Annotated in this window: 61 protein-coding genes and 3 tRNA genes (2 of these 64 cut by a window edge); 37 read left to right on the plus strand and 27 right to left on the minus strand. The window is 45.8% G+C overall.

The genetic code is table 11. The features are described 5' to 3' along the window. The 7 genes from accD to ICN14_RS02340 form a co-directional block, all read left to right on the plus strand. A protein-coding gene (gene accD / locus ICN14_RS02310; protein ID WP_216224519.1) for an acetyl-CoA carboxylase, carboxyltransferase subunit beta crosses the window boundary here: on the plus strand, positions 1-534 show its 3' portion. 354 nt of this gene lie to the left of the window's left edge; the window shows 534 of its 888 coding nt (coding positions 355-888); its start codon lies off the left edge, out of view; the stop codon is at positions 532-534. A gap of 5 nt (positions 535-539) precedes the next feature. Beyond that, the gene (gene folC, locus ICN14_RS02315) at positions 540-1,865 is read left to right on the plus strand and encodes a bifunctional tetrahydrofolate synthase/dihydrofolate synthase (RefSeq protein ID WP_216224520.1); all 1,326 of its coding nucleotides are present in this window, start codon (positions 540-542) and stop codon (positions 1,863-1,865) included. 39 nt (positions 1,866-1,904) lie between these two features. Continuing rightward, positions 1,905-2,657 carry an SPOR domain-containing protein gene (locus ICN14_RS02320; protein ID WP_370624796.1) on the plus strand — a complete coding sequence of 251 codons (753 nt, stop codon included), beginning with the start codon at positions 1,905-1,907 and terminating at the stop codon, positions 2,655-2,657. Then, positions 2,657-3,223 carry a CvpA family protein gene (locus tag ICN14_RS02325; protein WP_216224522.1) on the plus strand — a complete coding sequence of 189 codons (567 nt, stop codon included), beginning with the start codon at positions 2,657-2,659 and terminating at the stop codon, positions 3,221-3,223. Before ICN14_RS02320 ends, ICN14_RS02325 begins: the two co-directional genes overlap by 1 nt. Positions 3,224-3,227: 4 nt before the next feature. Next, positions 3,228-4,766, plus strand: a complete 1,539-nt coding sequence (gene purF, locus ICN14_RS02330) for an amidophosphoribosyltransferase (protein WP_216181271.1) — start codon at positions 3,228-3,230, stop codon at positions 4,764-4,766. A gap of 69 nt (positions 4,767-4,835) precedes the next feature. After that, the gene (locus tag ICN14_RS02335) at positions 4,836-6,044 is read left to right on the plus strand and encodes an O-succinylhomoserine sulfhydrylase (protein WP_216224523.1); all 1,209 of its coding nucleotides are present in this window, start codon (positions 4,836-4,838) and stop codon (positions 6,042-6,044) included. 33 nt (positions 6,045-6,077) lie between these two features. After that, the gene (locus ICN14_RS02340; protein WP_216224525.1) at positions 6,078-6,701 is read left to right on the plus strand and encodes a bifunctional 2-polyprenyl-6-hydroxyphenol methylase/3-demethylubiquinol 3-O-methyltransferase UbiG; all 624 of its coding nucleotides are present in this window, start codon (positions 6,078-6,080) and stop codon (positions 6,699-6,701) included. On the opposite strand, the gene ICN14_RS02345 is transcribed toward ICN14_RS02340, so the two are convergent. Together ICN14_RS02345 and modB are read right to left on the minus strand one after the other, a co-directional pair. After that, positions 6,694-7,815 carry an ABC transporter ATP-binding protein gene (locus ICN14_RS02345; RefSeq protein ID WP_216224527.1) on the minus strand — a complete coding sequence of 374 codons (1,122 nt, stop codon included), beginning with the start codon at positions 7,813-7,815 and terminating at the stop codon, positions 6,694-6,696. The genes ICN14_RS02340 and ICN14_RS02345 overlap by 8 nt on opposite strands. Continuing rightward, complete coding sequence (gene modB / locus ICN14_RS02350) at positions 7,815-8,465, minus strand: molybdate ABC transporter permease subunit (RefSeq protein ID WP_216224529.1); 651 nt, start codon at positions 8,463-8,465, stop codon at positions 7,815-7,817. Before modB ends, ICN14_RS02345 begins: the two co-directional genes overlap by 1 nt. A 105-nt stretch (positions 8,466-8,570) precedes the next feature. Here modB and ICN14_RS02355 point away from each other — a divergent pair, with 105 nt between their 5' ends. From ICN14_RS02355 to mnmH, 17 genes are all read left to right on the plus strand, one after another. Further along, the gene (locus ICN14_RS02355; protein ID WP_216224531.1) at positions 8,571-8,912 is read left to right on the plus strand and encodes a metalloregulator ArsR/SmtB family transcription factor; all 342 of its coding nucleotides are present in this window, start codon (positions 8,571-8,573) and stop codon (positions 8,910-8,912) included. A gap of 80 nt (positions 8,913-8,992) precedes the next feature. Next, positions 8,993-10,348 carry a sulfite dehydrogenase gene (gene soxC, locus ICN14_RS02360; RefSeq protein ID WP_370624808.1) on the plus strand — a complete coding sequence of 452 codons (1,356 nt, stop codon included), beginning with the start codon at positions 8,993-8,995 and terminating at the stop codon, positions 10,346-10,348. After that, positions 10,332-11,411 (plus strand): c-type cytochrome, encoded by a 1,080-nt coding sequence (locus ICN14_RS02365; RefSeq protein ID WP_216224535.1) that lies wholly within the window; start codon positions 10,332-10,334, stop codon positions 11,409-11,411. Before soxC ends, ICN14_RS02365 begins: the two co-directional genes overlap by 17 nt. Positions 11,412-11,489: 78 nt before the next feature. Then, on the plus strand, positions 11,490-11,942 hold the full coding sequence (gene soxY / locus ICN14_RS02370) for a thiosulfate oxidation carrier protein SoxY (RefSeq protein WP_216181295.1): 453 nt from the start codon (positions 11,490-11,492) through the stop codon (positions 11,940-11,942). Positions 11,943-12,001: 59 nt separating this feature from the next. Then, positions 12,002-12,310, plus strand: a complete 309-nt coding sequence (soxZ, locus tag ICN14_RS02375) for a thiosulfate oxidation carrier complex protein SoxZ (RefSeq protein WP_088527539.1) — start codon at positions 12,002-12,004, stop codon at positions 12,308-12,310. A 55-nt stretch (positions 12,311-12,365) separates the two neighbouring features. Continuing rightward, on the plus strand, positions 12,366-13,181 hold the full coding sequence (soxA, locus tag ICN14_RS02380) for a sulfur oxidation c-type cytochrome SoxA (RefSeq protein WP_216224537.1): 816 nt from the start codon (positions 12,366-12,368) through the stop codon (positions 13,179-13,181). Positions 13,182-13,200: 19 nt separating this feature from the next. Beyond that, positions 13,201-13,839 (plus strand): sulfur oxidation c-type cytochrome SoxX, encoded by a 639-nt coding sequence (gene soxX, locus ICN14_RS02385; protein WP_216224985.1) that lies wholly within the window; start codon positions 13,201-13,203, stop codon positions 13,837-13,839. A gap of 44 nt (positions 13,840-13,883) precedes the next feature. Then, positions 13,884-15,614 (plus strand): thiosulfohydrolase SoxB, encoded by a 1,731-nt coding sequence (gene soxB, locus ICN14_RS02390; RefSeq protein WP_216224539.1) that lies wholly within the window; start codon positions 13,884-13,886, stop codon positions 15,612-15,614. 24 nt (positions 15,615-15,638) lie between these two features. Beyond that, the gene (locus tag ICN14_RS02395; protein ID WP_216224541.1) at positions 15,639-16,064 is read left to right on the plus strand and encodes a DsrE family protein; all 426 of its coding nucleotides are present in this window, start codon (positions 15,639-15,641) and stop codon (positions 16,062-16,064) included. 24 nt (positions 16,065-16,088) lie between these two features. Continuing rightward, on the plus strand, positions 16,089-17,021 hold the full coding sequence (locus tag ICN14_RS02400) for an MBL fold metallo-hydrolase (protein WP_255535926.1): 933 nt from the start codon (positions 16,089-16,091) through the stop codon (positions 17,019-17,021). Between the two features lie 60 nt (positions 17,022-17,081). Further along, a complete protein-coding gene (locus ICN14_RS02405) occupies positions 17,082-17,396 on the plus strand; it encodes a hypothetical protein (RefSeq protein ID WP_255535927.1) in 315 nt (104 codons plus the stop codon). Positions 17,397-17,417: 21 nt separating this feature from the next. Further along, positions 17,418-18,539, plus strand: a complete 1,122-nt coding sequence (locus tag ICN14_RS02410; RefSeq protein ID WP_216224542.1) for a YeeE/YedE family protein — start codon at positions 17,418-17,420, stop codon at positions 18,537-18,539. Between the two features lie 23 nt (positions 18,540-18,562). Beyond that, entirely contained in the window at positions 18,563-19,000 is a 438-nt protein-coding gene (locus tag ICN14_RS02415) for a YeeE/YedE family protein (RefSeq protein WP_216224543.1), read from the plus strand. A gap of 3 nt (positions 19,001-19,003) precedes the next feature. Beyond that, on the plus strand, positions 19,004-19,435 hold the full coding sequence (locus tag ICN14_RS02420; RefSeq protein WP_216224545.1) for a DUF6691 family protein: 432 nt from the start codon (positions 19,004-19,006) through the stop codon (positions 19,433-19,435). Between the two features lie 59 nt (positions 19,436-19,494). Further along, a complete protein-coding gene (locus ICN14_RS02425) occupies positions 19,495-19,839 on the plus strand; it encodes a TIGR01244 family sulfur transferase (RefSeq protein ID WP_216224547.1) in 345 nt (114 codons plus the stop codon). A gap of 17 nt (positions 19,840-19,856) precedes the next feature. Beyond that, positions 19,857-20,276: a thioesterase family protein gene (locus tag ICN14_RS02430; RefSeq protein ID WP_216224549.1), complete on the plus strand. Its 420-nt coding sequence runs from the start codon at positions 19,857-19,859 to the stop codon at positions 20,274-20,276. Between the two features lie 8 nt (positions 20,277-20,284). Further along, entirely contained in the window at positions 20,285-21,358 is a 1,074-nt protein-coding gene (gene mnmH / locus ICN14_RS02435; protein ID WP_216224550.1) for a tRNA 2-selenouridine(34) synthase MnmH, read from the plus strand. Here mnmH and ICN14_RS02440 read toward each other — a convergent pair. After that, positions 21,355-22,533, minus strand: coding sequence for an acyl-CoA dehydrogenase (locus ICN14_RS02440; protein ID WP_216224552.1), 1,179 nt, complete (start codon positions 22,531-22,533; stop codon positions 21,355-21,357). The genes mnmH and ICN14_RS02440 overlap by 4 nt on opposite strands. A gap of 95 nt (positions 22,534-22,628) precedes the next feature. Here ICN14_RS02440 and ICN14_RS02445 point away from each other — a divergent pair, with 95 nt between their 5' ends. Further along, on the plus strand, positions 22,629-23,339 hold the full coding sequence (locus ICN14_RS02445; RefSeq protein ID WP_216224554.1) for a queuosine precursor transporter: 711 nt from the start codon (positions 22,629-22,631) through the stop codon (positions 23,337-23,339). A 102-nt stretch (positions 23,340-23,441) separates the two neighbouring features. Further along, positions 23,442-25,049, plus strand: coding sequence for an ABC-F family ATPase (locus ICN14_RS02450; RefSeq protein ID WP_216224556.1), 1,608 nt, complete (start codon positions 23,442-23,444; stop codon positions 25,047-25,049). Here the strand turns inward: ICN14_RS02450 and ICN14_RS02455 are convergent. The 8 genes from ICN14_RS02455 to ICN14_RS02490 all read right to left on the minus strand — a co-directional run bounded on the left by ICN14_RS02455 (position 25,046) and on the right by ICN14_RS02490 (position 30,563). Then, on the minus strand, positions 25,046-25,300 hold the full coding sequence (locus tag ICN14_RS02455) for a DUF1289 domain-containing protein (protein WP_216224558.1): 255 nt from the start codon (positions 25,298-25,300) through the stop codon (positions 25,046-25,048). The genes ICN14_RS02450 and ICN14_RS02455 overlap by 4 nt on opposite strands. Further along, positions 25,297-26,469, minus strand: a complete 1,173-nt coding sequence (locus tag ICN14_RS02460; protein WP_216863200.1) for a GNAT family N-acetyltransferase — start codon at positions 26,467-26,469, stop codon at positions 25,297-25,299. Before ICN14_RS02460 ends, ICN14_RS02455 begins: the two co-directional genes overlap by 4 nt. 14 nt (positions 26,470-26,483) lie before the next feature. Further along, on the minus strand, positions 26,484-26,870 hold the full coding sequence (gene gloA, locus ICN14_RS02465) for a lactoylglutathione lyase (RefSeq protein WP_216224561.1): 387 nt from the start codon (positions 26,868-26,870) through the stop codon (positions 26,484-26,486). A 91-nt stretch (positions 26,871-26,961) separates the two neighbouring features. Further along, complete coding sequence (locus tag ICN14_RS02470; protein WP_216224563.1) at positions 26,962-27,756, minus strand: peptidylprolyl isomerase; 795 nt, start codon at positions 27,754-27,756, stop codon at positions 26,962-26,964. A gap of 52 nt (positions 27,757-27,808) precedes the next feature. Then, entirely contained in the window at positions 27,809-28,093 is a 285-nt protein-coding gene (locus ICN14_RS02475; protein ID WP_216224565.1) for a BolA family transcriptional regulator, read from the minus strand. Then, positions 28,090-28,638, minus strand: a complete 549-nt coding sequence (locus ICN14_RS02480; RefSeq protein ID WP_216224567.1) for a septation protein A — start codon at positions 28,636-28,638, stop codon at positions 28,090-28,092. The genes ICN14_RS02475 and ICN14_RS02480 overlap by 4 nt, the downstream gene beginning before the upstream one ends. Positions 28,639-28,664: 26 nt before the next feature. Continuing rightward, on the minus strand, positions 28,665-29,078 hold the full coding sequence (gene msrB, locus ICN14_RS02485; RefSeq protein ID WP_216224568.1) for a peptide-methionine (R)-S-oxide reductase MsrB: 414 nt from the start codon (positions 29,076-29,078) through the stop codon (positions 28,665-28,667). Positions 29,079-29,096: 18 nt separating this feature from the next. Further along, entirely contained in the window at positions 29,097-30,563 is a 1,467-nt protein-coding gene (locus ICN14_RS02490; protein ID WP_216224569.1) for a YdiU family protein, read from the minus strand. A 55-nt stretch (positions 30,564-30,618) separates the two neighbouring features. Here ICN14_RS02490 and ICN14_RS02495 point away from each other — a divergent pair, with 55 nt between their 5' ends. After that, entirely contained in the window at positions 30,619-31,101 is a 483-nt protein-coding gene (locus tag ICN14_RS02495) for a PaaI family thioesterase (RefSeq protein WP_216224570.1), read from the plus strand. Positions 31,102-31,121: 20 nt separating this feature from the next. On the opposite strand, the gene ICN14_RS02500 is transcribed toward ICN14_RS02495, so the two are convergent. Then, the gene (locus ICN14_RS02500; RefSeq protein WP_216224571.1) at positions 31,122-31,979 is read right to left on the minus strand and encodes an NRDE family protein; all 858 of its coding nucleotides are present in this window, start codon (positions 31,977-31,979) and stop codon (positions 31,122-31,124) included. Positions 31,980-32,006: 27 nt separating this feature from the next. After that, the gene (locus ICN14_RS02505; RefSeq protein ID WP_216224572.1) at positions 32,007-33,014 is read right to left on the minus strand and encodes a folate-binding protein YgfZ; all 1,008 of its coding nucleotides are present in this window, start codon (positions 33,012-33,014) and stop codon (positions 32,007-32,009) included. Positions 33,015-33,033: 19 nt separating this feature from the next. On the opposite strand from ICN14_RS02505, the gene mltG reads away from it, so the two are divergent. The 6 genes from mltG (at position 33,034) to ICN14_RS02535 (ending at position 38,023) form a co-directional block, all read left to right on the plus strand. After that, a complete protein-coding gene (gene mltG / locus ICN14_RS02510; protein ID WP_216224573.1) occupies positions 33,034-34,110 on the plus strand; it encodes an endolytic transglycosylase MltG in 1,077 nt (358 codons plus the stop codon). A 5-nt stretch (positions 34,111-34,115) separates the two neighbouring features. Continuing rightward, a complete protein-coding gene (gene tmk, locus ICN14_RS02515; protein ID WP_216224574.1) occupies positions 34,116-34,754 on the plus strand; it encodes a dTMP kinase in 639 nt (212 codons plus the stop codon). Continuing rightward, positions 34,755-35,900 carry a DNA polymerase III subunit delta' gene (locus ICN14_RS02520; protein ID WP_216224575.1) on the plus strand — a complete coding sequence of 382 codons (1,146 nt, stop codon included), beginning with the start codon at positions 34,755-34,757 and terminating at the stop codon, positions 35,898-35,900. 11 nt (positions 35,901-35,911) lie between these two features. Beyond that, positions 35,912-36,700, plus strand: a complete 789-nt coding sequence (locus tag ICN14_RS02525) for a TatD family hydrolase (RefSeq protein WP_216224576.1) — start codon at positions 35,912-35,914, stop codon at positions 36,698-36,700. A gap of 26 nt (positions 36,701-36,726) precedes the next feature. After that, positions 36,727-37,398: an ankyrin repeat domain-containing protein gene (locus tag ICN14_RS02530; RefSeq protein ID WP_255535928.1), complete on the plus strand. Its 672-nt coding sequence runs from the start codon at positions 36,727-36,729 to the stop codon at positions 37,396-37,398. An 85-nt stretch (positions 37,399-37,483) separates the two neighbouring features. Further along, on the plus strand, positions 37,484-38,023 hold the full coding sequence (locus tag ICN14_RS02535; RefSeq protein WP_216224578.1) for an ion channel: 540 nt from the start codon (positions 37,484-37,486) through the stop codon (positions 38,021-38,023). Positions 38,024-38,052: 29 nt separating this feature from the next. Here ICN14_RS02535 and ICN14_RS02540 read toward each other — a convergent pair whose 3' ends face one another. The 4 genes from ICN14_RS02540 to hyi are packed head-to-tail and all read right to left on the minus strand — an operon-like array spanning position 38,053 to position 41,352. Beyond that, complete coding sequence (locus tag ICN14_RS02540; protein WP_216863201.1) at positions 38,053-39,057, minus strand: DUF3108 domain-containing protein; 1,005 nt, start codon at positions 39,055-39,057, stop codon at positions 38,053-38,055. A 4-nt stretch (positions 39,058-39,061) separates the two neighbouring features. Next, entirely contained in the window at positions 39,062-39,649 is a 588-nt protein-coding gene (locus tag ICN14_RS02545; RefSeq protein ID WP_216224579.1) for a YqiA/YcfP family alpha/beta fold hydrolase, read from the minus strand. A 9-nt stretch (positions 39,650-39,658) separates the two neighbouring features. Then, a complete protein-coding gene (locus ICN14_RS02550; protein ID WP_216224581.1) occupies positions 39,659-40,555 on the minus strand; it encodes a 2-hydroxy-3-oxopropionate reductase in 897 nt (298 codons plus the stop codon). Positions 40,556-40,569: 14 nt separating this feature from the next. Then, positions 40,570-41,352, minus strand: a complete 783-nt coding sequence (gene hyi / locus ICN14_RS02555; protein ID WP_216224584.1) for a hydroxypyruvate isomerase — start codon at positions 41,350-41,352, stop codon at positions 40,570-40,572. Positions 41,353-41,504: 152 nt separating this feature from the next. On the opposite strand from hyi, the gene ICN14_RS02560 reads away from it, so the two are divergent. Continuing rightward, positions 41,505-42,104, plus strand: coding sequence for a hypothetical protein (locus tag ICN14_RS02560; RefSeq protein ID WP_216224585.1), 600 nt, complete (start codon positions 41,505-41,507; stop codon positions 42,102-42,104). A 37-nt stretch (positions 42,105-42,141) separates the two neighbouring features. Beyond that, positions 42,142-42,966 carry a M48 family metallopeptidase gene (locus ICN14_RS02565; protein WP_255535929.1) on the plus strand — a complete coding sequence of 275 codons (825 nt, stop codon included), beginning with the start codon at positions 42,142-42,144 and terminating at the stop codon, positions 42,964-42,966. A gap of 54 nt (positions 42,967-43,020) precedes the next feature. Here ICN14_RS02565 and ICN14_RS02570 read toward each other — a convergent pair. From ICN14_RS02570 to gltX, 4 genes are all read right to left on the minus strand, one after another. Next, a tRNA-Asp gene (locus ICN14_RS02570) sits at positions 43,021-43,097 on the minus strand. A 57-nt stretch (positions 43,098-43,154) separates the two neighbouring features. Continuing rightward, a tRNA-Glu gene (locus ICN14_RS02575) sits at positions 43,155-43,230 on the minus strand. A gap of 40 nt (positions 43,231-43,270) precedes the next feature. Next, positions 43,271-43,346: transfer RNA gene (locus ICN14_RS02580), tRNA-Ala, on the minus strand. A gap of 81 nt (positions 43,347-43,427) precedes the next feature. Continuing rightward, complete coding sequence (gene gltX / locus ICN14_RS02585) at positions 43,428-44,831, minus strand: glutamate--tRNA ligase (protein WP_216224589.1); 1,404 nt, start codon at positions 44,829-44,831, stop codon at positions 43,428-43,430. Between the two features lie 68 nt (positions 44,832-44,899). Here gltX and ICN14_RS02590 point away from each other — a divergent pair, with 68 nt between their 5' ends. After that, positions 44,900-45,865 (plus strand): Hsp33 family molecular chaperone HslO, encoded by a 966-nt coding sequence (locus ICN14_RS02590; RefSeq protein ID WP_216224590.1) that lies wholly within the window; start codon positions 44,900-44,902, stop codon positions 45,863-45,865. A gap of 7 nt (positions 45,866-45,872) precedes the next feature. Here ICN14_RS02590 and ftsB read toward each other — a convergent pair whose 3' ends face one another. The 4 genes from ftsB to ICN14_RS02610 are packed head-to-tail and all read right to left on the minus strand — an operon-like array spanning position 45,873 to position 50,075. Then, positions 45,873-46,199, minus strand: coding sequence for a cell division protein FtsB (gene ftsB / locus ICN14_RS02595; protein ID WP_216224592.1), 327 nt, complete (start codon positions 46,197-46,199; stop codon positions 45,873-45,875). Positions 46,200-46,220: 21 nt separating this feature from the next. Next, on the minus strand, positions 46,221-47,507 hold the full coding sequence (eno, locus tag ICN14_RS02600) for a phosphopyruvate hydratase (RefSeq protein ID WP_216224594.1): 1,287 nt from the start codon (positions 47,505-47,507) through the stop codon (positions 46,221-46,223). Positions 47,508-47,540: 33 nt separating this feature from the next. Beyond that, entirely contained in the window at positions 47,541-48,404 is an 864-nt protein-coding gene (kdsA, locus tag ICN14_RS02605) for a 3-deoxy-8-phosphooctulonate synthase (RefSeq protein ID WP_216224596.1), read from the minus strand. Between the two features lie 9 nt (positions 48,405-48,413). Continuing rightward, a complete protein-coding gene (locus tag ICN14_RS02610; RefSeq protein WP_216224598.1) occupies positions 48,414-50,075 on the minus strand; it encodes a CTP synthase in 1,662 nt (553 codons plus the stop codon). 390 nt (positions 50,076-50,465) lie between these two features. Here ICN14_RS02610 and ICN14_RS02615 point away from each other — a divergent pair, with 390 nt between their 5' ends. Beyond that, entirely contained in the window at positions 50,466-53,051 is a 2,586-nt protein-coding gene (locus ICN14_RS02615) for a bifunctional aconitate hydratase 2/2-methylisocitrate dehydratase (RefSeq protein WP_216224600.1), read from the plus strand. A gap of 74 nt (positions 53,052-53,125) precedes the next feature. Here the strand turns inward: ICN14_RS02615 and ICN14_RS02620 are convergent, their stop codons facing one another. Further along, complete coding sequence (locus tag ICN14_RS02620; RefSeq protein WP_255535930.1) at positions 53,126-53,902, minus strand: spermidine synthase; 777 nt, start codon at positions 53,900-53,902, stop codon at positions 53,126-53,128. A gap of 4 nt (positions 53,903-53,906) precedes the next feature. Then, positions 53,907-57,269 carry the 3' portion of a phosphoribosylformylglycinamidine synthase gene (purL, locus tag ICN14_RS02625; protein ID WP_216224602.1) on the minus strand. The gene runs 672 nt beyond the window's last position, so the window shows 3,363 of its 4,035 coding nt (coding positions 673-4,035); the start codon falls outside the window, past its right edge — the gene reads right to left on this strand; its stop codon occupies positions 53,907-53,909.

The following is a 57,269-nucleotide window of genomic DNA, read 5'->3' on the forward strand; positions in this document are numbered from 1 at the left end:
ATTGAAAGCATTCCTGTTGTAGCAGCGTGTTTCGAGTTCCAGTACATGGGCGGCTCGATGGGTTCAGTTGTTGGTGAGCGTTTTGCTCGTGGTGTTCAAGAGGCTATTGCTAAGAAGTGCGCTTTTATCTGTGTCACAGCAACTGGTGGCGCGCGTATGCAAGAAAGCTTGCTCTCCTTATTTCAGATGGCCAAGACAAATTCGATGTTGACCTTGCTGTCTAAAAAAGGTTTGCCATATATCAGCGTATTAACAGACCCAACGATGGGTGGAATTTCTGCCAGCTTCGCCTTTATGGGCGATGTTGTGATGGCTGAACCAAAAGCATTGATTGGTTTTGCAGGTCCACGCGTGATTGAGCAAACTGTTCGTGAAAAATTACCAGAAGGCTTTCAGCGTTCTGAGTTTTTGATGCAAAAAGGTGGCATTGACATGATTGTGGATCGTCGCCAAATGCGCGGTGAAATTGCTCGTCTGTTGGCTTTGCTCCAGCAACTTCCTGAGCCTGCGATTGCGGGTAGCGCAGCTGTATAAAGCGCTTGAGTTCCGCACACCAACCCCCCATTCTTTTTTCTAGCCTAGCGGCTTGGCTTAGTCACCTCGAAACAGCTCACCCTGTCGGTATTGACATGGGCCTTGACCGTATCAATCGAGTCAAGGCAGCGTTAGGGCTTCATTTCGAATGCCCTGTTATTACAGTGGCTGGCACCAATGGTAAGGGCTCGACTTGTGCCTATCTCGAAAGTATTTTGTTGGCATCTGGCTATAAAGTAGGTTGTCATATGTCTCCACACTTACTCAACTTTAACGAGCGCGCTCGAATAAATGGTGAAGAGGTCAAAGATGATCTCTTGTTAGAACATTTTGCCGCCGTTGAAAAGGCTCGGGTCAGCCTAGTAGATGCCCCAACCCTAACGTATTTTGAATTCACTACCTTGGCAATCATGCATTTATTTTCCAAGGCGAATTTAGATGCTGTTGTACTTGAAGTTGGTATGGGTGGACGCCTAGATGCCGTCAACATCATTGATGCGGATTGCGCAATAGTGACCAGTATTGATATTGACCACGCCGATTTTCTGGGCGGCACTCGTGAAGCTATTGGACGTGAAAAGGCAGGAATTTTTCGTGCTGGTGCTATTGCGGTTTGTGGTGACCCTGTTCCGCCGCAATCTCTTATTGATTATGCTGAAGAGTTGGGTTGTGATTTATGGCTTCAAGGTCGCGACTATAACTTTCAGGGTGATAAGCAGCAGTGGGGTTGGGCGGGGCGTCAAAAACGCTTTAGCGGCCTTGGATATCCCGCCTTACGGGGGGCTAATCAGATCCTTAATGCCTCTGCTGTGATTGCAGCCCTGATGGCATTGCATCAACGCCTACCGGTTAGCGCTCAAGATATTCGTAATGGATTTGCATTGGTGGAGTTACCTGGTCGCTTCCAGGTGCTGCCTGGCCAACCTACCGTTGTTCTGGATGTTGCGCACAATCCTCATGCGGCTGCTACTTTGGGGCAGGGCTTGGAGAAAATGGGCTATCACCCCTACACCTACGCCATTTTTGGGGCAATGGCGGACAAGGATATATCTGGAGTTATTAAGCCCTTATTGGATAGCGTCGATTTTTGGTTTTGTACTGACTTACCGACTCCGCGAGCCGCCACTGCTACAGCCCTATCCGAGAGGCTTGTAGAGCTGGGGGTAGCCGTTAAAAATGGTGAAGATGGGGGGATTGAATGCTTCCCAGATCCCGCTGCAGCTTATCAAAAAGCGCTTTCTAAGGCTGGTGAGGGTGATAGAATTGTCACCTTCGGATCCTTCTATACCGTTGCCGGCGTAATGGCATATCGAAACAACCAGGCGCATTGATCCATGATTCGTTTACCGAAGCTTTTTAAGCGAAACCCTGTGACTGAAGACCTTGACCGAGGTTCAGTGAGGGGTCGTCGTACCGTCAATAAATTAGCCCCCCGCAGTTTTCAGCGCGCTCAAGAGAATGAAGAACTTGCGCTTACCGAAGATCCTGAGCAACAACGTGCCCGACATCGTTTGATTGGAGCCGCTGTATTGGTGCTGATCGCAGTCGTGGGCTTACCCCGTATCTTGGATAGCAAGCCTAAGTCTGTAAATAATGATATTGCTGTCAACATCGTTACCAGCCTTCCAGCGCCAAATGCTGCAATGCCTGCGAATGATGACAAAGCTAAACCTGCAGTAGTAGCTGAAGCACCCGCAAAAGAAAAAGAAATTGTAGTTGCGCCAACACCTGAAGCAAAACCTGAAGTAAAGGCTGATGCTAAACCAGCACCTGCAGTTCCTAAAGCCAACTCTATTGGATTGGCTGCTGGTGAAGAAGTGGTTGCGGCGCCCAATACGACTACCAAAGCAAAAACCGAAGAGCTTCCGAAAAAAGCAGGTTCTGGCAAGTACGTTATTCAGATTGGTGCCTTTGCTTCCGAAGATCGTGCCAAGGGCTGGATCGCGAAAATGAAGGATCAAAAGATTCCTAACTATGTACTCAATAAAACGGGTACCGATGGTGCAAAGCTTTATGTATTGAGGGCTGGCCCATTTGCGGATAAGGATGCAGCTGAGGCTGCCGAGAAAAAAGTCAAAGCCATGGGTCTATCTCCAAGGCTGGTTGAGGTTGGAGCACCTTAATGGAATATTTATCCACCTTGAAGTTAACTACGGTGGATTACTTCACCCTAGTAGTGTTATTGGTTTCTGCTTTGGTGGGCATTTCTCGAGGTCTATTTAAAGAAGTGCTGGCACTAGCATCTTGGTTTGTTGCTGCTTGGGTTGCCTATCACTACACCAACTATCTTTCCGTTGAATGGTTATCAACTTTTCATATGGATGAGCTCCTGAGCTTAGGTGTGAGCTTTCTGATTTTATTTATTTTGACCTTGATTGTTTGTGGCTTGGTTGGCAATGTGATTCAAAAAATCATCTTGTCTGCTGGGCTCAGCATGACAGATCGTTTTCTGGGTCTTATTTTTGGTCTAGCGCGTGGCGGTGTGGTCGTGGTTGTAATGGCGACATTAGCGGCTTTGACCCCAATCCCTCAAAGTATGGCTTGGCAAAAAGCAATTACTCGCCCAGCTATCGACATGGCAACTGGTTTAATCAAAAATTGGCTTCCAGCCGATTGGGCAAAACAATTAGGTGATGCAATGCCTAAAATTACACCCACCATTACACCTTCATTAACAATAGGGATCTAGGCTTATGTGCGGCGTCGTTGGAACAGTTTCCCACTCCCCAGTTAATCAACTGATATATGACGCACTGTTGCTCTTGCAACATCGCGGTCAAGATGCTGCCGGCATGGCAACAATGAATGGCAACTCATTCACAATGCATAAGGCAAATGGTTTGGTACGAGATGTATTTAGAACTCGTAATATGCGTAGTCTGATAGGTAGCGCCGGCATTGGCCAGGTTCGTTACCCAACTGCTGGTTCTGCGAGTAGCGAAGAAGAAGCGCAACCGTTTTACGTTAGTGCACCTTACGGCATTATCTTGGCCCATAACGGTAACCTTACCAATGCTGCCAGCTTACGCGTAGAGATGGCCTATCGTGATCGCCGCCATATCAACACCAGCTCTGATACAGAAGTTCTTTTGAATGTACTTGCTGATGAACTTCAAAAAGAAACTAATAGCGCTGCATTGGATGAGGGCGCTATGTTCAACGCCGTTACCCAAGTAACTAAGCGCGTTAAAGGCTCTTATGCGGTTGTTTCATTGATAGCTGGTTATGGCTTATTGGCATTCCGTGATCCATTTGGTATTCGTCCTTTATGTATTGGACGTATTGACACACCTAAGGGACCGGAGTGGATGATTGCCTCTGAGTCAGTTGCGCTTGATGGTCTTGGTTTTACTTTTGTTCGCGATGTCAATCCAGGCGAGGCTATTTACATTGATTTAGATGGTAATTTTTACTCACGTCAATGCGTAGCCGATGCAGTTTTGACACCTTGCATTTTCGAATACGTTTACATGGCTCGCCCTGATTCGACAATTGATGGTGTTACCGTTTACAACGTGCGCATGCGCATGGGTGATTACCTTGCCGAGAAAATTCGTAAAGAAACGATTCCGGGTGAGATTGATGTGGTGATGCCGATTCCGGACTCTAGTCGTCCAGCAGCCATGCAGGTTGCTAAGCGTCTAGGTGTTGACTACCGCGAAGGCTTCTTTAAGAATCGCTATATCGGTAGAACCTTCATCATGCCTGGTCAGGCCGTTCGCAAGAAATCCGTTCGTCAGAAACTGAATGCCATGCGTATTGAGTTCAAAGACAAGACGGTATTGATTGTGGACGACTCCATTGTTCGTGGAACCACTTCATTTGAGATTGTGCAGATGGCACGCGAGTCTGGTGCCAAGAAGGTTATTTTTGCTTCTGCAGCACCTCCCGTGCGATTCCCGAATGTCTATGGCATTGATATGCCAACGCGTAGCGAGTTGGTGGCCTATGGGCGCACTGACGAAGAGATCAATAAGATGATCGGTGCTGATCAGTTGATCTACCAAAGTGTTGAAGACATGAAGCAGGCTGTGAAGGATATCAACCCTAATATTCAGCACTTTGAAGCCTCATGCTTTGATGGTCACTACATCACTGGCGATATCAATGAGTCCTACTTAGATGCTCTAGAGGCGGCTCGCAATACCTCTGAGGCTAAGGCTGACCGTCAACGTGACTCCAGTGATTTTGCACGCTCACAGCTGCATTTGCATTTAGCTACAGAAGACTAAAAACAACGATCGAGTTCCTCAGACATACGTGTCTGAGGCAATTCTGTAATTCGGTGTCAAAATAGCGGTATGAAGAGTAAAACTACCCGCAAAAAACCTGATTTCTCAAAGCTTGCGCTTGAAACCCTAGCGGTTCGCGCTGGAACTCGTCGTACCGCTGAATACCAAGAGCATTCAGAGGCGATGTTCTTAACTTCTAGCTTTTGCTTCGATAGCGCTGAATTGGCTGCAGATGGTTTTGCTCATGCAGATCAGGGCTTTATTTATTCTCGTTTCACCAATCCCACAGTCAGCATGTTTCAGGATCGCCTTGCTGCCTTAGAGGGTGGTGAAGCCTGTATTGCTACGTCCTCTGGAATGGCTGCCATTTTGACAATGGCAATGTCTCATCTTCAGGCAGGCGATCATGTGGTTTGCTCTCGCTCTGTTTTTGGTGCCACCATCCAATTGTTTAGCAACATCTTGGGACGCTTTGGCATCACCACTACTTATGTAGATTTATCTGATACCAAGGCTTGGCAGAATGCCGTTCAAGAAAATACCAAGCTGTTTTATCTGGAAACGCCTTCCAATCCCTTAACTGAAATTGCCGATATCAAAGCTATTTCTAAGATTGCAAAAAAGGCGAAGGCTCTGTTTGCAGTCGACAACTGTTTCTGCACACCAGCTTTGCAAAGACCGCTAGCATTAGGTGCTGATGTAGTCATTCATTCGGCAACGAAGTATTTAGATGGTCAGGGCAGAGTGGTTGGTGGTGCTATTGTGGGTAGCAATGATTTCATCATGGGCAAAGTATTTCCCTACGTAAGAACGGCTGGACCAACACTTTCAGCGTTTAATGCTTGGGTTTTCTTAAAGGGTTTAGAGACTCTTGAGTTACGTATGAGGCAGCAGAGTCAGAATGCTTTGGAAATCGCTCAATGGCTAGAAAAGCAGCCAGGGGTAGAGTGTGTCTATCATCCTGGCCTGAAGTCACATCCTCAGCATGCTCTAGCTAAACGTCAACAAAAAGCGGGCGGCGCCATTTTGTCTTTCACTCTAAAGGGTGGCAAGAAGGCTGCATTCAAACTCATCAATCAAACCAAGCTTTGCTCAATCACCGCAAATTTGGGCGACACTCGCACAACGATTACGCATCCTGCAACCACCACTCACTGCCGCGTTACTCCAGAGGCACGTAAGGCCGCAGGTATCACCGATGGCTTAGTGCGCATTGCCGTTGGACTGGAAAACGTGGTTGATTTAAAGAATGACCTCGTTGGTGGCCTCAAGAAGTAATTGCATAAACGCTAATTGAAGGTCGGAACCAAAATGAGTTTTGCTGATGCTACCCAGTTCTGGAATGAGCGTTTTGATAAGGAAGAATTTATCTTTGGCAAAGAGCCAAATGAATATCTCGTCCAGAAAACTGCTCAATATCTAAAGCCTAATAATTCTGTTCTCTGCATTGCCGACGGAGAAGGGCGCAATGGCGTTTGGCTTGCAAAGCAGGGATTGCATGTTACCGGCTTTGATGTTTCTGACATCGCTCTTGCTAAGGCTAAGCAATTTGCTAATGACAATCAAGTTAGTATCCAATACAGCCTTTGCGATACCGATGGTTTTGATTGGCAGATGAATGCTTATGATGCTGTCATTGGCATCTTCATCCAATTTGCCGATCCAGAAATGCGTGCCAGGATTTTTAAGCAGGTACACCAGACTCTGAAACCTGGCGGCCTATTTATTCTGCAAGGCTATACACCAAAGCAATTGGAATACAAAACAGGTGGCCCATCTCTAATTGAGCACTTGTATACAGAAGAAATGATTCGTGAACTCAGTCAGGGATTTGAAATCCTCGATCTAGAGTGCTACGAAAAAGAGTTATCTGAAGGGCCGAGGCATACGGGCATGTCAGCCTTGCTCGGATTAGTTTCTAAAAAAATTAATTAGGGCTTGTGGATTCTTGAAATCTACGCGGATCGTTAATTGGCCTTAAAGGCATGATGTGAATTTGATTTCCATCCAGCTCAAGATACATCAAGTAGCCAACTTCCATTTGCAGCCTTTTCACTTCGGCTGATGAGGCTTCCCACTCAATCGTGTTTTCACTATCCTGAATTCTCAATTGAATGACTGCTATTTGACCTAGACTGCTCATCTTTTCAACGATGGCTGGCACACTGGCGCTGCTTGGTGCGTTATGAACACTTAAACCACTCTGGGGAATAACCCAAGCCACTCGTGCTTTAGGTGGAATCTTACCTTTGTCAGCAACGTTAAAGACTTGTTCGCAGCCATCCCAGCTTAATTTGCCGGCATCAAAGACGCCATGAAACATATTGCTGATACCCACTAATTCAGCAACCCTTGAATTTCTTGGCTTCTGAAAAAGTGTTTGTGGCGCTGCCGTCTGTAGGCTAATACCTTGGTCTATTACAGTAATTCGATCCGCCAATAAGTCAGCCTCGCGTAAGTCATGCGTAACTAGGAGGATGGGAATATTTAAATCAGTTCGCAGTTCAGCCAATGTCTTATACAAACCTTGGCGTGTTGGTGCATCAATGGCTGAAAACGGCTCATCCAATAGTAAGGCTTTAGGTTGCCTTGCGAGAGCTCTTGCGAGGGCAACACGTTGCTGTTGGCCTCCAGATAATTGATGCGGCATGCGATCTGCAAGACTAGCGATGCCCATGCGATCAAGCAGATCTAGGCTGATTTCCTTGCGCTGAGTTTTATTGAGGCCAGAATTTTGCAGCGGGATTGATACATTATCCAAAGCGCTGAGATGTGGAAAGAGCGCGTACTGTTGAAATAAGAATCCGCAAGAGCGTTCTGCAGGGGACAGTTGTTGTACCTTGTTCCCTAGACCGTCAGCCTCAAACCAGGTCTCATCATAACATTCAATTTTTCCGCTGGCAGGCTTGTTTAAGCCGGCAATAGTTCTTAGGACTGTAGTTTTCCCACTTCCAGAGGGCCCAACCAAAGCATGCAGTTCCCCTGGCGCACATTCCAGGCTAATTTGTAGCGGGCTTGGCAATGCCTGGCTGATCTTTACTTTTAGCATCAGCTTAAGCCTCTGCGTTGATTTGGGTTGCGACCAAATATTCCGTATGAGAGCGCAATGCATACAAGAGATATTCCCAGGAGTACCAGCGCTAATGCACCGGCACCAGCGGTATCAAAGCCCTGAACTTTGTCATAAATGGCAATAGAGGCAGTTTTTGTCTCTCCGGGTATTGCGCCGCCAACCATAAGTACAACGCCGAATTCTCCAAGGGTGTGGGCAAAGGTAAGGGCTGCTGCACCAGTGATGCCTCGCCAAGAGAGCGGTAACTCAATCAAACGGAAGATTTGCCAATTGCTTAGGCCGCTAACTTGAGCAGCCTCCCTGATTTCAGGATTAATGGCTTCAAATGCCCTCTGGATGGGTTGAATTGCAAATGGGATATTCACGATCAATGAGGCGATCAGGATCCCAGTAAAAGAAAATACGAGGGGAATGCCAAAAATACTGGTGTTGCCAAAAGAAACTAGAAAGTAATAGCCCAAAACAGTTGGTGGAAGCACCAAAGGAAGGGCCAAGGCCGCTTCAAGCCAGGGTCGGCTTTTATTGAGCTTCACCAGTTTATGAGCTACCCATATCCCAAATGGCAGCATCAAAGCCATGGTCCAAAAAGCGAGCTTTAAGGACAGCAGAATTGCATCAATATCCATTATTTTGATTGTATTGCCTTTGCGGGCTAGGGTATCCCACTATATAAGTCTTCGAGCCTTGGGTGTCCAATATATGCACGTATACGCATATATTATTAATCTCCAGTGAATATCAAAGCAAAAGTCAAAAAAGCTACTAAAGATCTTTCTCCAGAAGCGATGGAAAAGGTATTCGCTCGCGTTGCCGAATATTTCAATGTTCTTTCTGAGCCATCACGCCTTCGCATCATGTATGCAGTATGTAGTGGCGAAAAGTCTGTTTCTGAAGTCGTTGAGTTATGTGGCTCTAGCCAAGCCAATGTTTCACGTCATCTTTCAGCGCTTCACAAGGCGGGGATCTTGCTGAGGCGTAAGGAAGGCACAACGGTTTTTTACTCGATTGCAGATAACGCTACTGTCGAGATGTGCCAAACGGTTTGCGCCAAGATTGCTGAGAGTTTGCATTAATTTTTGAAGTATCTATTCATCAAAGTAGAGATCATATGACCAAAAAACAAATAGAGATCAGCGCGCAAGATATTAGCGCTATCGAAAAGCCAGTCAATCGGGCTCGCCTAGTTAAGGCGCCTGAGCATTTTATTTCCCAAGAACTCATTGCGGATATCAATGCAAATGGGCTGGATGAAAAGCGCCGTGGTTTCTTGCGCAAAGGATTTATGTCCGCCATTGGTGGCGCAGCAGCCGGTATAGTGGCCCCGTATGCCATGGCTGCAGGCGATGGTGATCCAGCTATTCTAGAAAAGCAAGAGTGGCAAACTACTCTTGGTAAGAATGTAGCAACAATGCCTTACGGAGTTCCGTCGATATATGAATCAAATTTAATTCGTCGTGAGTCTCCGGGTTTAACTCGTGTTTCAGCAGCTTCGGTTGCTTTCACTCCATTGCAAGGTTTGTTTGGCACCATTACACCAAATGGATTGCATTTTGAGCGTCACCACCAGGGTTGGTACAACCTGAATCCTGAAACTCATCGCTTAATGATCAATGGCTTAGTGAAGAACCCACGCGTTTTCACAATGAATGATTTGATGCGTCTGCCTTCCGTTTCTCGTACACACTTCATCGAGTGCGGCGCTAACACTGGATTGGAGTGGGGTAACGTTGCCGTACCTACTGTTCAATATACACACGGCATGCTTTCTTGCTGTGAGTTCACAGGCGTTCCTTTAAAAGTATTACTTGAGGAGTGTGGTGCTGACCTTAAAAAAGGGAAGTTCATGCTGGCCGAGGGCGGTGATGGTTCAGGCATGACCCGTACTATCAACCTCGAAAGCTGCCTGAATGACACGATCGTTGCCTGGGCAATGAACGGTGAGATGTTGCGCCCTGAAAATGGATTCCCATTGCGCTTGGTTGTACCAGGAGTTCAGGGTGTCAGTTGGGTTAAATGGTTACGTCGCCTTGAAGTGGGTGATGCTCCATGGAATGCTAAGGATGAGGCTGTTCACTATATCGAGCTCATGCCTAACGGCGATCACCGCCAATACGCATCAATTCAAGAATGTAAATCGGTTATCACCACTCCATCAGGTGGTCAGCAGTTGCTAGATAAAGGTTTCTACAACGTGAGTGGCATGGCTTGGTCGGGTCGCGGAAAAATCACGCGTGTGGATGTTTCTTTTGATGGTGGCAATAACTGGCGCACTGCTCGCCTTGAAACACCAGTTCTTACTAAGTCGATTACTCGATTCAATATCGATTGGGTTTGGGATGGATCTCCCGCCATCATGCAATCGAGAGCGATGGATGACACGGGCTACATTCAACCTTCGATTAAGACGCTGCGTAATGTACGCGGTACACGATCGATTTATCACAACAATGCAATTCAATCATGGAAATTGGATTCAAACGGCGAGGTGAGCAATGTTCAAGTTGGATAAATTTAGCGTCCGTCTAGGATTTGTAGCGCTCATCGCAATTACTGCGCAGTCATCATTTGCGCAATCTAGTTCCGCCAAGTTTCCTGGCATTGGAAGAACGGCAACTCCTGCAGAGGTTGCGGCATGGGATATTGATGTACGCCCAGACTTCAAGGGTTTGCCAAAGGGATCTGGCTCGGTCGAACAGGGGCAGGTAATTTGGGAGGCTAAATGCGCAAGTTGTCACGGCACATTTGGTGAGTCCAATGAAATCTTTACTCCTATTGCAGGCGGAACTACCAAGGATGATGTAAAGACTGGCCGCGTTGCCTCCCTAAAGGATATGAAGCAACCCCAAAGAACTACATTAATGAAAGTGCCTACGGTATCTACTTTGTGGGACTACATCTATCGTGCAATGCCATGGAATGCGCCAAGATCACTCACGCCAGATGACACTTATGCTTTAGTTGCCTTCATCTTGAGTCTTGGAGAAATCGTTCCGGATGATTTTGTACTGAGCAATACCAATATTGCAGAAGTCAAAATGCCCAATCGCAATGGCATGACTACCAAACATGGCTTCTGGAATGTCACCGGTAAACCGGATGTCAATGGAAACGCCTGTATGCATAATTGCGTACCTTTTGTCCAAATTGGCTCAACATTGCCTGACTTTGCTCGAGATGCGCATGGCAATATTGCAGAGCAAAACCGTATGTACGGACCATATCGCGGCTCAGATTCAACTAAACCACCGTTAAAGGCATTGCCTGGTTCATCTGGTGAAGGTTTGGCTCATGCTAAGGATACGCATTCAGCTGCTAAAAAAGGTCCGGCAGCTTTATTTCAAAGCGAGAATTGCTCTGCCTGCCATGCTCCCAATGCAAAGCTAGTTGGCCCATCTATAGCTGATATTGCCAAGAAATATGATGGTCAGAGTGGTGCTCTGGACAAGTTAATGGCCAAGGTTAAGGCAGGTGGAGCTGGGGTATGGGGTTCAATCCCAATGCCGCCCCAAGCTCAGCTTTCCGATGAAGATCGCAAGACTTTGGTAACTTGGATGCTTTCTGGCGGTAAATGATTTAAATTTAGTAGTTAATTGCAGGTTTTGAAGCAAAATAGCTTATGTTTGTAGGTAAAGATTAATAAAGGAGTTTTTATGAATCAGCAGCGTCGCAGTCTATTGAAGTACTCAGCAGTATTTGGTCTGATGGCCTCAACCGGGCTCATTAGCGTAGCGCAAGCGCAAGAGTGGAATAAAGCGGCATTTGAAGGCAAAAGCCTTGATGACGTTTTTAAAATCCTTGGCGCTGGTAGCCCAGACAAATCGTCTGCTGTTACTTTGAATGCTCCAGATATTGCTGAAAATGGTGCCGTAGTTCCGGTTGGAATCACTACAACATTAAAAGCAGAGCAAATGGCTATTCTGGTTGAAAAGAATCCGAGCGCACTAGCAGCTCAATTCTTCATCCCAGCAGGCACTGATTCTTTTGTAACTACTCGCATCAAGATGGGTCAAACATCCAACGTTTATGCCTTAGTAAAAGCTGATGGCAAATGGAATATGGCCGTTAAAGAAGTCAAAGTAACGCTTGGTGGTTGCGGCGGTTAATACCGCATTACAAACAACACAAACTGAATATATAAACACAGAATAAAAGAGGAACCAAAATGGCTGATCCAATGCGCGTAAGAGCTGCTGAAAATGGCGGTACAGTAGATGTAAAAATTTTGATGAAACATGATATGGAATCAGGCCAGCGTAAAGACGCTTCTGGCAAAACGATCCCTGCTTGGTTTATCAGCACAATTAATGTAAAAGCCAATGGCAAAGATGTATTTAATGGTCAATTTGGTCCAGCAGTTTCCAAGGATCCATTCTTGAACTTCAAATATAAGGGTGCTAAGGGTGACAAGATTGCTGTAACCTGGATCGATAGCAAGGGCGATAAGCGCACTGACGAAGCGACTGCTTCTTAATAGCTTTTTGCTTTAATAATTTTTCACCGCCTCCGTGGTTCTGAAAGGGTAGGAAATGCAGCGTAAATTGACCTTAGGGTTAGCTACTGGTTTAGTGGCAACTTTATTAACAATGACATCTTCGGTGTCGGCACAAAATAGTGCTACGGACGATATTGCTAAATATCGAGAGATGATTGCAGACGGCAACCCTTCAGAGCTTTACGAGGCGGCTGGTGAGGATTTGTGGAAAAAACCAGCGGGCCCTAAAAATGCCACGCTCGAAAAATGTAACTTAGGCTTAGGCCCAGGCGTAGTTAAAGGTGCTGCGGCACAACTGCCGCGCTACTTTAAAGATACAAACAAAGTCCAAGATCTTGAATCTCGCCTGATGACCTGTATGCAGGTACTACAAGGTCGTGATCCGCAAGAGATGATTGATGCGCCATTCCAAAAGGGTCCTAAGAAGGACATGGAGGCGATTGTTGCTTACGTTGTAACTCAGTCTAAGGGCGACAAAATCAAGGTAAGTACCGCCCATCCAAAAGAAAAAGAAATGTATGACCTAGGTAAGCGCGCCTTCTTCTTCCAGGGCGGCCCAATGGATTTTTCTTGCGCATCATGTCATGCTGAAACTGGGAAGCGTATTCGTTTGCAAGATTTGCCTAATATTACTGAACAAAAGGGCGCTGCTTTAGGTTGGGGTTACTGGCCAGCTTATCGCGTCTCAAGTGGTCAATTTTGGACAATGCAACAACGTATCAATGATTGCTTCCGTCAACAGCGTTTCCCATTCCCAATTTATGGCTCAGACGTTACCTTGGCTTTGTCTATGTATATGGCCAAGAATGCTAACGGTGGCACAGTTGAAACACCTGGCTTAAAGCGTTAATGGATAAGAGATGACGAATATGAAAAAGACACACTTAAAGCAGCTCTTAACTATTTCTGGATTGATATTGGCGTTTGGCTTGGTGCAATCTCCTGCGCTGGCTCAGCAAAAGAATGATCCTAAATTCAATAAGATGATTCAAGATAGTTTCCGTGCTGATGGTATTGCCGGATTAAATCGTATTGATCAAGACGCAACACAGAAGTTCTGCTCTGATCCGCAATTTGCCGGCAGCAAACAAGGCGAAGCGATGCGCGAGAAAATTCAGAAGATCAATATGGATTCGATTCAACAGCCGTCTGATGGTAAGTACATCGGCGACTGGAAGAATGGCGAAAAAATCGCGCAAAGCGGTCGCGGTGCCACATGGACAGATAAAGCAGACACCCCAATTGGCGGTGGCTGTTACAACTGTCACCAAATTGATCCTAAAGAAATTTCTTATGGAAATATTGGCCCATCATTAACGGGTTATGGAAAATTACGTGGCTACTCTAAAGAGGTGGTGACTTACACCTGGAATCGCATTAATAATTCCAAGGCGTATAACGCTTGCAGCAATATGCCTCGTTTCGCTCACTTCAAATTACTGAACGAGCAGCAGATTCAAGATGTCATGGCTTTATTGCTTGACCCAGAATCACCTGTGAATAAATAACACATCTAAACAGGCCGAAAGGCCTGTTTTCTTAAGGAATTACTATGTCTTTAAATCGCCGTGAATTCTTGCAAGCACTAGCAATTGCTTCTGCTGGTGGCATGAGTCTGCAGTCCAATTTTGCTAATGCACAAACTACAGCTAAAAAATTCTATGACTTGCCTAAGTTCGGCAACGTACACTTTCTTCATTTCACAGATTGCCACGCTCAACTTCTGCCAATCTATTTCCGTGAGCCTAACGTTAACTTAGGCATTGGCGCTCAAGGAGGAAAGACGCCCCATCTAGTAGGTGAATACTTCCTTAAGGCAAATGGCATAGCTGCCGGCACCCGTGATGCCCATGCCTTCACTTACTTGGATTACGTAGCTGCAGCACAGAATTACGGCAAGATGGGCGGCTTCGCTCACATGGCAACCCTGATTAAGCAAATTAAATCCAGTCGTCCAGGCGCATTGTTATTAGATGGTGGTGATACTTGGCAGGGATCTGGAACTGCACTCTGGACCAATGGTCAGGATATGGTCGATGCAGCCTTGCTCTTAGGCGTTGATGTCATGACTCCGCATTGGGAAATGACTTTAGGTGAGAAGCGCGTAATGGAAATCGTGAATGGTGATTTCAAGGGCAAGGTTTCTTTTATTGCTCAAAATATTAAGACGGCAGACTTTGGTGACTCCGTATTCAATCCGTATGTCATGAAAGTGCAGAACGGAATTCAAGTAGCCATCATTGGTCAAGCCTTCCCATATACGCCGATTGCTAACCCACGCTATTTCACTCCTGATTGGACATTTGGTATCCAGGAAGAGAATTTACAAAAGACGATTAATGAAGTCCGCTCAAAAGGTGCGAAAGTCGTTGTATTGCTGTCGCATAACGGCATGGACGTCGATTTGAAGATGGCTTCACGCGTTAGCGGCCTTGATGCAATTATGGGTGGTCATACTCATGATGGAGTGCCAATCCCAGTCAAGGTGAAGAATTCAGGTGGCGTCACCTTGGTTACCAATGCTGGATCCAATAGCAAATTCTTGGGCGTGCTAGATTTTGACGTTAAGGGCGGCAAGCCTGTTGATTTCCGCTACAAACTCTTCCCAATCTTCTCAAATATGATTCCGGCTGATCCGGCTATGAATAAGTTGATCGCTAAAGTTCGCGCTCCATATGAAACAAAGTTGAATGAAAAGTTAGCCACTACCGATAGCCTCTTATATCGTCGCGGTAATTTCAACGGTAGTTTCGATCAATTAATTTTAGATGGATTGATGGCTCAGAAGAATGCAGAGATTGCATTCTCCCCAGGCTTCCGCTGGGGTACTAGCTTGTTGCCAGGACAGGCCATCACCCGTGAAAACTTGTTAGATCAAACCGCTATTACCTATCCATACACCACAGTTACAAACATGACTGGTGAAACAATCAAGACTATTCTTGAGGATGTGGCGGATAACTTATTTAATCCTGATCCGTACTACCAGCAGGGTGGTGACATGGTCCGTGTTGGCGGTATGCAATACACCATCGACCCTGCAGCCTCTGCAGGTAAACGCATTAGCGATATGCGCTTAAACGGCAAGGACATTGACCCAAGCAAGACTTATAAAGTCGCAGGTTGGGCGCCGGTAAGTGAAGAGGCTAGAAATGTTGGTGGTGAGCCGATCTGGGATGTAATCGAGCGTCATTTACGCGATGTGAAGGTTGTTAAGGCTGTGAAGCTAAACGAGCCAATCATTAAAGGCGTCAAAAATAACCCAGGTATGGTTTCAATCTAATTTCTTACTAATCAGAGATCCGTTATGAAAAAATTACTTCAGTGCCTTGCAGCCTCTTTAACTTTTTTGTCTCTGGGTACTTATGCTGCAGGCCCAACAGAAGTTGTTTATCACATTGATGATGCGGAGACTCAAGGTATTAAAGGTTTACGTAATATCCGCAACCATTTGGATGTATCTCCACAAACCAAGATCATTGTTGTTACCCATGCCAATGGCGTAGACATCATGATGGAAGGTGCAAAAGATAAGAAGAATGGAATTGAATATGCTCCTCTGATAGGCGCATTGAAATCACGCGGCGTTCGTTTTGAGGTCTGCGAGATTACTTTAAAGAATCGTAACCTAAAGAAGGATCAATTTATTCTCGATACTGACTTCACGCCCTCAGGTGTTGTTCGTGTAGCCGACCTTCAGTACCAAAATCATTTCGCTTACATCAAGCCTTAATTTTTAGCCGTGATGGCCGTTCGGATGCGATCGCTCCTTCTCCTTGTCGTATCGATTTTTTTATCTGTAACAACGGTTTATGCTGCAGATGATTTACTTCTTAACCCTATCCAGGTAGCGCCACATACTTATTTCGTGCAAGGCTTTGCTGAAATGGGTAGTAGTAAGAATCAGAACTTCATTTCCAATGCAGGTTTTGTTATTACGCCAAAAGGTGTAGTTGTAGTTGATGCTTTAGGTTCGCCGGTTCTCGCGAAGAAGTTGATTGATGAAATCAAAAAGATCACGCCTCAGAAAGTGGTCGCAGTTATTGTGACGCACTACCATGCTGATCATGTTTACGGTCTTCAAGAGTTTAAAAAAATTGGTGCAAAGATTTATGCGCAGGGTGAGGGTAGAAATTACCTCTCCTCTGAAACTGCCAAGCAGAGACTAATTGCTTCTCGGATTGATTTCGCCCCATGGGTAAATGCTTCGACTAAGCTTGTTGGTGCTGATGTATGGATAGATCAAAGCTATACGCTGACAGTCGGCGGAATTGAATTCAAGATCGGCAGGGTGGGTCCTGCCCATGCTCCGGAGGACTTGATCATTTACGTTCCATTAGAGAGGGTGCTCTTTGCAGGAGATTTAGTATTCCGGGGTCGAATTCCTTTTGTGGGCAATGCAGATAGTAGGGGATGGTTGCATGCTTTGGATGAAATTCAGGCATTGAACCCCAGCATCGTCATTCCTGGTCATGGCGCTTATTCAACTAATCCAGCTGAAGATATCCGCTTCACCAGGGAATATTTGAAGTATCTACGTGAATCGATGACCAAATCGGCTGTAAATATGGATCCTTTCGAGGATGCCTATAAGCAGACAGATTGGTCAGAATACGAAGGAATGCCCTTATTTAGGGCGGCAAACCGCATGAATGCCTATAACGTTTACCTCTCGATTCAGGCGGAATAGGGCAGATTTGTCATCTGGGCTTTAAAATAGTCGTTTACTTCGCTAAATGACTGATTTCAAATGAAATTAACACTGCTTAAGTTTAGCTTTACTCTCGTTGCTCTTTTCGGGCTGCATTTGTCCGCTTACGCAACGCCGGATCTTGCGAACGGTAAGAAGATTGATCAGCAGAAATGCTACGCCTGCCACGCCAAGAAATCTGGCTTTGGCAATGGCGATATGATCTACACGCGCAGTGATAGCAAGGTTAAAAATCTCCAAAATTTAAAGTCGATGGTTGCAATGTGTAATACAGAGCTCCGTCTCGATCTTTTCCCTGAGGACGAGGCAGATGTGACAGCCTTTCTCAATAAACAGTTTTATAAATTTAAATAATTTCAGTAAAGAATTTTGATTATGGATGCGGTAGATATTTCCTCCCTTAGCAAATCAGTTTTACTTGCTACCTTTGCAATTACTTTCTTGCTTGGTGCAGTCATGCAGAAAACTGGTTTTTGCAGCATGGGCGCAGTTTCAGATATTTTTATTATGTCTAGCTGGGGTCGCTTGAAGCAATGGTTCCTAGCTATTGGTGTTGCTATTGTTGGTTTTGCTCTGATGTCTTATGTTGGCTTGATTGACCCATTAAAGAGTATGTATACCGGCAGCAAGTTCTTGTGGCTATCTACCATTGTGGGTAGCACGCTATTTGGTTTCGGTATGGTGCTTTCTTCTGGTTGTGGAAGCAAAACTCTAGTTCGCATTGGCGGCGGTAATCTGAAGTCCATCGTTGTGTTTATGGTTCTCGGTCTATCGGCCTATATGACTATGAAGGGCTTCCTCGGCGTCATTCGTATTAATACGCTGGATTCTGTTTTCATAGCCTTAAACACACCACAGGATTTGCCAAGCATTTTGAGTCCAATCACTGGCTTTGCTAGAACTAATTTGCACTTAGCTTTAGGTCTGATAGTTGGCTTTGCTTTCATTGCATATGCTTTAGCAAGCAAGGCGTTTTGGACAGCGGAAAATCTGTTTGCCGGCATATTTGTCGGTCTCGCTATTTGCGCTGTATGGTGGGTATCTGGCAACTTAGGCTATGTTGCTGAGGATCCAAATACTCTAGAGGAGGTCTTCTTAGTTACCAACTCTGGTCGTATGGAGAGTCTTTCATTTGTAGCTCCCTATGCCTACTCCTTGGATTGGTTAATGATGTACAGCGATACCTCCAAGGTCATTACTGTTGGTATTGCCGCAGTGATTGGGATGATTTCAGGTTCAGCATGTATTTCTATATTCACTAAATCTTTCCGGTGGGAGAGCTTTCGTAATACCGAAGACACTGCCAATCACTTGGTTGGCGCTACGCTGATGGGCTTTGGTGGCGTTACAGCGCTTGGCTGTACTGTTGGACAAGGTTTGAGTGGCATCTCCACATTAGCCATCGGTTCAATGCTTGCCTTGCCAGGATTTATCTTTGGCGCATATTTGGCTCTGCGTTATTTAGAGTCCCGCAATGCACCTAATCCCTGCAGTTAACCCTTTTTATTGAGATTAATTACATGCAGATAGATTGGTTAGGTTTTACACCTGGACCCGCATTTCTCGGTGGAATGCTGCTAGGTATAGCTGCGGCCTTATATGTCATTCTGCATGGCCGCATTCTTGGTATCAGCGGAATTGTTTCTGGTCTGCTTACGCCAAAAGAGGGTGATGTTAATTGGCGCTTGAGCCTATTATTGGGTTTACTAAGCGCACCGTTTTGGGCAAGCTTGTTGCTTGACCTGCACACAACAACAGTAATTGATGCAGATTGGCTGGCCATCATCGTTGCCGGACTTCTAGTTGGCTTTGGTGCTAACTATGGTTCGGGCTGTACCAGTGGTCATGGTATTTGTGGTTTGTCCCGTTTATCCCCAAGATCTTTAGTGGCTACCATCTCTTTTATGTGTACTGGATTTCTTACTGTGTTTGTCATTCGTCATGTGTTGGGTCTATAAATCATGAGAAGACATTTCAATTTCTATAGTCAGTATTTGATTGGTGTTTTATTCGGTATCGGCCTGATCATTTCCGGTATGAGTAACCCGCAAAAGATTCTCAATTTTCTTGATCTTGCCGGCAACTGGGATCCATCCCTAATATTTGTAATGGCCGGAGCTATTCTGGTTGGTTTGGGTGGCTTTTATTTGGTCTCCAAGCGTACAGAAGTTTTTTTTGGCGGCGCTCTCCATATCCCAACCAGAAGAGATATTTCCAAGCCTCTGGTAATTGGCAGTCTGATTTTTGGCGCAGGGTGGGGTATTGCTGGGTTTTGTCCTGGCCCCGCAATTGTTGCTCTTGGAGCTGGTCATATCAAGGCTCTAGTCTTTATATTGGCGATGCTTGCTGGCATGGCACTATGCAACCGTTTCTTTACAGGCCATAAAAAGTAAGTCTGATTTAGAATCTAAGCTATTAGTTTTTAAATACTTTTTTACTTTTTGAGGTCTAAATGAGTCTTCCTATTGCTTGCCATACCGATCAATTCGGTACGCTCGGTCAAATCGACCCAAGTCACTTAGCTGAGATCGTTAAACAGGGTTACAAAAGCGTAATCAATAATCGCCCTGATTTTGAAGGTGGTCCAGATCAACCTACTAATGCGCAAATTCAGGCACATGCTGAGGCGCTAGGCTTGAACTACGCTTATTTGCCAGTTATTCCTGGTGCATTTACACAAGATCAAGTTGTTGAGATGGCGCGTTTGTTAAAAACAATGCCTGGCCCCATATTGGCCTTTTGCCGCTCAGGTGCCCGCTCTACCAATTTGTACCAAATGGCCTTACAAGTTCGTTAATCTTTCATTAAGAACTTATGCGCATTGAGATCCCAGAAGAGAAAAAGCTTGTTCATCAAATGAACATGCCAATTCGTTGGGGTGATATGGACGCATTTGGTCACGTCAACAATACGGTGTACTTTCGTTACATGGAGCAGGCTAGGGTGGAGTGGATCACTTCCCTTGGTTATAGCGTTGCTCCTGGGGATGAATCTATGTTGATGATTAATGGGTTTTGTAACTTTCATCAACAACTAGTCTATCCAGGTGAGTTGATACTAAAAACGTATATCGGCAATATTGGGCGGTCAAGTTTAGATGTTTATACAACTATGGCGTTGACCACTGAACCCGATGCGATGGCTGCGGTTGGCGGCGCTACTATGGTGTGGGTGGATCTGAAGACCGGTAAATCATCACCTTGGCCAGATCACGTGATCAATAAGCTGCGCTAGGACATTATTTGCAACCTAGCAATCCACACATTCTCAGCATTGATAAATTAGCATCTTCCTTAAACGAGTTTGACGCCGTTATTGATGTCCGTTCTCCAGCAGAATTTGCCTTAGACCATATTCCTGGCGCTATCAATCTTCCAGTCTTAACTAATGAAGAGCGCATTGAGATCGGCACTCTCTATAAGCAAGTATCGCCATTTGCCGCAAAGAAGTTGGGTGCTGCCTATGTCTCTCGCAATATTGCTAATCATTTAGAAAATTCATTGATTGATTTTCTGAGGGAGTGGCGTCCTTTGATTTACTGCTGGCGTGGTGGTGAGCGTAGTGGCGCCTTTACCCATATTCTCAACCGCATCGGCTGGAAAGCTCTGCAGCTTCAAAGTGGCTACCAAGGCTTTCGGCGCGTGGTGATTGATGGCCTCGATCAGGCCGCTAAAGACTTTTCCTTCCAAGTAATTGCTGGAATGACCGGCAGCGGCAAGACTCGCATCCTCCAGGAGATTGGTTTGCTTGGTCAGCAAATACTGGATCTTGAGGGCTTAGCTATTCACCGTGGCTCAGTCCTTGGTAATGAGCCGAACATTGAGCAGCCTTCACAAAAAGGATTTGAAACCAATCTATGGGATGCATTAAACAAATTGGATCCGAGCAAAATTGTTTTCGTTGAATCTGAAAGCAAAAAGGTAGGTGGCTTACATATTCCGGACCCATTAATGGAGCGGATTCGCGAAGGTCAATGTATTGAACTTCGCTCAAGTACAGCTACACGTGTTTCATGGCTATTGCGTGAGTACCATCATTTTTTATCCAATCCTGAAAGCTTTAAAGAAAAGCTCGGCTTATTAACTTCGCGTTATGGCAAGGTTCAAGTTGCCAAATGGCATGAAGCAATTGATGCAGGGGATTTTGATGGTTTGGTTGAAGAGTTATTGGTAATGCATTACGACCCATCCTACCAATCTTCAATCGTTCGAAATTTTCCGAGCTATCGCGAAGATCATTTCGTGCAACTTGAAAACGATAGTGATGAAGCTTTTGCAAAAACAGCAAAAGACCTCATCACCAAGCTTGGCCCTTAACTAAAAGCCTGGATTCCAGTTTGTGCACGACCCAAAATAAGGGCGTGAATATCGTGCGTACCTTCATAGGTGTTAACGACTTCCAGATTGAGCATATGACGCACTACGCCATATTCATCAGAGATACCATTTCCACCGTGCATGTCTCTTGCTAATCGGGCTACGTCTAAAGATTTTCCGCAGGAGTTACGCTTCATCATCGAAGTGATTTCTGGCGCAGCAATTCCTTCATCTTTCATGCGGCCCAAACGTAGGCAGCCCTGAAGAGCGAGCGTGATCTCCGTTTGCATATCCGCAAGCTTTTTCTGGATTAGCTGATTGGCGGCCAGAGGGCGATCAAATTGCTTGCGATCCATCGTGTATTGACGTGCAGCATACCAACACCACTCTGCAGCACCAAGCGTACCCCAGGCGATGCCATAACGCGCCGAATTCAGGCAAGTGAATGGGCCTTTGAGGCCAGTAATTTCTGGGAACTCATTTTCTGCTGGAACAAACACTTCATCCATCACGATTTCACCAGTAATAGAGGCGCGAAGACCCATCTTGCCGCTGATCTTGGGTGCAGATAGACCTTTCATACCTTTTTCCAGGATAAAGCCTCTAATCAAGCCCTCATCGTTTTTAGCCCACACAACAAATACGTCAGCAATTGGGGAGTTAGAGATCCACATCTTGGAGCCTGTGAGTGAGAAGCCGCCAGGAACTTTTTTCGCTCTCGTGATCATTCCACCTGCATCGGAGCCATAGTTAGGCTCTGTCAATCCAAAGCAACCAATCCATTCGCCGGTAGCTAACTTGGGAAGGTATTTCTGCTTTTGGGCCTCACTACCAAATTCATTAATAGGGACCATCACTAAGGAGGACTGCACACTCATCATCGAGCGGTAGCCAGAATCCACACGTTCAATTTCACGGGCAATTAATCCGTAGGAAACGTAATTGAGATTTGCGCCACCGTATTGCTCGGGAATGGTGATTCCCAAAAGACCTAATTCACCCATTTCACGGAAGATTGCCGGGTCAGTTGTTTCATTGCGATAGGCATCATGAATACGCGGCATTAGACGGCCTTGAGCATATTCGGCGGCAGCATCGCGCACCATGCGCTCGTCTTCTGTTAATTGGGTGTCGAGGAGTAGGGGGTCTGCCCAGTTAAAACTAGCTTTACTCATGATTCTTAGTCGTCCTATCTTAGTTTTTGATATGCACCCTGTGAATTCCCAGGAATACAGATATTCTTGTTTCTATTATCCATTTTTCTAGACTTATGGACGCACCTAGACGTCACCATCGTTATTACGACCTGATATTGGCAGCCTTTGTTGTGGTCCTGCTGTGCTCCAACTTTATCGGCGCCGGTAAGGCCGCCTCTTTAGACTTGCCATATTTTGGCAATGTGACCTTCGGGGCTGGCATTCTCTTTTTTCCGATCGCCTATTTCTTCGGCGATATTTTGACCGAAGTGTATGGCTATGCCTATGATCGCCGAGCAGTTTGGGCTGGTTTTACAGCTCTGGCCTTTGCGGCCATCATGGCTCAACTGGTCATTGCTTTGCCTGTAGCGCCTGGATCCTATATGGCTAATTATCAACAGGGCATGGAGACGGTCTTTGGTAACTCTTGGCGTGTTGCCCTTGCTTCCATGATTGCATTTTGGTGCGGCAGTTTTGTAAACAGCTACACCTTGGCCAAAATGAAAATCTTGACTCAAGGTCGCTACCTTTGGATGCGCACAATTGGCTCTACAGCCAGCGGGGAGTTGGTGGACTCATCTCTCTTCTATATGCTGGCTTTTTACGGCCTCTGGCCACTTAATGAGGTCTTGGCTGTCGCAGTCTCCCAATACATCCTAAAGACCGCCTGGGAGGTCCTAGCAACCCCTTTAACGTACTGGGCAGTGGGTTTTCTGAAGCGCAGGGAAAATCAGGATCACTATGACATTCATACCGATTTCACGCCATTTAAGCTAAAAGTCTAATTTACGGCTTTTTTAGGCGCAAACCGTTAAAATAACGGTCTTCGATGCAAAACCTGCATCCGCACCCTCGTATTTGACCTATCAGAAAGTAAGAACACATCCGTGCTGTCAGCATCTAATATCACTATGCAGTTTGGGGCAAAACCCCTGTTTGAAAACATCTCCGTTAAGTTTGGCGGCGGTAATCGCTATGGCCTGATCGGTGCCAACGGTTGTGGCAAATCCACCTTCATGAAGATTTTGGGTGGCGAGCTGGAGCCAACTAGCGGAAACGTGAGCCTGGATCCCGGTATTCGTTTGGGTAAGTTGCGCCAAGATCAGTTTGCATATGAAGATGTGCGCGTACTTGATGTAGTGATGATGGGTCACGAAGAGATGTGGAAGGCTGCAGCTGAACGCGATGCTATTTACGCCAACGCAGATGCGACCGATGAAGATTACATGAAGGCTGCTGAGCTCGAAGGTAAATATGCCGAATATGGTGGCTATACCGCAGAGGCAAAAGCAGGGGAGTTGTTGTTAGGTATTGGCATTCCTATTGAGCAACACAATGGCCCAATGAGCGCCGTAGCCCCAGGTTGGAAGTTACGCGTATTGTTAGCACAAGCCTTATTTTCTGATCCAGATGTGCTGCTTTTAGATGAGCCAACCAATAACTTGGATATTCACTCCATTCATTGGCTAGAAGATATTCTCAACCAAATTAAGAGCACGATTGTCATCATCTCCCATGATCGACACTTCCTTAATGAAGTGTGTACGCATATGGCTGATATGGACTTCGGAACACTGAAGGTGTACCCAGGAAATTACGACTCATACATGCTGGCATCGGTTCAGGCAAGAACACAGCAGCTGAGCAATAACGTTAAAGCTAAAGAAAAAATTGCTGAATTAGCGGCTTTCGTAGCCCGATTTTCTGCAAATGCATCCAAGGCGCGTCAAGCTACTTCACGTCAAAAGCAGCTAGAGAAAATTGAGATCGTTGAAGTCAAGCCATCTTCTCGACAGAACCCATTTATTCGTTTTGATTCTGAGAAGAAGTTGCACAATATGGCTGTTGAGTGCAATGCATTGACAAAGGCTTATGACCGCACGATCTTCAAAAACTTTAAGCTAGGTGTGCGTGCCGGCGAAAAGATTGCCATCATTGGGCAAAACGGCGCAGGTAAGACAACACTATTAAAAACTATCTTGAGCAAACGCTTTGATGGCATCGCCGCTGATAGTGGTGATGTCAAGTGGGCGGAAAACGCCTATGTAGGCGTGATGCCTCAGGACAATACCGAGATGTTCGCAAAAGACGAATTGCTCATGGATTGGATGAATAACTGGCGCAGTACAGGTGACGATGATCAAGTGATCCGTGGCACGTTGGGCCGCTTGTTATTCTCTGGCGATGATATTGGCAAGTCTGTCAAAGTGTTGTCTGGTGGTGAAAAGGGCAGAATGATTTGGGGCAAATTGATGCTTCAGAAATATAACGTTCTTGCAATGGACGAGCCAACCAACCATATGGATATGGAATCCATTGAGAGCTTACAGATTGCACTTGAAAAATATGAAGGCACTTTAATTTTCGTATCCCATGATCGCGAGTTTGTTTCCGCTTTGGCTAATCGCATCCTCGAGGTGAAGATGGATGGAACAATCGCTGACTACTCCGGAACTTATGAAGAGTATTTGCGTAGCCAAGCCTTAGCTGGCTAAGTATTCTCTTTAGCTTGACGCTGGAATCGCATTGCAGTGCCATCGGCACGAATGCGTTTCCAGACTGAATCTTTTTCTTCCTGACTAAAAAACACCCAATTGCTGACCTCGCCTAAAGTGCGACCGCAGCCTTGGCAGATTTCGTCATAGAGAGTGGTGCAGACTCCAATGCAAGGTGAGTCAGAGGCATCGTCACCAACTGCTAAGGAATTGGCCCCAGCTTGCTCTGGTATGTTGTTAGATGAAGTCATGGCAGTACTTTAGTCGATTTCAGGGGAATATGTTGCTCAAGCTCATCGACGTACGCTGCCATACCTTCATGTTCACGCTCTAAGAAGCGCTTCACCGCATTGGAGAAGCCGGGATCTTCAATCCAATGAGCTGATTGCAGGGTGGTAGGTAAAAATCCTCTAGCCATCTTGTGTTCGCCCTGAGCACCGCCTTCAAATATCTCAATACCTTCCTTGATGCAATATTCAATGGCTTGGTAGTAAGCTAATTCAAAGTGCAGGCAGGGTATATGTTCTATAGCACCCCAATAGCGACCATATGCTTTTGAAGTCAAACGATCAACTACTAGCAATGATGATGCGATAGGTCTGCCATTCTGAGAAGCAATGATGAGATGGAAATTCTCAGGCATGGTATTGCCAAGTAGTTGAAGGCACTCTTCCGTTAGGTAGGGCGAAGAACGGTGCTCGATATACGTATTTTCATAACAGCGATAGAAAAAAGCCCAATCATCTGTGGTGGCAATTGACCCTGGAATATGGCGATAGCTAATTTGGTGATTTTCTACGGCAGCACGTTCTCGTCGAATATTCTTACGTCGTTTCATCGTTAAGGCTGCAAGAAATTGCTCAAAATCTTGGTACCCGGCGTTGTGCCAATGGAACTGCACAGAATCGCGCATCATGAATCCCTGTTTCTTAAGTGCGTCTAGCTCACTTATCTCTGGGAAGAGGACATGTGCAGAGGAAAGTACATTTTGCGTTACGAGTGATTTCAAGCCTGAGACTAGAGTCTCTTGAATGGCACTTTTATCTGCATTTGACGATACAAGCATTCTTGGCCCCCGAACGGGCGTAAATGGAATGGCGGATAGCGCCTTAGGGTAGTAAGGCATGCCGTTCTGTTCGTAAGCCTGCGCCCATGCCCAATCAAAAACAAATTCACCATAGGAGTGTTGCTTGAGGTAAAGGGGCATTGCTCCAAGAAGTCTGGAGTTTGAGTCCTCGACTAAAAGGTGGGCTACTTGCCAGCCAGTATTACCACCTACACATCCAGTTAGCTCTAAAGCATTTAAAAATGAATACTTTAAGAATGGCCCAGCATCAGGCGATAGTAGGGCATTCCAGTCGGCCTCAGCAACTTCTGAAAGGCTTTGAATTACCCGAAGTTGGATGGCATCTTGATTCAACGGAAGCGAAAAAATCAGTCCTGAATTATCTCAATCTTGTAACCATCTGGATCGGTAACGAATGCAATGACGGTATCTCCACCCATGACTGGACCAGCTTCGCGAGTAACATTGCCGCCTGAGGCCTTGATCTTCTCGCAAGCAGCATAAGCATCAGGAACACTGATTGCAATATGGCCATAAGCAGTGCCCAAGTCATAGCTATCAACACCATGGTTATAAGTCAGCTCAATCTCAGATTGTCCATCTGCATTTCCTTTGCCGAAGCCTACAAATGCTAAAGAATATTTCTGCTCTGGACGCTCGGTTATGCGCAGCAGGTTCATTCCTAATACTTTGGTATAGAAATCAATCGAGCGAGTCATATTGCCGACTCTAAGCATTGTGTGGAGGATCATCATTGATTAAATATAAAGGTAAACGTAGTTTCTCGTTGAGTATGAAAAAACCCAGGGTATTAGCCTGGGTTTTTGAGTTGGGGGCAGCCTTACCTTACTGAATCTTTGCCTTAGCGCGAAGCTTTTGCATTAATTCGGAAAATTTAGCTTTTTGCCAATTTTGATCTGCGGTGATCATTTGCTTGAGCTGGTCTTTAATCTCTTCCATACTAGGGGCCTTCACGTCGCGCACATCATCCAATTTAATAATGTGCCAGCCAAATTGAGTTTTAACTGGCTTGTCAGTAACTTGACCTTTTTTCAGCTGGACCATCGCTTTGGAAAATTCAGGTACTAGTGATTTGTCGCCAACCCAGCCAAGATCTCCGCCGTTCGGAGCGGAGCCAGGATCTTTTGACTTCTCCTTGGCAATTTGCTCAAAGTTTCCGCCAGCTTTAATTTGAGCTGTGATTGCCTTCGCATCAGATTCTTTTTCAACCAAAATATGTTCAACGTGATATTCCTTGCCGGTGTACTGACCCTTTACTTGTTCATAGGCAGCTTTTAATTCCGACTCAGCAACGCCTTCTTTTGCAACATAGTCTTCAAATACTGCCGCAATCAAAATACCCATTTTGGATTGCTCAAGCTGCTCGCGAACTGACTCTTTTTGCATTACGCCACGATTATTGGCTTCTTGCAAAATGAGCTCACGCGTGACGAGCATTTCCCTTGCTTGATCTCGCACTTGCGGATTGTCGGGTTGATTCGATTTTTGAACCAATTTATCTAATTGCGCTTTTGGAATTGCTTTGCCATTAACGATGGCAGCATTTTGTGCATAAACAGCTGTTGAGAGTAGGGCGGCGCTAAATGCGCTGATAGTCAAAATTTGGCGAGTGTTCAACATGGGCTATGAAATATCAATAAGGGTAAAAAGGGAATCTTAAAGCAATCCGTGGTTAATTAGTGCTTTCACTAGGTGTGTATGCCAAGATGGTGAGAGCGTGAATCGCAGCGGGAAAGTGTTTATTTAAGGCGGCATAGATGGCTCTATGACGGGCTACCTTGCTCATTCCCTCGAATTCTGGGGCTACGATAGTGAGCTTAAAGTGCCCTCCGCCAGAAGCCGCTCCCGCATGACCAGCATGGAGATGGCTTTCGTCCTCAATATTCAATTGGAGCAATTGAAAGGCTGACCTTAAATCTGCCTCAAATAAGGCAATTCGATCTTGATTGACGCTCATTCTGCATGGTGCTCCATGTGGCGACTGAGCCAGACTCCTTGAAGGATGACGAAAATCACTAGCAATCCAGTGCTACCAAATAGCTTGAAATTAACCCAAGTTTCTTCTGAATATTCAAAAGCGATATAGAGGTTGAGGGCACCCATAAAAAAGAAGAATGTTGCCCAAGCCATATTTACTTGATGCCAAACAGATTTAGAGGTGTGTTCTTTAAGAGTAATTTGCTTACCCATCAACACTTGAATCCAATTCTTTTGGAAGAATTGAGCGCTAATAAATAGGGCGCCAGCAAATAACCAGTAAAGAGCAGTTGGCTTCAGTTGAATAAAAGTTTTGTCATGCAAAAAGATTGTTAGGCTGCCAAAAACCAGAATCATGACCAGGCTGACCCATTGCATTGCATCTATTTTGCGGTGGCGGTAGTAGACCCACAAAATTTGACCGATAGTGGCAACCATGGCAACGATAGTTGCGGTGTAGATATCACCAAATTTAAAGGCAATAAAAAAGAGGATGATGGGGAATAGGTCGAATAGAAATTTCATGCAGTGATTATCCAGCTATTTGAGAATTATTTTGCTTTATTGGGGGCAGCATTCTCAGAGGGTTCAAATTTCAGGGAGGCTGAATTAATGCAGTAGCGCAGCCCTGTAGGTTGCGGCCCGTCATCAAACACATGCCCCAAATGGGCATCGCATTTGCTACAGCGCACTTCCGTGCGAATCATTCCATGCGAGCTATCCCGAATTTCAGTTATTGCCGCATCATTTTCTGGTGCGTTATAGCTGGGCCAGCCACAGCCCGCATCAAACTTTGTGGAGGATTGAAATAATGGCGTGTCACAACAGACGCAGCGATATTGACCGGCCGTCCAGTGATCCCAATACTCCCCGGTAAAAGGTCTTTCAGTTGCCGCCTCACGCGTTACACGATATTGAATATCGCTCAGTGAGTTTTTATATTCTTGATCTGTTTTCTTGGTCATGGGAGTAAATGTATTTAGTTATGAGGAACAGCTAACTGCAATAGCCTGCATATCCTCAGATGGTGGTTTTGAATAATGTTGAAACGCTTCCTGTTCATCAAACGGATTCATGAGTATCTGATGCAATCTTTGAACTTCAGAAAAATCATCCAGCTGGGCTTTTTCAATAGCGACTTGGGCCAAATGATTGCGTAGGATGTACTTTGGGTTGACTTGGTTCATCGAACTTTTTCTTGCTACATCACTTGAGATCTCGGTTTGCAGTCTATCAATGTAATCCGCAAACCATTGATCGATATTTTCACGATCAACAAATTCATTTCTTAGCAAGATATCTATTGGTATGGAGTTTTTCTTGACATCACTCAGACTGCGAAAGAAGTTTGTGAAATCCACTCTTGAGTCGTTCATCGCTTGCAGTAGACGCTCAACTAATCCAGTGTCACCATCTTCCTCGGACTGAAGCCCTAATTTAGAACGAAAAATCTTTTGCCACTCTTTTGCATAAGTAACTGGAAATTCTTCGAGTGCGGAGCGGAGAAGATCTTGAGACTCTTCTGCGGAATGCTCTAACTCTAGTAAGGGGAGCATTGCACTGGCAAGGCAGGCCATATTCCAATGCATGATTTGAGGTTGGCGATGATAAGCATATCGGCCACCATGATCACTATGGTTGCAAATATGATCGATTTGAAAATGATCTAAAAAACCAAAGGGGCCATAGTCGATAGTAAGTCCTAGGACGCTAATATTGTCACTGTTTAAAACACCATGACAGAATCCTACTGATTGCCACTGAGCTACCAATTTGGCATTACGAGTACTAATCTCTTTAAATAAATTTAGATAAGGTTTTTTACTTGCAAGACACTCTGGATAGAATTCAGCAATTAGTAGATCTGCCAATTCTTTCAAGCGCACAATATTTTGTAATGATGCAAAGTGTTCAAAGTGCCCAACACGTATAAAGCTTGGAGCAACGCGGGAACATACTGCTGCAGTTTCCATAGTTTCTCGCCTAACTGCTTGCTTCGATCCAACCAAGGCAAGAGCTCGACTAGTAGGAATGCCAAGAGCATGCATTGCTTCACTGCATAGAAACTCGCGAATGGAAGATCTCAGGACTGCTCTGCCATCACCCATTCTGGAATAGTGAGTTCTACCGGCACCTTTTAATTGGAGCTCAAGATAATTGATATCTCCGAGTAAGATGGCCCGGCCATCACCTAGCTGTCCTGCCCATGAACCAAACTGATGGCCGCTATAGGCTGTAGAGATTGGGTTTTGAAATGTCAGCGGCCCAACATTGAGTTGATTTCCTGCAAGTACACCTAGCCACTCAGAATCTTTGGGAAAGTTATCTGCCCCAAGCTCAATCCCAATTAGCCTAGCGACAGATGGAGAAAATGCCACCCAATAGGGATTCGGTAGCGGAGTAGGCGGGGTGGGCTGACAGACATCGTCGCCACGAAGATTAAAAGGCATATTTTGTATTCTATGGGTAATTCACAAGCGTCGCAGAAGCCTCTAAAATGACCCTATGACAAATAAAGTACAACTGAATGCGGCAACTCAGCTTGCCAATCTGGGTGAAGAGCTCAATGTCCCCTTTTTAAAACTCCTAGGCGTGCGTCTTATTAGCGCCGAAATGGGTAAAGGCGAAATATTCCTGGCCCTTAAGCCTGAGCATACCAACACGTGGGATGTAGCCCATGGCGGTGTATTGCTCACCCTCATGGACGTTGCTATGGCTGTAGCTGCACGTTCCAGCGATCCTAGCGATCGCAGCGTTGTCACTGTGGAGATGAAGAATAATTTTATGCAGGCTGCCAATGGCATCTTGAGAGTAAAAGCAGACACTGTAAGACGTACAGCTACGATGGCCTTTTGCGAGGCTAAGCTCTATAACGATCAAGGCGAAATCTGCTGTATGGCAACAGGTACATTCCAGTTTCTAAAACGACTCGCCGCTAAAGATGCAAATGGTGAGCGAGTAGTGAACGCAGACTCGCGTCAGAAGTAATGCTGTATCTTGTGACCGTCTTAAACGGAGAGGTTTGATCCTGGAGCAGCACTGAGCTCTCCAGTAACAACATCATGGCCCACGGTGCCATTCACATCGAAACGTCTTTCCACCATCTCAAACTGACCATCCTTGCGAACACGTAAGATGGTGCTAGAACGCGTGCCATAAGAGGGCGTCTTAATAAAAGCTGCTGATAATGCTTTCTCCCAATCTGGGTTCACGCCAGTGCTAGGCAGTTCCTGGGGGCTTGCCTCATGAGTATCGGCCAGTAAGCGTAAATAGTGATCTGCATTTTTAAGTTGCCCACTATCCATGGCCAGTGTTTGAGCAAACGCAGCTACCCGATGATTCACTTTAGGCCAGGGAGTATCGAGCATGGCATTCGATAGGCCATAGACTCCAGGGCTTAGCGCTTGCTCAGGAAATACTTTTCGCGGGCGAATACTTTGACCCATCATAAGTCGATTGCTAACCCAGTGCATTTCTGCATTCTCTGGATCGCTAAGATCAGCCATCAGTAGATTAAAACCGTTGTATTGCTCAAACCGTTTCGCATTCTCTTGAATGTAGGCATGGGGTTTGTGATGGCCTGTCAGGTAGCGAAGGCTGAGCTCTCCGCGTGTTCTTGCGTCGGGATTTTTTTCACTCGGTGCCCTGACATTGGTGAGTGCAGCAAAGCGGCCAGTCTTAGTAAAGCCAAGCCATGTACCGGGACTACCCAATACATCGGCCCTATCTTTTCCTGCTAACACATGGGGGTATTCTGACCACCATCCCATTGGATCAGTGTCGCGCTCATAAAATTCATCTCGATTCGCAGCTACAACCAGAGGGTAGTCTGGGTGTGATTTCCAGGCGAAGAGAATTAGGCACATAAGAAAATAATTGGGGCAGTAGTGAAATTAAATTTCTATTAAAGGGTAGGGTAGTTGGTCTATTTTTAACACAGGGCCATTGCTCATGGCTAGGTGGATTTGCCCTGACTCAAGAGCGTCTAACTTACACTCCACCTGAAGATCAATCCGATCGGGATGGCTTGAGTTGCTAGCTGCTAGAACTACCATACCGCAGGGCTGGCTAGCATCGCCTTCATGAAATAATTCCACACCAGGCTTAGCGAGATCTAAGGTGGATGCACTTGCTTCAGTGTGTGCGAGTTGGAGTCTGCGCTTCACTACACCCCGATATTGGCTGCGGGCAACAATTTCTTGACCCGGGTAGCAACCTTTTTTGAAATCCACGCCAGCAACCGATTCAAAATTAATCATCTGTGGAACAAACTGTTCTTGAGTAGCCAGCACAATACGGGGAATTGCACTCAAGACCTCTAAAGAATTCCACTGCATGAGGGCATCATCATCAACCGAAGATGTATTGGCATCTGACTTTCTTTGCGCAATAAGAGTACGCTGAAATGATTGCCCTTGTGCAAGCACATCAGGCATTCGCAATGCGAGAGCTTCTTTGGGTAGCGCGGTCGATTGCTCGCTTTCTGAGCTTTGATAAGAGCCAAATATGTCCCAGTCGTTTGAAACATCCAGTACTTTTACCTTTGAGCGCAGAACATACATCGCCAATCGTTTAGCAGTACTGGCCGCTATATCTTTAGAGACAAAAAGAGCAAAACGATCATCAGAATCAGCAGACTCTGGAAACAAGGCAAGCCAAGCGCTAGTTAAAAGTCGCCCCTTGGGATTGCAGTAACCAACTAGGCGAACAGCTCCAGGACCTTGGGCGGTTTCTCCCGAAAGGGTGCCCTTGAGGCCGACTACGGAATTGCTTAACTGCCCCTGAAGTAGGGTTGCAGCATCAGATCCCTCAACTAGGATCAAGCCCCAATCGGTGAGGGTCGTGTATCCGTGATTTAGGCTATTTGGGGGCATTAAGGTGTTTTCCGGGCTTTGGGTCATGTGCTTTTATCATAGCTTGATGAGCAGAAAATTTCAGAGAAGAACTCTTTTTACAAAGCATTCAAATGGTGGGGCATGGAAATCTTACGCACTCTATTTGGCTAGCTTTCTTATCCTTCTGTATGGATCTATCTTCCTGTGGCCTGTTGTACCTGGCCAATCCAACGTTACAGAGGGCTCTTCCTATAAAGTCAAGATTGCTCCTCAATCAGGGTTATCGGCCATTTCAAGCCAGTTATCAGAGCAAGGCGTTTCCACTAATTCACTAACTCTACAGATCGCAGCAAGAGCGCTTTTGGTCGGCTCGAAGCTTAAGCCGGGTACCTACCTATTAGCAACCCGCGCAAGCCTAGGAAATGTTTTACTGCAAATAGCCCGAGGTGACCGGGTCAGGGAGAGCATAGCTATTATTCCCGGTATGACTATATGGCAGCTAAGAAGCCTAATAGACAACCATCCAGCCCTAATTCATCAAACTAAGGGGATGAACTCTAAGGAATTGCTTAAGGCCGTTGGCCTTTCTTATCCTGGCGATGAGGGTCTTTTCTATCCAGATACCTATATTTTTGATCCAGACGACTCAGATATTTCAATTTACCGCAGAGCATCCCAAGCAATGCAAAAACAACTTGCATTGGCCTGGGAACAAAAAGAGGCTACTTCGCCATTAAAAACCCCATACGACCTCCTCATTCTGGGGTCTATCGTCGAAAAAGAGACGGGGCGCTCTAGTGATAGATCCTTGGTTGCGGCCGTCTTTGTTAATCGCCTCAAGATCAACATGCCGCTTCAGACCGATCCAACCGTAATTTACGGTATTGGCCCCAAATTTGACGGCAATCTTCGAAAAGCGGATTTGCGTAAAGACAATCCCTACAATACTTATATGCACAAAGGTTTACCACCAACGCCAATAGCAATGCCAAGCAAGGAATCTCTTCTAGCCGTGATGCATCCAGCAAAAAGTGATGCTATTTATTTTGTCGCCCGTGGTGATGGCAGTAGCCATTTTTCCAAAACTTTAAAAGAGCATGAAAATGCTGTTGATCAATTTCAACGCAAACGCACTGTAACCACTAAAAAGAATTCACAGTAATTGTTATGACAACTCTATTTCCAGGTTATTTCATTAGCTTTGAAGGCATCGATGGTGCAGGGAAGAGTACGCATATTGACTCCTTTGCCAAGCTTTTAAAAGAGCGCTATCCAGACCGTGAAGTCGTGATGACTAGAGAGCCGGGTGGCACTCAGTTAGGCGAACAACTACGCGCCTTATTGCTTGATGCCCCTATGAATTTAGAAACTGAAGCGTTGCTGATGTTTGCGGCACGGAGAGAACATATTGCGCAAGTAATTGAGCCAGCACTGAAGGCTGGAAAGATTGTTATCTCCGATCGCTTTACGGATGCTAGTTTTGCTTATCAAGGCGGTGGTCGTGGCTTAAGTCTAGAGAAGTTAAATGATCTAGAGCGTTGGGTACAGGGTCGTCCAGATGGCTCTTTGCTACAACCCAACCTCACTTTCCTATTTGACCTGCCCGGGTCCGTTGCTGAGGCCAGAAGATCCAAGGTGAGGGTGCCAGACAAGTTTGAGAAGATGGATTTAGATTTTTTTGAAAAGGTTCGCCAAGAATATCTTCGTAGAGCAAAGGCAGATCCAAAGCGTTTTTATTTGGTAGACGCCACACGTACACCGGAGGTAATTTGGAGCGATCTTCAATCATTGGAGATCAAGCTATAAATGGTTGATCTGAAGTTTCCACATGAGTCCGCTAAAAAAATAGCTCCTTGGCTAGAGTCTGTCTGGGAGGGAATGAATTTCTCCGCTTTCCCTAATGCCGTTCTAATCCACGGCCAATCAGGCATTGGCAAGTTTGAGTTTTCTATTGAATTGGCTAAGGCGCTTTTATGTGAGGCTTCTGAAGGCGCAAAGCCCTGCAATCACTGTGAGGCTTGTAGATGGTTTGACTCAGCTAACCATCCAGACTTTATTGCACTTGTTCCCGAAACGCATCGCAAACTTTTACCTCATGGTGATTTTGATTCTGAATCTGACTCACCCAAGAAAACAAAGGCGAGCCAAGTTGATAGCGATGGTGATGCACCAGAGAAAAAAGAGAAGAAAAGTATTTCGATTGAAGATGCACGAAATGCAATTGAAGGTCTTTCCATTGGAACGCACCGCGGTGGCAATCGCATCATCTTGGTTTATCCATTGGAAATGCTCAGAGCAGACTCTGCAAATACTCTGCTTAAATCCCTGGAAGAACCGCCGAAAAATACAATCTTTATTTTGCTAGCAGATCGCCTTGATCGTGTTTTGCCAACTATTCGATCACGTTGCCGCTTAATATCGGCGCCACGCCCAGATCGTATCAGCGGATTGAATTGGTTACGCAATCAACTTAACTCTGTTCCCGGCATGAAAATCAGTGATGGTGATATTGAATCTATTTATGACGAGCAGGGTGGTGCACCTTATGCTGTTTTGGATTCATTAATCGCACGTCACAATAAAGATGAAAAAGATGAACTCTCGATTGCAATTCAAGCATCGCGATATTTATTGCAGTCAATGTCACAGGGCGCTCGAATTAATTGGTTAGATGCTGCTGAGAAGACTCAAAAAGCACGCTATGCAGTCTTGTTAGCCACAATGCAACGCTGGGTCTCGGACCTGCAAAGTTGCGCTCAAATGGGTGCCCCTCGTTATTACCCAAAACATGAAGCGGCGATAAAGGCTCTTGCACAACAAGTGCGCCTACCCAAGCTGCTTCGCTTCTGGAAGTCTTTAATACAAGCGCGTCGCCATGAAAATCATCCATTGGCCACCCGTATCCAGCTTGAAGCCTTGCTTTCTCAATACCAACAGGTATTTGAAGACTAAAATGACGAGTCATGTTTATAGACTCTCATTGCCACCTCGATTTCCCAGAATTTCAAGCTCGTTTACCTGAGGTTTTGGCCAATATGGCCGCCTGTAAGGTGACTCACGCCCTTTGCGTATCAGTCGACATCCCAGACTTTCCTAATGTGAAAAAGCTTGCTGAGGATCACGCCCATTTATATGCCTCGGTTGGAGTGCATCCTGATTACGAAGATACGCCGGAGCCTAGCTTTGAATTCCTAGTCGAGGAGGCAAAGCACCCCAAAATCGTTGCCATTGGTGAAACCGGGCTTGATTACTATCGCATGGGCGATAGAAGTTATGAATCCATGGAATGGCAGAGAGAGCGTTTTAGAACCCATATCAGGGCATCTATTGCATCTCAAAAGCCCCTCATCATCCATACGCGTTCATCTTCAGCCGATACGCTCCGAATTCTAAAAGAAGAGGGCGCCGATCAAATTGGTGGTGTGATGCACTGCTTTACAGAATCTACCGAGGTTGCCAAGGCGGCCATGGAAATGGGCTTTTACATCTCTTTTTCTGGAATTGTGACTTTTAAGAGCGCCAAAGATCTTCAGGAGACTTGCAAGCAGGTCCCTTTAGAGCGCATGCTGATTGAAACGGATTCACCGTATTTAGCTCCAATTCCATATCGCGGTAAGACCAATGAGCCTGCCTGGGTCTCTAAAGTCGGTGAATTTGTTGCTGATTTAAAGGGCGTCTCTATTGAGCGGCTTGCAGAGCAGACTTCTAGTAATTTTTTCCAATGTTTTCATATAAATAGACCGGTTTCATGAGAAATTCATTTAAATTAAATTGTGCATTGAGTACTGCTTTTCTAGGCTTCTCTAGCCTTGTATTTGCTCAAACAGCAGATCAAATCGCTGATTTCACTAAAGCGGCTAAATTTGACGACGTTTCAGAGGTTCAATCTTTGATTAAGGCTGGCGTTAGTCCCAATACATTAGATCCCAAGGGCAACCCGATGCTGATTGTGGCTATTCGAGATAAATCTCTCAAGGTTGCAGACCTCCTTATTGCCAACCCAGCTACTGACATCAATTTAGCCAATAAAAGCGGTGAAAATCCTCTGATGATGGCCTCAATTGAGGGTGAACTTCCTTTGGTAGAGACTTTAGTGCTCAAAAAGAAGGCGGATGTAAATAAGTCTGGTTGGACACCTTTACATTACGCCTGTACAACAGGAAAGCTCAGTGTTGCTCAATTCTTGGTGGCCAATGGCGCCAAAGTAAACGCATTAAGCACCAGCGATACAACACCATTAATGATGGCCGTTAGCTCTGGAAATGAGCAACTAATTAAGTTTCTATTGGATAACGGTGCTGACTTACGCATGCGCAATCATGAAGGCTATTCAGCCATTGATGTAGCGGCTTTATTTAGCAAGGAAGATATACGTGAGGGTTTGATATCCCGCTGGGAGAAGCTCTATAAACAGCCATATCCAGGCGGTCCGAAGAAGATTCCTTCTTAAGTGACATATGTATTACTTGCGTATAATCATTATTATGTCAAATAAGAAATGCAACTTAGAAAGCATCATCAATTAAGTACTTCGCATGAACCTGATCGATCATTTCATCAAACTTCCAGGCTTTAGTAGCTTACCTAGTTTCAGCACCCTGTTCTCTGAGATTAATACGGATATGGGAAATAGCGAGATTTGGTTTGTACTGATTCTGGCCTGCTTGATGCTGACATTTCATGGTGTTGCGGTACTGATGATTGCTGGGGCTTTTCATTGGTTGGATCACAAACTTGAAAATAAGCGCATATACGGAGCAAATTTCCTGTCCTATTTCATTGCGATTTTGTTGATTATTGGCAGTCATTTCGTAGAAATCGTGGCCTGGTCCTATATCTGCGTTGCTTTGCAGGTCTTCCCAACCAATCCTCAGACCTTCTACTTTGCGGGCGAAATGTACACCACGGTTGGTTACGGTGACTACACACTATCCGAGCGATGGAGAATCCTACCAATCATCATTTCATTCTCAGGAATCTTTGCTGTTTCTATGTCTGGTGCGGCTTTGTATTCCATGATGGGCGCCTTATTAAACCGCTCAAACCAGAACCCTAAGTCCGGGTCTGGATTCTAAAAAAAGGTTTGTTTCGACAGTTTCCAAGCCTAATTAACGAGCTTAGCTTTATCAATGGGAGCCTTCTGCTTAAAGACTAGCTCTAAAACACGTCCATTGGACTCCAGGGAGCGCATTCTGCCGGGCAGCCAATCAAGGTCCTTCGCTAGCCAAATATCAACCTGACGCTTATATGGATCGTTTTCACGCTGCATTAGAGCGTAATGGCGATTAACTGACTTTCCTAGACTTGGAATTGCCTCAGACTCTTCCTCGCCGTAGCTTTTAAATTGCCACATTTCTAGTGTGTTGAAGTCAACCACGGGAAGCGCCCGAATACTCCCTGCATCGTCAATTTTGTCACTCCCATTTAAGAGGGATGCAAATTGGAACATTAGACTGAAGCGGTCCTGCGTTCCCGGGAGCAGATCGGGGGTAAATTCTGGCTTCTCAGAGAAGTACATCTTCCCTACTCCATTCTGATCCCGATCGAATCTTGAGTAACGGGGTGGTTTAGTTCCTCGTTGGGTCCAGTAAATTGATGGCGCTATTCCGTATGCATCGACTGACCCACGAGATTCAAAAACAAATGGCCCAACAACTGCGTAAGGTATGTTGATATACAAACGGTAATTATTACCCTCAGTAATCCAGTCCAATTGCGCAGTTTGATAGAGTTGTCCATCAACATAGGCATCGAAGTAATAAGTTCCAGAATCTGGAAGACGAAACGCCTGCCCTGATTGATTGCCTAATGCACCCTGCTCTCCTTTGCCTTCATCCGCTAAAGGATCTGCTGATACAGCATTGGTTTTCTTGGGTGAAGTTTTTTTCTTTGGGGAAGATGTGAGTTGAATCTTTTTAGGAGGCTCAGCACGAAGCTCTGTTTTGATAATTAGGTCTTCAGCAATGGGTGGTGCAGTGCCGAAAGAAATGAACGGAAGACCAAAAAATAAAATCAGGTGCCCAAAGACTGACAGAAAAATGGCGGCAATCAGAATCCACAGAGATCTTCTGCGTATAAATTGAAATAAATTGCCAAATGAATCGATCAAGAAATTAATGCTCGATAAATTCAATTACCGCTGGTAGATGATAGGCGTAGTCGGCAATACCATGATCACTGCCGTCAAGAATCAATTGCTTGGCGCCAGGATAAAAGGTAGACATCTCTTTCCAATCTAGAAGCTCATCACCCTTTGCGGCGATTAAAAAATATCGCACTGGATTGGTAATCTTGTCAACCTGCAAAGCACGCAGCTCATCGATGTATTCAGCCTTGAAATCAAATGGCTCTTCACTATCGTAAGCAGTCATCATGCCAACATGAGGCTCCAATTCTCTGGCTGCAAAAACTGCAGGATTTAAAGCAATACCCTTGCATTGATATTTCTCGGCCAGATAGTTTGTATAGAAGCCGCCTAAAGAAGATCCGATGATGACTATGCGATCCGCTTGAGATTGGTCGATATGTTTAACCACCATATCGATACTTTCCTTAGGAGATGCTAGCAATTGAGGGCAATACCATTCATAGGTATTGTCGGGCGTTGAAAGCGCCCTTACCGCCTCACCAGTCATCACCGCCTTTGTTGAATTCGGAGAAGAGCGAAAGCCGTGAAGATAAACCAGCAGCGTTGTTCTCATAGTTTTCTTTTAAACCTTCTGACCAATTTCAAAATTCGCCATTTTTTCTAAGGCCTTTACCATCGCAGAATGATCCCAAGCTTTACCGCCATGGGCACTGCAGGAATTCAACAATTCTTGAGCGGTTGCAGTGTTAGGCAAGGAGACGCCTAAGGCTTTAGCGCTACTTAGCGCAAGACTTAAATCTTTTTGATGCAACTCAATTCTAAAGCCAGGATCAAATGTGCGTTTAATCATTCGCTCACCATGAACTTCTAAAATCTTAGAGCTAGCAAAGCCACCCATTAATGCTTCGCGAACTTTGGCGGGATCGGCACCAGCTTTAGAAGCAAATACCAGCGCTTCAGCAACTGCTTCAATATTTAAAGCCACAATAATTTGATTGGCAACCTTCGTGATTTGACCGGCACCATTTGCGCCAACCAAGGTAATATTTTTACCCATCAATTCAAATACAGGCTTTACTTTTGCAAAGGTCGCATCGCTGCCACCAACCATGATGGTGAGCGTTGCACCTTTGGCACCAAGCTGACCACCGGAAACGGGCGCATCTAGATACTCGCATCCAAGGGAATTAATCTTTTGAGCAAACTCTTTTGTTGCGATTGGAGAGATCGAGCTCATATCTACAACAATCTTGCCCTTACTTAATCCAGATGCAATACCATTCTCGCCGAATAAAACTTTTTCAACATCGGGGGTATCTGGCACCATCGTGATGATGATGTCTGCTTTACTGGCAACTTCTGCAGGACTAGAACATGGAATCGCAGAGCTATTGGAAAGCTCCTCCGGAATCTTGCTGCGGGTATTGATAAAGACTTCGTGACCAGCAGCAACCAGGTGACCCGCCATAGGCGCACCCATAATTCCGAGACCAACAAAACCTAGCTTTAACTTACTCATGATGTCTTCCTTTTTTATTCTTGTTCGTATTGACTCATCCACCCAAGGCCAGCCTCGGTAGATTTCAGGGGTTTATATTCACAGCCAATGTAGCCGTCGTAACCAAGGCGGTCTAACAGGCCGAAAAGATATTCATAGTTGATTTCTCCGGTACCTGGCTCATTTCGACCTGGATTATCGGCCAGTTGAATATGCGCTATTCGGCTGAGGTACTTTTGAATGGTGCTACCTAACTCACCTTCCATACGCTGCGCATGGTAGATGTCATATTGTAAAAAAGCATTGTCAGCAGCAACCGAATCCAAAATAGCAATTCCCTGCTCCGTCTTGGAGAGATAAAAGCCGGGAATATCGAACGTGTTAATCGGCTCAATCAACAGCTTTAATCCCGCTTTCTTTAGTTCACTGGCTGCATATTGAAGATTGGCTACAAAAGTGTCGTGAAGTACTTTTGGATCAGACCCTGCCGGAGCCTTCCCAGCGAGACAATTTAATTGGGGCACCCCAAGAATGGTGGCGTACTCAATGGCTTTGGCGACTCCAGAGCGGAACTCTGCAACGCGATCAGGTAAACAGGCAATTCCTCGCTCACCTGCGTTCCAATCGCCAGCAGGAAGGTTATGGAGCACCAGCTTAAGGGCGTTGTTGTCCAAAGCAGATTTAATCTCTTGAACATCAAATTCATAGGGGAAGAGAAATTCGACAGCTTTGAACCCACCAGTTTTGGCAAGTGCAAAGCGCTCCAAGAATGGAACTTCATTAAAAAGCATGGTGAGGTTAGCGGCAAAACGGGGCATCTCATTCCTTTTGATCAAGGCGCTGCAAAAGAACTGATGTTATCAAAGAAGCCTGTAAATTTCCTTGAGCGTCAAAGGATGGCGTTTTAGGTCAAATTGGGGATAAAAATACGCTAATATCACTATAGAAGCACTTAATATTAAGGAAAATTATGAAAATTAAATTCGCCCCGATTACCTTCGTAGCCGCCGCCCTATTGGCAGGCCCAGCACTCGTAATAGCTCAAACACCTAGTGCAGCAAATGCCGTGGTGGTGGATGCAGCCGTTACTGATAATATTTTCCAGTTGTATGAAGGCACAGTAACCAAGATTGATAAGAAAACACGTACGATTTTCTTTAAAAACAATGAAGGTGAATCTAAATTTGTTGCCGGCCCTGAGATCAAGAATTTTGATCAAATCAAAAAAGGTGACCGCCTCAGCGTTACTTATGAATTGGCTGTAGCAATTGAGTTAATCAAGACTAAGAGCGATGGCATTCGCAGCAAGGTAGAAACTTCATCAGAAGTAGCCTCCAAACCTGGTGAAAAGCCAACTCGCACTATTACCAACACAACAACGATCATTGCTGACATTGTTGCAGTTGATCGCACTAAGAAATTGGTTTCCGTTAAGGGCCCAAGCGGAAAAGTTACCGTGGTAACAGTTAAGAACCCGCAATTATTAGCCGATGTGAATGTTGGCGAGCAGGTTAAGGTAATTTATTTCGATGCTATGGCCGCATCTATTACTGCACCTAAAAAGAAATAAGGTATCAAGTAACTCGTTGTAAATGCAGGGATCTCACTTGAGCATTCGCATCCTTTGGATCCTTGCAGCTTCCGCCCTTCTCTCTGCTTGCGCCAATACCACGAGGCCTGGAGCTGTCGGCATAAACCGATCGCAATTCATGATGGCTTCTTCAGAGGACGTGAATCGCCTCTCTGCTGCAAGTTATAGCGAGCAAAATCAAAAAGCAAAAGAAAAAAATATACTGGTCACGTCAGGACCTACCTATGATCGCTTGAAGTTCATAGCAAATCGACTCATTCCACAGACCGAGGCGTTCCGTGATGACACTAGACAATGGGATTGGCGCTTAACGCTCATTGATGCACCAATACTTAATGCTAGCTGCGCACCGGGCGGAAAGATTACTTTCTACACCGGGATCATTGAGCAACTTAATCTTAACGATGATGAAATTGCCGCCATCATGGGCCATGAAATCGCTCATGCTTTAAGAGAGCATGGTAGAGAGCGTGTATCTCAAGCAACAGCCCAAAATATATTGGTCAATATTGCTACGGCATTAGCCGGACCCTATGGCTCTGCCGTGAGTGCCGCAAACCAAGTAGCTCAATACGCCATCGTTCTGCCGAACTCTAGAGAAAATGAGTCAGAGGCTGATGCGATCGGTTTAGAGCTAGCAGCAAGGGCTGGATATAACCCCATGGGGGCTATTAGCGTTTGGCAAAAGATGCTGAAAGCAACCAAGGATAAGAGCACACCAGAGTTTTTATCCACCCACCCTTCTGGTGAAACCCGAATTGAGCAATTGACTGCGTTGATGCCATCCGTAGAACCTCTTTACAAAGTTGCACCAAAACCATCACCTACCAAGAAAATGTAAAGAGATGTCTTGAAATGAAAAAAGCCCCTTATGCAGGGGCTTTTTAAACTTACTTGGCGGAGCGGACGGGACTCGAACCCGCGACCCTCGGCGTGACAGGCCGATATTCTAACCAACTGAACTACCGCTCCAAGTACATCGCATGCTACTTGTGTCACTTCATACTACTCACAACTAGCCAAAATTTTTGGCGTCCCCAGGGGGATTCGAACCCCCGTACTCACCGTGAAAGGGTGATGTCCTAGGCCTCTAGACGATGGGGACCTGGACTACTACTAAAACTAATACTGCTATTTTAAATGCTTGGTGGAGATAAGCGGGATCGAACCGCTGACCTCTTGCATGCCATGCAAGCGCTCTCCCAGCTGAGCTATACCCCCGTAATCTCGCTATAAATCTACAAGACACTCAAAACAATCCAAGATTTTATCCTATTTTTGTAGGAGGACGCAAATTCCGTCTTAGACGACCTTGGAGAGCCTTTCTACAGCTTCATCCTTACCCAAAACAACCAAGACAGAATCAATGGCTGGAGTCTGTGTTGTGGCAAATAAGGCGTAACGGACAGGCATTGCTAATGCTGGCATTTTGATCTGATGCTTAGCTAAAACTTCTTTAAAAGCTGCGCCATAGGCTGCTTTGGTATGCTCCGCTGATTTAACTGCTTCAATTAAATCTTTTAGAGCTGGAATGATTTCTGTTGGAATATTTGCGGTGATTTGTTCAGCATTGTGCGTAGGCGCAGGCAAGTAAAAAAGCTTTGCTCCTTCGGCTATTTCAATCAGGGTATTTGCACGATCCTTCAATAGCGCAACTACTTGAACAAAGTCTGGACCCTTTTCCGTATCAATACCTAACTCATGAGCGAATGGCTTAGTTGCCTCAGCAAGAACAACAGGATCTGCATTCTGAATATATTGATGATTCAGCCAAAGTAATTTTTCAGGGTTATGTTGTGCTGGCGATCTACCAAGGCTATCCAAGTCAAACCAATTCACAAACTGCTCTTTCGTGAATATCTCCGCATCACCATGAGACCACCCTAGTCTTGCAAGGTAATTCAGAATGGCTTCTGGCAAATACCCTGCTTTTTGATAATCTCGTACGCTCATGGCGCCATTGCGCTTACTCATTTTTTCACCGGAGTCATTCAAGACTGTTGGTAAGTGGGCATAAACCGGCGGCATGCCACCAAGTGCCTTCATGATATTAATTTGGCGAGGCGTGTTGTTGACATGATCATCTCCACGAATGACGTGGGTAATATTCATATCAAGGTCGTCCACCACAACGCAGAAGTTATATGTTGGCGTGCCATCAGGCCGAGCAATCACTAAATCATCTAGCTCATCGTTGCTAATTTCAATTTTTCCTTTAACTGCATCTTCCCAGATAACGGATCCACCAATAGGATTCTTAAAGCGAATCACTGGCAAAACACCTTCCGGAACTTCTGGCAAAGTTTTGCCTGGCTCAGGTCGCCATTGCCCGTTATAGCGAGGCTTTTCCTTGTTGGCCATCTGTTGGTCGCGCAGCTTATTGAGTTCCTCCTCGCTCATATAGCAAGGGTAAGCAAGTCCAGCATCTAACATCTGCTTAACGACTTCACGATAACTATCAATGCGCTGCATTTGATAAATCGGACCCTCATCCAAGTCCAGGCCAAGCCAGGCCATACCTTCAATGATGACGTCAACCGCCTCCTGGGTAGAACGCTCTACATCGGTATCCTCGATACGCAAAATGAAATCGCCTTTGTTGTGACGGGCAAAAGCCCACGGATACAAAGCGCTGCGAAGGTTGCCCAAATGAATAAAGCCCGTTGGACTGGGGGCGAAACGTGTACGTATATGCATAAATGACATTATCTCAGGTCGGCCTAGGATTTCATGATTTAGCACCCTAGCCCTCAAAAAAGTGGATACTTTCACCTATGAACGAATTACTTGTATTTATGTGTGATGGCGCCCCAGTCCGCGGGGAAATTGTTTCCATTAGCAGTGCCTGGCAGGCCGTTTTAGAGCGCCGTAATGATCCGCCTGTAATACGGCGAATCCTGGGCGATTTCGTGGGCGCTTCGACGCTCTTAAGCGCCAGCCTCAAATTCGATGGAACCTTAATCATTCAAGCTCAAAGCAAGGGTCCTATCCAGCTTCTAGTAGTCGAATGCAAGTCTGACCTGACGATGCGGGCTACCGTAAAGCTCTCTGTTGATGCTGCCAGCATTGATCCAGATGCCACCCTTGGTGAGCTGTTGGATGCAGAGAATACCGGCCGCCTGGTAATCACTCTTGACCCATCTGACCGTCAACCTGGTCAACCACCCTATCAAGGCATCGTGGCGCTTCAAGAGCATCGTGGTACGGTCATCAAGCCCGTTACTAGCGCTGCTGAAGCTATCGCTCTGTACATGCAAAATTCAGAGCAGTTGGATACCCGTATTTGGCTAGCATCAAACGATACCCATGTTGGTGGCTTACTTTTGCAGCGATTGCCTGATTCTGGCGGCCATGCGCATCTAGATCCTCAGCTTGCCGCTGAAGGGTGGACGAGAATTCAGACTCTTGGAGAAACCATCACCAATGAAGAGTTGCTAACTCTGCCCCCGGAAACCATCCTCCGCCGCCTCTTTTTAGAGGAGTCCACCGAGAGTGGTGTTCGCAGCTTTCCGCCCCGCCCTGTTCGCTTTGGGTGCCGCTGCTCCCGCGCCAAGGTAGCTGATGTCCTCAGAATGCTTGGTGAAGAGGAAGTGGAAAGCATTCTTGCCGAGCAAGGTGCTGTAGAAACTGAGTGTGATTTTTGCGCTAAAGCTTATCGCTTTGATGCGGTTGATTGCAGGCAAGTATTTAAAACAGACTTGCTGGCTGATGCTACGAGACCGCCATCAAGCGGACATTAAGTCCTAATTACTGCTTTGTAGTTGCTGGCTTTTCGCCATCAGATGCATTGGTAGCTGATTTTTCAGTTGGCAGAATTTGTACGAAGAACTCACCTTCCTTAAGCATGCCGTGCTCAACACGAGCCCGCTCTTCGATCGCGCGGGTGCCGTCTTTTAAATCCTTAACATCACCAGTAAGTTTGGCGTTGCGTAAGCTCAGCAAGCTATTTTTGGCCTGCTGTAACTCAAGCTGTTTCTCCATCTCGTAAACCTTAAGCCATCCACCCTTACCCAACCAAAGTGGGTACTGTATTGCGATGAGCAATAGCAGCATAGAGTAGATGACGATCCGCATAAGAAATTAAGCTGCTATTCGTTAGCGTTTAAGGTTGTAGAAAACGGATTTTCCTGGGTATGTAGCAACATCACCCAAATCTTCTTCGATACGCAGCAATTGGTTGTACTTAGCAATGCGATCAGAGCGAGACAGTGAACCTGTCTTAATCTGGCCGGCATTTGTACCAACGGCAATATCAGCAATCGTGCTGTCTTCTGTTTCACCAGAGCGATGAGAGATAACTGCAGTGTAATTGGCACGCTTAGCCATTTCAATCGCAGCAAAGGTCTCTGTCAATGTACCAATTTGATTAATCTTAATGAGGATGGAGTTGGCAATACCCTTCTCGATACCCTCTTTAAGAATGCGCGTGTTAGTAACAAAGAGATCGTCTCCAACCAATTGGATTTTCTTGCCCAACTTCTGGGTAATGTCAGCCCATCCATCCCAATCACTCTCATGCATTCCATCTTCAATGGATACGATCGAGAATTGGTCAGCTAAGTTACCGAGGTAGTCTGAGAATTCACTGGAGGTGAGTTGCAAGCCTTCGCCTGACAAGTGGTACTTACCATCTTTGTAGAACTCGCTAGCAGCACAGTCCAAGGCCAATAAGACATCTTCACCAGCTTGGTAGCCAGCGCCCTCAATAGCCTTCATGATGGTCTGTAAGCACTCTTGATTACTCTTGAAGTTTGGGGCAAAGCCGCCTTCATCACCTACGGTAGTCGGCATACCTTGCGCACCTAATATTTTCTTCAACTCATGGAAGATTTCTGCGCCACAACGCAAGGCTTCACGGAAGCTTTGGGCGCCGACTGGCATCACCATAAATTCTTGAATATCCAAGCTGTTGTTAGCGTGTGCACCACCATTGACGATGTTCATCATTGGCACTGGTAATTGCATGCCGCCTGATCCACCAAAATAGCGATACAAAGGCAAGCCAGCCTCTTCTGCAGCAGCACGAGCTACAGCCATAGAGACGGCTAAAGTTGCGTTAGCACCTAAGCGAGCTTTGTTGTGTGTTCCATCTAATTCAATCAAGGTGTGATCAAGGAAGGCTTGTTCACTAGCATCAAGACCTAAGATTGATTCGGCAATCTCGATATTAATGTTTTGAACGGCTTTGAGAACGCCCTTACCTAGGTAGCGCGCTTTATCGCCATCACGGAGCTCAATGGCCTCACGTGAACCTGTTGATGCGCCTGAAGGTACTGCTGCACGTCCCATAACGCCAGATTCAAGCAATACATCGCACTCAACTGTTGGGTTGCCGCGTGAATCTAAAACTTCTCTACCGATGATGTCAACAATGGCGCTCATGCACCTTCTCCTAAATAAAATGAATTTGGGGTATTACTTAAAACTATCTTCTAAAAATGAACCAGGCTTCTTAACAACGGAATCAATTGCAACTAAAGATTCAAGTAGTTCTTTCATGCGGTTTAACGGCACCGCATTTGGGCCATCAGAAAGGGCTTTAGCTGGATCAGGGTGGGTCTCCATGAAGAGGCCGCTAATACCCACTGCAACAGCAGCACGAGCCAATACAGGAACAAACTCCCGCTGCCCACCACTCGCATTGCCTTGACCGCCAGGAAGCTGAACTGAATGAGTCGCATCAAAAACAACTGGCGCATTTGCTTCACGCAAAATTGCCAAGCTACGCATATCCGAAACTAAGTTGTTATAGCCAAAAGAAGCGCCCCGTTCGCAAACCATAAATTGATCTGCTAGGTTCATTTCAGCAGCAGCCGCACGCGCTTTATCAATTACGTTCAGCATTTCATGTGGAGATAGGAACTGACCCTTCTTAAAATTCACTGGCTTACCGCTTTGAGCGCAAGCTCGAATGAAATCAGTCTGTCTGCATAAAAAGGCTGGGGTCTGAAGAACATCGACTACTTTTGATACGGGAGCAATTTCGCTGATGTCATGGATATCGGTCAAAACCGGCACACCAATTTCACGCTTTATACGCGCCAGTATCTCGAGCCCCTTCTCCATACCTAAGCCACGGAAGGAAGTCCCGGATGAGCGATTGGCCTTGTCAAAAGAGGATTTATAGATAAATGGAATGCCTAGTGCAGAAGTAATTTCTTTGAGCTCGCCAGCAATATCTAAAGCAGATTGTTCGGACTCAATAACGCAAGGACCCGCAATCAGAAAAAAACGATGATCCAAGCCAACATCGAAACCACATAACTTAAATGCACTCATAAGGATCTCCTAGGCTGCTTGCTTTTGGGAAGCAGCTTGATGAATCAATGACGCTTTAATGAAGGCAGAGAACAATGGATGTCCATCACGTGGAGTTGATGTGAACTCCGGATGGAACTGCACACCAAAGAACCAAGGGTGCATTGCACTAGGTAATTCCATCATTTCAGGCAAGGATTCGTTTGGAGTTCTAGCGGAAATAATCAGGCCAGACTTCTCAAGACGCGGTACGTAGACGTTATTCACCTCATAACGATGACGGTGACGCTCATTCACTTCTGGGCCATAGATCTCATGAGCCAAAGTCCCTGCTTTTACAGGACAACGTTGTGAGCCTAAACGCATGGTTCCGCCAAGATCAGAATCATTGGTGCGCTTCTCAACGCGACCTTCGCGATCAACCCACTCAGTAATCAAAGCCACAACTGGACTCTCTGTCTCAGGATCAAACTCAGTGCTATTTGCCTGCGCAATATTAGCAACATGACGCGCAAATTCAATCACGGCTAACTGCATACCCAAACAAATGCCTAGGTAAGGAACATTGTTCTCACGGGCATAACGAATAGCGGCAATCTTACCTTCGGTACCGCGCTTACCAAAACCGCCCGGAACCAAGATTGCATCTAGATTCTGAAGACAATCCACACCATCTTTTTCAATCACTTCAGAATCAATGTAATTGATATTGACGCGTGTGTGATTGTGAATGCCTGCATGACGCAAAGCTTCGATCAATGACTTGTAGGATTCAGTTAGTTCAACATACTTGCCAACCATGCCAATGGTGACTTCGTGCTGTGGATTAGCTAGCTCATAAACAAGATTTGCCCAAACAGATAAATCTGCTGGCTTGGCCTCGATATCTAATTCACGACAAATTAAATCATCCATACCCTGCGCTTGAAGCATCTCAGGAATCTTGTAGATAGTGTCAACGTCCCAAACTGAAATAACAGCTTCTTCACGTACATTAGAGAACAGTGAGATCTTCGCGCGCTCATCTTCCGGAATTGGGCGGTCTGCGCGACACAGGAGAACTGTTGGCATGATTCCAATTTCACGCAACTTCTGTACGGAGTGCTGGGTTGGCTTGGTTTTTAATTCACCAGCGCTGCTCAAATAAGGAACTAGAGTAAGGTGAACAAAAGCGCAGCTATGTCTTGGTAGGCGAATGCTCATTTGACGAGCTGCCTCAAGGAATGGCAGGGATTCAATATCACCCACTGTTCCACCGATTTCACAAATAGCAATATCAGCTTTGCCGTCGTGACTTGCTTTCGCGCCGCGCTCTACAAATGCTTGAATCTCGTTCGTAATATGAGGAATGACTTGAACTGTCTTACCTAGATATTCACCGCGTCGCTCTTTGCTAATGACGGACTCATAAATCTGGCCAGTCGTGAAGTTATTGCTCTTGCGCATCTTTGCGGAGACAAAACGCTCGTAATGCCCAAGATCGAGGTCGGTTTCAGCGCCGTCTTCTGTAACAAAGACTTCGCCATGTTGAAGCGGGCTCATTGTCCCAGGGTCAACGTTGATATAAGGGTCTAATTTTAGGAGGGTGACTTTCAGGCCGCGGGATTCAAGAATCGCGGCAAGCGAGGCAGCTGCGATTCCTTTCCCTAAAGAAGAAACCACACCACCAGTGACAAAAACGTATTTGGTCATCGCTTAAGCTCTGTTGGAAAAAGTAATTATAACGATAGCGACTCTGTAGGGATAAATTCTTGGGGCGCCCAATAACTCTCAGGCTGTTAGCAAGTTCAATAAAAAATTTGCCTGTTTTATAGGCAATTTCTATCTAGCCAGAGATCCTTTCGCTTGCTCCAAGTAGACCATTCACCCAGAATTAATACCCCTTTCGCAATAGTGTTGAATTATTGATGGATAGTGATTTATCAGAATTAACCCGTATTTAGCCCTTAATTGGGGCTTTTTTTGAGAACTTTTAATAATTTAGTCTTATATAAGACATGATTTAGCAATTACAATAGACTGGATAGGGAATTAAGCCCTGCTGAGCCTTAAGTTGATAACTCTTACCCGATAGGAAACACGATGCTAGAAGCCTATAACGCCCAAGTTGCCGAACGCGCAGCCCTTGGAATTCCAGCCCTCCCCCTGACTAAAGATCAAACTGCTGAGCTAGTTGGTTTACTTAAAAATCCACCAAAGGGTAAAGAGGTGGAATTACTTGAACTCATTACCAATCGCGTTCCTGCTGGTGTTGATGAGGCCGCTAAAGTTAAAGCAGAATTTTTGGATGCCGTTGCCAAAGGAACTGAGAAGTCCCCTTTGATTTCACGCATCAAGGCTACTGAGCTTTTGGGCACGATGCTTGGTGGTTACAACATTAAGCCTTTGGTTGAATTACTTTCTGATTCAGAGTGTGCAGCTAGTGCTGCAGCGGCTTTGAAAAAGACTTTGTTGATGTTTGACTATTTCCATGATGTACAAGAATTAGCTGAAAAAGGGAATGCAGAAGCTAAAGGTGTTCTGCAAAGTTGGGCTGATGCCGAGTGGTTTACAAGCCGTGCTGCTGTTCCAGAGAGCATGAAGCTCACCGTATTTAAAGTCACCGGCGAAACTAATACCGATGATCTGTCACCTGCTCCTGACGCATGGAGTCGTCCAGACATTCCGTTACACGCAACCATCATGTTGAAGAATCCACGTCCAGGCATTGAGCCAGATGAGGCTGGTGTTCGTGGACCAATGAAGCAAATTGAAGCTCTCCAAAAGAAAGGCAATCAAATTGCCTATGTTGGTGACGTTGTTGGTACAGGATCTTCACGTAAATCTGCAACCAACTCTGTGTTGTGGTGGACTGGTCAAGATATTCCATTTGTTCCGAACAAGCGCTTTGGTGGTGTTTGCTTGGGTACAAAGATTGCCCCAATCTTCTTTAACACCATGGAAGATGCTGGCGCATTGCCAATCGAGTTAGACGTTTCCGACATGAATATGGGCGATGAAATTGAATTGCGTCCATACGAAGGAAAAGCATTTAAGAACGGTAAGGAAATTGCCGCCTTCTCACTCAAGTCACCAGTCATCTTGGATGAGGTTCGTGCCGGTGGTCGTATTCCTTTGATCGTTGGTCGTGGCCTCACAGCTAAAGCCCGCGCTGCACTTGGCTTGCCAGCTTCTACAGAATTCCGCATCCCTGTTAGCCCACCTGATAATAAAAAAGGTTTCAGCTTGGCACAAAAGATGGTTGGTCGTGCCTGTGGATTGCCAGAAGGTCAAGGCGTACGCCCAGATACTTATTGCGAGCCCCACATGACTACAGTCGGCTCACAAGACACCACTGGCCCAATGACCCGTGATGAATTGAAAGATTTGGCTTGCTTAGGCTTCTCTGCTGACTTGGTAATGCAGTCTTTCTGCCATACATCCGCATATCCAAAACCAGTAGACATTCGCACTCACCATGAGTTGCCAGCGTTCATGACTAACCGTGGCGGCGTTGCATTACGTCCAGGTGACGGAGTGATTCATAGCTGGTTAAACCGTTTGCTCTTGCCAGATACATGCGGCACTGGTGGAGATAGTCATACCCGCTTCCCAATTGGCATCTCCTTCCCTGCTGGCTCTGGCTTAGTTGCCTTTGCTGCTGCTACTGGCGTAATGCCTTTGGACATGCCTGAATCAGTTTTGGTTCGCTTCAAAGGAAAAATGCAGCCTGGCATCACTTTGCGTGACCTGGTGAATGCAATTCCTTTGTATGCCATCAAAAAAGGTTTGTTGACTGTTGAAAAACAAAACAAGAAGAATGTTTTCTCTGGCCGTATCTTAGAAATCGAAGGTTTGCCTGACCTCAAAGTTGAGCAAGCTTTTGAATTATCTGATGCGTCAGCAGAGCGTTCAGCCGCGGGCTGTGCAATTGCTCTCAGCAAAGAGCCGATTATTGAGTACATGCGCTCCAACATCACTTTGATGAAGTGGATGATTGCAAATGGCTACGAAGATAAGCGTACTTTAGGTCGTCGCATCAAGGCAATGGAAGCCTGGATTGCTAAGCCTGAATTGCTCAAGGCCGACGCTGATGCTCAGTACACAGAGATTATTGAAATCGATATGAGCGAGATCAAAGAACCAATCTTGGCTTGCCCTAACGATCCAGATGATGTGAAGTTCTTGTCTGAAGTTTCTGGCGAGAAAATCGATGAAGTCTTTATCGGTTCTTGCATGACAAACATCGGACACTTCCGCGCAGCTGGTCAAGTTCTTCAGGGTAAAAAGGATATGCCTACCCGCCTTTGGATAGCCCCTCCAACCAAGATGGACCAAATGATTTTGACCGAAGAAGGCTATTACGGCATTTTGGGCGCTACAGGTGCTCGCATGGAAACTCCAGGTTGCTCACTTTGTATGGGTAACCAGGCTCAGATCCGCAAAGGCTCTACAGCAGTTTCGACATCAACTCGTAACTTCCCGAATCGTTTGGGTATCGATACTCGTGTGTACCTTGCTTCTGCTGAGCTTTCAGCGGTTGCAGCACTCTTAGGTCGCCTACCAACGCCGCAGGAATATTTCGAGCAAGTTGAGTCCTTGAATGCCAAATCTGGCGAGGTTTATAAGTACATGAACTTTGACAAGATTAAGTCATTCAGCGATGTTGCTGACACAGTAACAATCTAAGCATTAATAGCCCCGATGTTTGGGGCAACAAAAAAGGCGATCAACTGATCGCCTTTTTTCTCATCTAAATTTGATTAGATGCAAAGCTTATTCTCTTGATGGGCATTTTCACGATTCAAACCAGAAGCCCAATTATTAGTTGGCAGGCCTGTTTTTTCCATAATTAATTTGGCGCGCTTGGAAACTTCTTTCCACTCTACATCCAAATGAGGGCCTTTGAAAGCAATTGCAACCACATTGCAATCATGTGACTCAGGAAATAGTAGAACCCGGTTATCAAATGCTTCACAGATATTGTTTAAATTGATATCAAAACTCTTATGACGAGAAAACAAATTAACCGTTAGTACACCAGGTGACTGGAGAATATCGTAGCAACCTTTGTAGAACTCTAAAGAGCTCGCGGCCGGGCCATCACAAATCGCGTCATACAGGTCAACTTGGACTGCATCAAAGTAATTACGATACTTTGCAGTCTGAACAAAAGCCTTGGCATCCGTTTGCAGAGTCTCTAGACGACGATCATCATCTGGCGTGAAAAACATACTTCTAGCTGAAACAATCACAGCAGGATTGAGCTCAACAACCGTAGTTTTTACAGCTGGGCAATAGCGATGAGCAAATTTTGTGAGCGCACCAGTACCTAAGCCAAGTTGAGCAATACGCATACCCGGCTTAGTTTCCAAGAAAAGCAGCCAAGCCATCATTTGCTGGTTGTATTCCAGATAAATCTCATCTGGATCACGAATACGCATTGCACCCTGAATTAACTCGCTACCAAAGTGCAAATAACGCACTCCACCACTCTCAGAAAAAGTAACTGGCTCCATCGCCATAGATGAATCAGGCATTAAATTACTTCGCCCAAACTCTAGCGTTGCGGAATAAGCGCATCCATGGGCTTGCGCCATCTGGAGTGTCGAGCCATTCACTTGGTGCCCAGCTCATCTGTACAGCCCTAAAGACGCGCTCAGGATGCGGCATCATGACCGTGAAGCGACCATCAGGAGTAGTAACCCCAGTCAAGCCGCCAGGCGAACCATTTGGGTTCATTGGATAGGTTTCAGTTGGGTTACCTTGGTGATCTACAAAACGTAGAGCAGCCAACCCCTGCTTCTGAAGCACCTCCAAATTACCTTGTTGACTAAAGTTGGCGAAGCCCTCGCCATGCGCAATAGCAATCGGAAGCTGGCTTCCTGTCATACCTTGAGTGAAGATAGAAGGCGATGCCGTCACTTCGGCCATCACTAATCGAGCCTCGTATTGCTCAGATTGATTACGGGTAAATTTAGGCCAGGCTTCAGCGCCAGGAATGATTCCCGCTAGATTGCTCATCATTTGGCAACCATTACAGACGCCTAATGCAAAACTATCTTGGCGATTAAAGAATGAGGAGAACTGATCGCGTAATTGAGCATTAAAGAGAATGGTTTTCGCCCAACCCTCACCTGCTCCTAATACATCTCCGTAACTAAATCCACCGCAGGCAACTAGGCCACGGAAATCGTCTAACTTAGCTTTACCGGAAAGCAGGTCTGACATATGAACGTCATAGCTATCAAAGCCAGCCCAATTCATGGCATAAGCCATCTCTACATGGGAATTAACGCCCTGCTCGCGCAAGATGGCGACTTTGGGTCTAGCATTCTTATTAATGAATGGGGCTGCAATATCATCCGCAATATCAAATGTCAGCCTTGGTGACATTCCTGTATCGGCAACGTTATCGAGAAGCGCAAACTCACTATCAGCACAATCTGGGTTATCGCGTAAGCGTGCGATCTGATAACTCGTGTTTGCCCACATCTTTTGCAGGACTTCACGTGGCTCGGCAAAGATATTTTTTGCATCACGCCAAATTTCAATGCGGCCATTGGTATTTGGTTTTGCAATCACATGGCTGTATGCGCTCAGGTTCAATTTACGCAACACAGCAAATACTGCATCGCGATCAGCTTTACGAATCTGAATTACTGCCCCAAGCTCTTCATTAAATAAAGCGCGCATGGTTTGCTCATGACGTCGACCCGATACTTGTTGAGCCCAGTTCTTAGCATCACCCCAGTCAGCCTCTTGTCCAACATCAACAGCAATCATGTCAACATTCATTGAAATGCCGGTATGCGATGCAAATGCCATCTCTGCAATACAGGCAAACAAGCCGCCGTCAGAACGGTCATGGTAAGCCAGTAAATGATCAGCTTTACGCAGCTCAATGATTGCACTAGCAAGTGCCTTCAGATCTTCTGGGTGATCTACATTAGGGGTCGTTTTACCGGATTGATTAAGCACTTGAGCCAGAATGCTTCCAGCCATCCGGTTTTTACCGCGGCCCAAGTCAATCAAAATTAATTCAGTTTCTAATGCTGCTCCAGATTCATCCTTGAGTTTTAGCAAAGGCGTTGTAGTTTTACGAACGTCCTGAACTGCTGCAAAAGCCGAAATAATTAGTGAAACTGGGGAAACCACTTTCTTCGCTTGATCGCCTTCTTGCCATGCGCTAGCCATAGATAAAGAATCTTTACCAACTGGAATTGAAATTCCAAGGGCTGGGCATAAATCCATGCCAATTGCTTTAACAGAGTCATACAGCTTTGCATCTTCTCCGGGTGCACCACAAGCTGCCATCCAGTTGGCGGAAAGCTTGACGTCTTCTAAGCGACGAATATCTGCAGCCAATAGATTGGTAATAGCTTCACCTACGGCCATCTTCGCGGCAGCAGGTGCGTCAATCACGGCCAATGGAGTGCGTTCACCCATCGTCATCACTTCGCCGTGGTAGCCCTTGTAATCCATAAGAGTAACTGCACAGTCAGCAACCGGAACTTGCCATGGACCAACAAATGGATCGCGAGCATTTAGCCCGCCAACAGTACGATCGCCGATAGTAATTAAGAATGATTTGCTGGCAACGGTTGGCTGCTGCAACACCCAAGCAATGCATTGGGCAAGATCGGCGTCAGTGACATTTAATTCTTCAAACTCTTGTGCAACACGAATCACATCACGATGCATACGTGGTGGCTTGCCTAGCAATACTTCCATTGGCATATCAATGGGCATAGCAGCATCGGTACCAGCAGCTTCTTTACTGTCGCTTAACTGAAGTTGGCGCTCAGTCGTTGCCTCACCAACAACAGCAAATGGGCATCGCTCACGCTCACATAGCGATTTGAACAGCTCTAAATCCTTAGCTTCAATTGCTAGAACATAGCGCTCTTGAGATTCGTTACACCAAATCTCTGCAGGACTCATACCACTTTCCTCAAGCGGCACTTTGCGTAACTGAAATTGGGCGCCTAAGCCAGCACCATCAGCTAGCTCTGGGAATGCGTTGGAGATACCACCTGCGCCAACATCATGAATAGAAACAATAGGGTTACTCTGACCCATTGCGATACAAGAATTGATCACTTCTTGTGCACGACGTTCCATTTCAGGGTTGCCGCGCTGGACGGAATCGAAATCTAAATCTGCAGTATTGGTTCCAGTGGCAACAGAACTACCGGTTGCGCCACCCATACCAATACGCATACCAGGTCCGCCCAATTGGATAAACAAGTGCCCTGCTTTAATTTGCTTCTTTGCAGTGTGAATCGAATCAATACTACCGATACCACCAGCAATCATGATTGGCTTGTGATAACCGCGACGAACACCTTCTAAGGTTTGCTCAAAGACGCGGAAATAACCACCGAGAATGGGACGACCAAATTCATTATTAAATGCGGCGCCACCTAATGGACCATCAATCATGATCTGTAGTGGTGTGGCAATACGCTCTGGCTTGCCATACTTCTCAGACTCCCAAGGCAAATCAGTGCCAGGGATATTGAGGTTTGAAACAGAGAAGCCAGTAAGACCTGCTTTAGGACGCCCACCGATACCAGTCGCACCTTCATCACGAATCTCACCACCAGCACCTGTAGAGGCACCGGGGAATGGAGCGATTGCTGTTGGGTGATTGTGTGTCTCCACCTTCATCAAGGTATGTACTAAACGCGTATCTTTTTCGTAACGACGACCCTCACCTTTGGAAGACCAAGTTTCTGACTCGGCTCCCACCATCACCGCTGAGTTATCTGAGTAGGCAACGATCGTGCCTTCTGGTTGAAGTTGATGCGTATTGCGAATCATCGCAAATAGAGATTTCTCTTGATCATCGCCATCGATCGTCCAACTGGAGTTGAAAATCTTGTGACGGCAATGCTCGCTATT

The sequence above is a fragment of the Polynucleobacter sp. MG-27-Goln-C1 genome (assembly GCF_018881905.1).
Taxonomy (GTDB): Bacteria; Pseudomonadota; Gammaproteobacteria; order Burkholderiales; family Burkholderiaceae; genus Polynucleobacter.

Coding starts and splice junctions, on each gene's coding strand:
- ICN14_RS02325 (WP_216224522.1), top strand. CDS start 2,657: ATGGAATATTTATCCACCTTGAAGTTAACTACGGTGGATTACTTCACC.
- purF (WP_216181271.1), top strand. CDS start 3,228: ATGTGCGGCGTCGTTGGAACAGTTTCCCACTCCCCAGTTAATCAACTG.
- ICN14_RS02335 (WP_216224523.1), top strand. CDS start 4,836: ATGAAGAGTAAAACTACCCGCAAAAAACCTGATTTCTCAAAGCTTGCG.
- ICN14_RS02340 (WP_216224525.1), top strand. CDS start 6,078: ATGAGTTTTGCTGATGCTACCCAGTTCTGGAATGAGCGTTTTGATAAG.
- ICN14_RS02345 (WP_216224527.1), bottom strand. CDS start 7,815: ATGCTAAAAGTAAAGATCAGCCAGGCATTGCCAAGCCCGCTACAAATT.
- modB (WP_216224529.1), bottom strand. CDS start 8,465: ATGGATATTGATGCAATTCTGCTGTCCTTAAAGCTCGCTTTTTGGACC.
- ICN14_RS02365 (WP_216224535.1), top strand. CDS start 10,332: ATGTTCAAGTTGGATAAATTTAGCGTCCGTCTAGGATTTGTAGCGCTC.
- soxY (WP_216181295.1), top strand. CDS start 11,490: ATGAATCAGCAGCGTCGCAGTCTATTGAAGTACTCAGCAGTATTTGGT.
- soxZ (WP_088527539.1), top strand. CDS start 12,002: ATGGCTGATCCAATGCGCGTAAGAGCTGCTGAAAATGGCGGTACAGTA.
- soxA (WP_216224537.1), top strand. CDS start 12,366: ATGCAGCGTAAATTGACCTTAGGGTTAGCTACTGGTTTAGTGGCAACT.
- soxX (WP_216224985.1), top strand. CDS start 13,201: ATGAAAAAGACACACTTAAAGCAGCTCTTAACTATTTCTGGATTGATA.
- soxB (WP_216224539.1), top strand. CDS start 13,884: ATGTCTTTAAATCGCCGTGAATTCTTGCAAGCACTAGCAATTGCTTCT.
- ICN14_RS02395 (WP_216224541.1), top strand. CDS start 15,639: ATGAAAAAATTACTTCAGTGCCTTGCAGCCTCTTTAACTTTTTTGTCT.
- ICN14_RS02400 (WP_255535926.1), top strand. CDS start 16,089: ATGCGATCGCTCCTTCTCCTTGTCGTATCGATTTTTTTATCTGTAACA.
- ICN14_RS02405 (WP_255535927.1), top strand. CDS start 17,082: ATGAAATTAACACTGCTTAAGTTTAGCTTTACTCTCGTTGCTCTTTTC.
- ICN14_RS02410 (WP_216224542.1), top strand. CDS start 17,418: ATGGATGCGGTAGATATTTCCTCCCTTAGCAAATCAGTTTTACTTGCT.
- ICN14_RS02415 (WP_216224543.1), top strand. CDS start 18,563: ATGCAGATAGATTGGTTAGGTTTTACACCTGGACCCGCATTTCTCGGT.
- ICN14_RS02420 (WP_216224545.1), top strand. CDS start 19,004: ATGAGAAGACATTTCAATTTCTATAGTCAGTATTTGATTGGTGTTTTA.
- ICN14_RS02425 (WP_216224547.1), top strand. CDS start 19,495: ATGAGTCTTCCTATTGCTTGCCATACCGATCAATTCGGTACGCTCGGT.
- ICN14_RS02430 (WP_216224549.1), top strand. CDS start 19,857: ATGCGCATTGAGATCCCAGAAGAGAAAAAGCTTGTTCATCAAATGAAC.
- ICN14_RS02440 (WP_216224552.1), bottom strand. CDS start 22,533: ATGAGTAAAGCTAGTTTTAACTGGGCAGACCCCCTACTCCTCGACACC.
- ICN14_RS02445 (WP_216224554.1), top strand. CDS start 22,629: ATGGACGCACCTAGACGTCACCATCGTTATTACGACCTGATATTGGCA.
- ICN14_RS02455 (WP_216224558.1), bottom strand. CDS start 25,300: ATGACTTCATCTAACAACATACCAGAGCAAGCTGGGGCCAATTCCTTA.
- gloA (WP_216224561.1), bottom strand. CDS start 26,870: ATGATGATCCTCCACACAATGCTTAGAGTCGGCAATATGACTCGCTCG.
- ICN14_RS02470 (WP_216224563.1), bottom strand. CDS start 27,756: ATGTTGAACACTCGCCAAATTTTGACTATCAGCGCATTTAGCGCCGCC.
- ICN14_RS02475 (WP_216224565.1), bottom strand. CDS start 28,093: ATGAGCGTCAATCAAGATCGAATTGCCTTATTTGAGGCAGATTTAAGG.
- ICN14_RS02480 (WP_216224567.1), bottom strand. CDS start 28,638: ATGAAATTTCTATTCGACCTATTCCCCATCATCCTCTTTTTTATTGCC.
- msrB (WP_216224568.1), bottom strand. CDS start 29,078: ATGACCAAGAAAACAGATCAAGAATATAAAAACTCACTGAGCGATATT.
- ICN14_RS02490 (WP_216224569.1), bottom strand. CDS start 30,563: ATGCCTTTTAATCTTCGTGGCGACGATGTCTGTCAGCCCACCCCGCCT.
- ICN14_RS02495 (WP_216224570.1), top strand. CDS start 30,619: ATGACAAATAAAGTACAACTGAATGCGGCAACTCAGCTTGCCAATCTG.
- ICN14_RS02500 (WP_216224571.1), bottom strand. CDS start 31,979: ATGTGCCTAATTCTCTTCGCCTGGAAATCACACCCAGACTACCCTCTG.
- ICN14_RS02505 (WP_216224572.1), bottom strand. CDS start 33,014: ATGACCCAAAGCCCGGAAAACACCTTAATGCCCCCAAATAGCCTAAAT.
- mltG (WP_216224573.1), top strand. CDS start 33,034: ATGAGCAGAAAATTTCAGAGAAGAACTCTTTTTACAAAGCATTCAAAT.
- tmk (WP_216224574.1), top strand. CDS start 34,116: ATGACAACTCTATTTCCAGGTTATTTCATTAGCTTTGAAGGCATCGAT.
- ICN14_RS02520 (WP_216224575.1), top strand. CDS start 34,755: ATGGTTGATCTGAAGTTTCCACATGAGTCCGCTAAAAAAATAGCTCCT.
- ICN14_RS02525 (WP_216224576.1), top strand. CDS start 35,912: ATGTTTATAGACTCTCATTGCCACCTCGATTTCCCAGAATTTCAAGCT.
- ICN14_RS02535 (WP_216224578.1), top strand. CDS start 37,484: ATGAACCTGATCGATCATTTCATCAAACTTCCAGGCTTTAGTAGCTTA.
- ICN14_RS02545 (WP_216224579.1), bottom strand. CDS start 39,649: ATGAGAACAACGCTGCTGGTTTATCTTCACGGCTTTCGCTCTTCTCCG.
- ICN14_RS02550 (WP_216224581.1), bottom strand. CDS start 40,555: ATGAGTAAGTTAAAGCTAGGTTTTGTTGGTCTCGGAATTATGGGTGCG.
- hyi (WP_216224584.1), bottom strand. CDS start 41,352: ATGCCCCGTTTTGCCGCTAACCTCACCATGCTTTTTAATGAAGTTCCA.
- ICN14_RS02560 (WP_216224585.1), top strand. CDS start 41,505: ATGAAAATTAAATTCGCCCCGATTACCTTCGTAGCCGCCGCCCTATTG.
- gltX (WP_216224589.1), bottom strand. CDS start 44,831: ATGTCATTTATGCATATACGTACACGTTTCGCCCCCAGTCCAACGGGC.
- ICN14_RS02590 (WP_216224590.1), top strand. CDS start 44,900: ATGAACGAATTACTTGTATTTATGTGTGATGGCGCCCCAGTCCGCGGG.
- ftsB (WP_216224592.1), bottom strand. CDS start 46,199: ATGCGGATCGTCATCTACTCTATGCTGCTATTGCTCATCGCAATACAG.
- eno (WP_216224594.1), bottom strand. CDS start 47,507: ATGAGCGCCATTGTTGACATCATCGGTAGAGAAGTTTTAGATTCACGC.
- kdsA (WP_216224596.1), bottom strand. CDS start 48,404: ATGAGTGCATTTAAGTTATGTGGTTTCGATGTTGGCTTGGATCATCGT.
- ICN14_RS02610 (WP_216224598.1), bottom strand. CDS start 50,075: ATGACCAAATACGTTTTTGTCACTGGTGGTGTGGTTTCTTCTTTAGGG.
- ICN14_RS02615 (WP_216224600.1), top strand. CDS start 50,466: ATGCTAGAAGCCTATAACGCCCAAGTTGCCGAACGCGCAGCCCTTGGA.
- ICN14_RS02620 (WP_255535930.1), bottom strand. CDS start 53,902: ATGCCTGATTCATCTATGGCGATGGAGCCAGTTACTTTTTCTGAGAGT.